Below are 57671 nucleotides of genomic sequence, written 5' to 3' on the forward strand. Positions count from 1 at the left end.
TGGTGGGTCGTGCAGGATTCGAACCTGCGACCAATTGATTAAAAGTCAACTGCTCTACCAACTGAGCTAACGACCCACTTTTACGTTGCTTTCGAGTTGTTTAATATCCCGTGGCAACGGCGGCATATATTACTGATTTCAGATTTGAGCGCAACAAAAATTTCGACGCAGGGGGCTCAACTGCTTAGGAATCGCACGACGCGACCAGAAAAAAGGCGTTTTCTGGTCGCATGGTACGCATTACATCGCGTTAAGACGCTTTTGCGCCTGTTTCGCGCCATCAGTGCCAGGATATTTGTTAATCACCTGCTGATAAACCGCTTTCGCTTTTGCCGTATCACCTTTGTCCTGCATGATAACGCCAACTTTGTACATCGCGTCCGCAGCCTTCGGCGACTTAGGATAGTTTTTTACTACCGAGGCGAAATAATAGGCGGCATCATCTTTTTTACCCTTGTTGTAATTCAACTGGCCCAGCCAATAATTGGCGTTCGGCTGATAAGTAGAATCAGGGTATTTCTTGATGAAGTTCTGAAACGCCACAATCGCATCATCCTGGCGAGACTTATCCTGCACCAGCGCAATTGCCGCATTGTAATCGGTATTCGCATCGCCACTTTGTACCGGCGCCCCTGAGGTTGCCGTACCGGCATCCGGAGCGGAGGTCGCAGCGGTTGCCGCCCCGCTCTGGTCGCCAGCTGCTGGCTGCGCTGCGCCGCCATTATTTAAGCTCCCCAGCTGCAGCATAATTTGCTTCTGGCGCTCCATCACCTGATTCAGTTGATACTGATTTTCCTGGATTTGGCCGCGCAAAGAATCGATATCGGACTGATTATCGGAGAGCTGCTGCTGAAGTTGGGTTAAAAGCTGGCTGTGAGCGTTAGAGATACGCTCAAGTTGAGTGACGCGGTCTTCGACCGAGCCTGAGCCGACACTACTGATTGGCGCCTGAGCAAAAGCGGCCCAGGGGGCCGCTATGCCAACCAGTAACGACAGACTCAACAGGTGATGTCTGAAGTTACTGCTCATGCAATTCTCTTAGTAAACCAGTACAGCGCGACGGTTCTTAGCGTAAGCCGCTTCGTCGTGGCCCAGTACGGCAGGTTTTTCTTTACCGTAAGAAACGATGGAGATCTGGTCAGCGGAAACACCTTTACCCTGCAGGTACATTTTAACGGCGTTAGCACGACGTTCGCCCAGGGAGATGTTGTATTCAGGCGTACCACGTTCGTCCGCGTGACCTTCTACGGTGACTTTGTAAGACGGGTTGCTACGCAGGAAGTTAGCGTGCGCATCCAGCATTGCCGCGAAGTCAGAACGGATATCGTACTTGTCGAGATCGAAGTAAACGATGTTGTTCTGCTGCAGCTGCTGCATCTGCAGACGCGCTTGCTCTTCAGATGACATGTTGCCGTTGCCGTTAGCGTCCATACCAGTGCCGGCGCCGTTCAGCATGCCGCCTTCGCTACCGTCATTGCTGGCGTTCTTGTTGGAAGAACATGCCGCGATTGCCATAACAGGCAGGGCAATCATCAGGCCCTTCAGCACTTTGTTCAGTTGCATTTCTTTAATTCCTTTAGTAATCAATTAATTATTATCACAGATACGGCGACCAGGCAGGCGATTTCACCTGACCATCAGTTGCCGGAAGACGCGCTTTGAAACGCCCATCTGTAGAAACCAAATTCAGCACAGATCCCATCCCCTGAGAAGAGCTGTAGATTACCATCGTGCCGTTAGGTGCCAGACTTGGCGTTTCATCCAGGAACGTTGACGACAGAACCTGTACGCCACCCGTCACCAGATCTTGTTTGGCAATGTGCTGCTGCCCGTTATTTGAGCTTACCATTACCATAAATTTACCGTCGCTGCTGACATCCGCATCCTGGTTTTGCGAACCTTCCCAGGTAATACGCTGCGCCGCACCGCCGTTAATGTTCATTTTATACACTTGCGGACGTCCAGCCTGGTCAGAAGTAAAGGCCAGAGTCTGGCTGTCCGGGAACCAGGTCGGCTCCGTATTGTTGCTACGCCCGTCCGTTATCTGACGAATCTGACCGGAGGCGAGATCCATAACGTACAGGTTCAGACTTCCGGTTTTCGATAACGCGAACGCCAGTTTCGTCCCATCCGGCGAGAAGGCCGGCGCGCCGTTGTGACGCGGGAAGGACGCAACCTGACGCACTGCGCCGTTTGCCAGCGTCTGGATAACCAGCGCGGAGCGACCGCTTTCAAATGTCACGTAAGCCAGTTTTGAGCCGTCCGGAGACCACGCCGGAGACATCAACGGCTGCGGAGAACGGTGCACTACGAACTGATTGTAGCCATCGTAATCCGACACACGCAGTTCATACGGGAACTGACCGCCGTTAGTCTGTACCACATAGGCGATACGAGTACGGAACGCGCCCTTAATGCCCGTCAGTTTTTCAAAGACTTCGTCACTGGCAGTGTGGCCTGCATAACGCAGCCACTGCTTGTTCACTTTATAAGAGTTTTGCGCCAGTACAGTCCCCGGCGCGCCGCCAGTGTCAACCAGCTGATAAGCAACATTGTAGGAACCGTCCGGATTCGGCGTGACCTGCCCAACGACGACGGCATCAATACCCAGCGCAGACCATGCGGTAGGCTGAACTTCCTGAGCGGTGGCTGGCTGCTGCGGCAGTCGGGACCGGTCTAACGGATTAAATTTACCGCTATTGCGTAAATCTGCCGCCACGATGCCGCCGATATCTTCAGGCGCAGCGCCCGGCCCGGCCCATTTAAAAGGCACAACGCCAATCGGTCGCGCCGAGTCCACCCCCTGGGTGATCTCGATACGGACTTCTGCGTGCAGCACCGCCGCCCACAGCATCAGAAAACCAAATGCTACTCGTAATGCCTGCTTCATCATATCTCCCATACCTGGGCCTGCGACCCACGATAATTTAGCAGAATGTTAACAAACTCAAATACACAAAACCACCAGGACCAGTAACAACTCAACTGCTCCAACTTCCATAAAGAAAAGTATCTACAGTTTAAAGTCTAGTTTGGCATCCTTTATTTTCTCATAAACAGCCTGGCTTGGCGGTTTAGGAATTTTCGCGGTTTTTGCCGCCATTAACGCCGCCTGACAAAGCGCCGGATCGCCGCCCTCAGACGTAATGCTTTTTAATGAGCCATCCGGCGCCAGGCTAATATGCAAGACACATTGTTTGCCCTGATACAGGCTCGCATCATACAGACGGCTCTGAATGGCGACCTGAATCTGTTTCGCGTAGGCGCTGATATCAGCGCCTGTCGTCCCACCGTTAGCGCCCGATGTACCGCTATCTTTCGATGGCTGACCATTCCCTTTCGCGCCGCCGCCGGTTTTCGGCGCATTCTTACCCGAGCTGAGATCGCCAAGCAGATCGTCGACGCCTTCTGCGGCGGCCGCTTTTTCGGCAGCCGCTTTCTTCTTAGCGTCCGCCGCTGCTTTCGCCGCCGCGGCATCCGCTTTCTTCTTCGCCTCCGCCGCCGCTTTCGCCGCCTCGGCATCCGCTTTCTTCTTCGCCTCCGCCGCCGCTTTCGCCGCTTCGGCCTCCGCTTTCTTCTTCGCCTCCGCCGCTGCTTTCGCCGCTTCGGCCTCTGCTTTCTTCTTCGCGTCCGCCGCCGCTTTCGCCGCTTCGGCTTCCGCTTTCTTCTTCGCGTCCGCTGCCGCTTTTACCGCCTCGGCCTCTGCTTTCTTCTTCGCGTCCGCCGCCGCTTTCGCCGCCTCGGCCTCCGCTTTTTTCTTCGCGTCCGCCGCCGCTTTCGCCGCTTCTTCGGCCTGTTGCTGCTGCTGTTGCGCCAGTTTTGCCGCTTCTTCAGCCTGCTTTTGCTGCTCCTGAGCCGCTAAACGTTCTTTCTCAAGTTGTTTCAACCGCTCCTGTTCGGCAGCCTGCTTCTGCTGCAGCTCCTCTGCTTGCTGCTGTTGCAGCTTTTTACGCTCTTCTTCCGCGCGTCTGGCGCTGGCCTGTTGATCCTGCTGACGGTTGTACTGCTGCACAACGGCGCCAGGATCGACCATCACCGCGTCGATAGCGGAACCACCGCCGCCGCCGGCAGAAGCCTCTATATGCTCATCAAACGAACTCCAGATCAGCACTGCAAATAAGATGATATGCAGCACGGCTGAAATAATTATCGCCCGTTTGAGCTTGTCGTTTTGTTCGGTTGCCTTTGACACTCTCGGTTCCCAAAAAACTGTTCGCCTGTTACTCGCCGTCTTTCAAGCCAACGGGACGCAGACTTCAGATTGGCTGCGTCATTAAGCCAACCGATTTTACGCCCGCGCTGTGTAACAAGTTCAGCGCTTTAATTATTTCATCGTACGGCACCTCTTTCGCGCCGCCGATTAAAAAGACTGTTTTCGGATTAGCCTGCAGATGACGCTTTACTTCTGCGATCACCTGTTCAGACGGCAGTTGATCCATTCGATCTTTATCAACCACTACGCTGTATTGCCCTACTCCGGAAACCTCAATAATGACCGGTGGATCGTCGTTACTACTGACCGCCTGCGACTGATTCGCCTCCGGTAAGTCGACTTCCACGCTCTGGGTAATGATCGGCGCGGTTGCCATAAAGATCAGCAGCAGCACCAACAGTACGTCGAGTAGCGGTACGATATTGATTTCGGACTTAAGTTCGCGACGACCTCGTCCACGCGTTCTGGCCATGGCTTACCCCTTGTTGCTTTCGCTTACGGTAAACGCCTGGCGGTGCAGAATCGCGGTGAACTCTTCCATAAAGTTGTCGTAATTCAGTTCCAGCTTGTTCACGCGCTGATTCAGTCGGTTGTAAGCCATAACCGCAGGGATAGCGGCAAACAGACCAATCGCCGTGGCAATCAATGCTTCGGCAATACCCGGCGCAACCATTTGCAGAGTCGCCTGTTTCACCGCGCCCAGGGCGATAAACGCATGCATAATCCCCCATACGGTGCCAAACAGACCGATATAAGGACTGATAGAGCCTACCGTGCCAAGAAACGGGATATGCGTTTCCAGCGTTTCCAGCTCTCGGTTCATGGAGATGCGCATCGCACGCGACGCCCCCTCTACCACTGCCTCCGGCGCATGGCTGTTGGCGCGATGGAGCCGGACAAACTCTTTGAACCCGCTATAAAAGATTTGTTCCGAGCCCGACAGACTATCGCGTCTCCCCTGGCTTTCCTGGTACAGACGCGATAGTTCGATTCCGGACCAGAATTTATCTTCAAACGCTTCCGCCTCACGCGCAGCGGCGTTCAGGATACGCGTTCGCTGGATAATGATGGCCCAGGATGCTATTGAAAAACCAATCAAAATCAACATGATAAGTTTAACCAGAAGGCTTGCCTTCAGGAACAAATCAAGGATATTCATGTCAGTCACTGCTTAAACTCCGCGACAATAGACTTAGGAAGCGCACGAGGCTTCATTTTGAGTGGATCAACGCAAACAATCAGAACCTCTGCTTCATTTAGCAGCGTGTTCTCTGCGTTGACAATGCGTTGCGTGAAAACCAAAGCGGTGCCACGCATTGACGTAATTTCTGTTTGAACTTCAAGCATATCGTCGAGCCGCGCAGGCGCATAGTATTCCAGCGTCATCTTGCGCACCACAAAGGCGACCCGCTCCGCCAGCAGCACCTGTTGGCTGAAGTGATGGTGACGCAGCATCTCCGTGCGCGCTCTTTCATAAAAAGCGACATAGCTGGCGTGATAAACCACACCGCCGGCGTCCGTGTCTTCGTAATAAACTCGAATTGGCCATCGAAACATATACTTATTCATCCCTGCAGCCTCTTTGTTGGCGTCATCCGCTTGCCGCCGTAATGCCTCAAGAATGCCGTTGTATATCGCCTTGTATTCACTTTACATCCCGGTAATGCAACAAAAGTAGAGCTTTTAAACGTTGCTACTATACGCGTGGGAATGAGGCTTGGGAATGGGGGGAAGTTAAGGGAGAGTAAAAATATATGGGCTTATGCAAGCCCCTATATTTTTAAGGAGGTTTCTTATTCACAAGAAGAAGAAAATCAGGCCGACGATAAGGACGATATCCGCAAGGAGCGGACAAAAAATCCCTTGCCAGTGTACGGATTCAGGGCGAAAACCCACACCGTGGATTATGCCTGCGCAAACCGCCCACATCAGCAATAATCCGTGCCAGATTTCAAGCGTGCTGGTCCTGGCGGCAAACCGTGACGGGTCCCAGAACATACATCCTGCCAGCACTATCGCCATCACGAAGGAAAGCGCCCTTAAGGGGCGCTTGTCCATTACCGCATACAGTTTTGCGATAATATGGGTCATTAGCTTTCTTCTTGACCGGTTTTACCCGCTTCAACGTGCTCAAGCGCCAGGGCGGTAATGATCCCGAATGCACAGGCAAGAAGCGTTCCCAGAATCCATGCGAAATACCACATTTTAAGCTCCTTACTTAGTACAGAGAGTGGGTGTTGCTTTCAATATGTTCTTTAGTGATACGACCGAACATTTTCCAGTAACACCAGCTGGTGTAGATCAGAATGATCGGTACGAACACCGCCGCAACCCAGGTCATCAGGTTCAGCGTCATCTGGCTGGATGTCGCATCCCACATGGTCAGGCTGGCATTCATCATCGTGCTGGACGGCATCACAAACGGGAACATAGCGATACCCGCCGTCAGAATAATGCAGGCCAGGGTCAGCGAAGAGAACAGGAATGCCCACGCGCCTTTCTCCATACGGGAAGTCAGGATAGTCAGCAGCGGCAGAACCACGCCCAGAGCTGGAACCAACCACAGGATCGGAGCATTATTAAAGTTCACCAGCCAGGCGCCAGCTTCACGCGCCACTTCTTTAGTCAGCGGGTTAGAGGCGGCATGATGATCAATCGCGGATGTCACGACATAACCATCAATACCATACATTACCCAAACGCCCGCCAGCGCAAAGCACACTAATGTCACCAACGCCGCAATCTGCGAAGTGGCGCGCGCGCGCAGGTGCAGTTCGCCAACGGTACGCATTTGCAGGTAAGTCGCCCCCTGCGTGATGATCATCCCTACGCTTACGATACCCGCCAGCAGACCAAACGGGTTCAACAACTGGAAGAAGTTACCGGTGTAGTACAGACGCAGATACTCATCCACGTGGAACGGTACGCCCTGCAACAGGTTGCCAAAGGCCACGCCAATCACCAGCGGCGGCACAAAGCTACCGATGAACACGCCCCAGTCCCACATGTTGCGCCAGCGCGGGTCTTCAATCTTAGAACGGTAATCAAAACCGACCGGACGGAAGAACAAAGACGCCAGCACCAGGATCATCGCCACATAGAAACCGGAGAACGCCGCGGCGTAAACCATCGGCCAGGCAGCAAACAACGCGCCGCCCGCAGTGATCAACCACACCTGGTTACCGTCCCAGTGCGGGGCGATAGAGTTAATCATAATTCGACGTTCGGTGTCGTTACGACCGAGGAAACGGGTGAGCATCCCCACCCCCATGTCGAACCCATCGGTGACAGCGAAACCAATTAGCAAAATGCCAACCAGCAGCCACCAGATAAAACGTAGTACTTCATAATCGATCATTTGACGACTCCTGTCTTAGCGTGCCGGCTGAGAAGTCACGGTGGACTGCTCAAAGTGATAGCGACCGGTTTTCAGGCTGCTTGGGCCAAGGCGTGCAAATTTGAACATCAGGAACAATTCTGCCACCAGGAACAGGGTATACAGGCCGCAAATCAGGAACATGGAGAACAGCAGATCGCCTACGGTCAGCGATGAGTTCGCCACGGCTGTCGGCAACACTTCGCCGATCGCCCACGGCTGACGACCATACTCGGCGACGAACCAACCTGCTTCAACCGCAATCCACGGCAGTGGAATACCGTACAGCGCCGCGCGCAACAGCCATTTTTTCTCACCGATGCGGTTACGAATCACGCTCCAGAAGGAAAGTGCGATGATCGCCAGCAGCAGGAAGCCGCACGCCACCATGATACGGAAAGCGAAGTACAGCGGCGCAACGCGAGGAATGGAATCTTTCGTCGCTTGCTGGATCTGCGCTTCGGTCGCGTCAGTCACATTAGGCGTATAGCGTTTCAGCAGCAGGCCGTAACCGAGATCTTTCTTCATGCTGTTGAACTGGTCGCGAACGGCCTGGTCGGTAGAACCGGCGCGCAGCTGTTCCAGCAGTTCATAGGCTTTCATCCCGTTACGGATACGCTCTTCATGCTGAACCATGAGATCTTTCAGGCCAATAACCGGCGTGTCCACGGAACGCGTAGCGATAATACCGAGCGCATAAGGGATCTGAATCGCCAGATGGTTTTCCTGTTTGTCCTGGTCAGGAATACCGAACAGGGTAAAGGAGGCCGGAGCAGGTTGCGTTTCCCATTCGGCTTCAATCGCAGCGAGCTTGGTTTTCTGCACGTCGCCCATTTCGTAACCGGATTCGTCGCCGAGTACGATAACGGACAGTACGGCAGCCATACCGAAGCTGGCGGCAATAGCAAAGGAGCGTTTAGCAAAGGCGAAGTCACGACCTTTCAGCATGTAGTAAGCGCTGATACCGAGGATGAACATCGCGCCGGTGACATAGCCGGACGCCACAGTGTGAACAAATTTCACCTGTGCTACCGGGTTCAGCACCAGTTCAGAGAAGCTCACCATTTCCATACGCATGGTTTCGAAATTGAAATCCGCAGCGATTGGGTTTTGCATCCAGCCGTTCGCTACCAGAATCCACAACGCGGAGAGGTTGGACCCCAGAGCCACCAGCCAGGTGACGCACATATGCTGAACTTTACTCAGACGATCCCAGCCGAAGAAGAACAGACCTACAAAGGTGGATTCGAGGAAGAAGGCCATCAAACCTTCGATGGCCAGCGGCGCACCGAAGATGTCCCCAACATAGTGGGAGTAGTACGACCAGTTTGTCCCGAACTGGAACTCCATGGTCAAACCGGTAGCCACACCCAGAGCAAAGTTGATACCAAACAACTTGCCCCAGAACTTGGTCATATCTTTATAAATCTGTTTGCCGGAAAGGACGTATACCGTTTCCATAATGGCCAGCAGGAACGCCATACCGAGCGTTAGCGGCACAAACAGGAAGTGGTACATCGCGGTCAAGGCAAACTGTAAGCGCGACAGTTCGACTATATCTAACATCATGACTCCTTGCTCATCGCATGAAGACTCCGAGAGTGAACCCCGTTAGAAAGGGTCACACGCATGCCCCAATACAAATTTATTTGCGGCCTCTCATCGTACTATCCCCTCGGGAAGGAAACAGTAATGATGAAAAGTTACAAACATGTTAATAAAAAACCCAAATTGATCCCGCAAATATATTACGCCGTAAAACCCTTACAATAAACAGGTTTTTAGTGGGTCAGATTTGCTTTTTTCGACAACGATCAATTTATGGCTAATCTATCGCTTTTCAGGGAATTTGATCACGGACAATTTAACCAGTTTTGATGCTCTTTTCCAACATTTAAATATTGATTAAAATCAATTTTTGAAGTTAATGTTAATAATGTTTATTCATTGAACGCATGGTGAATTTTTTGTTAACTTTTTGTTTTTGCAAAGAGTAATTTCAAACTCCCTGTAAAAAGAGGCTTATTCGGTAAGGCTAAACATTTTGTGCGTTTTTTACTGCCCCGCATCCCGTAAAAAACATTGCACATTGATGTTCAATTATTGCTAAATAGCTCACAGATTTTTTCTGTAGGTTATCAACACTTATTATTTTATACATTTAATCTATTTTTATTTTACTTATAATTAACACCGCAAAGAAACTATCTCATTGTACACGCGCCATCATCCCACCGGGATTACCCTGCCCCAACTTCCCTTTCCCGCCGACTAACGGCCAGTATCATCTTGCCAGGTTATCGCCTTAATTATCGCTAATAAGCTTTCCAGATAGCCAGAAACAAACATTTTATTCGCTACTTTTTCTTTATTTCAATAACACCGTATTTGCCTCTCTATAATTATTATAGTGAAGATTCTGTTATCACCTTCACAGATTTACTCTTAATTTCTACGTCACTCATAGTGATAATTCTGTTTATTCGCAGCCATAAATACCCTTTAAACATGATTAATCACGAACGAATAGTGTCAATAAGTTCTTAATAATTTTTAAAGTTAACCTCTTTTAACCAGCAAAAGTTCATATGATTTATTAAACGATATCTTTAATACTTCAGGGAAATAATGCTGGTACTCTTATGATTAAAATAGCTGTTTTATTCTGCCATTAAACAAGCAGTCTGTGTAAGCGCGATACATCTGAGGAGACGTGTAGTTCGCGCTCAGGCAAACATGCGCGGCCACAGAGTCAAGCGTCAATTTACTATAGAGGTTAGCGTCAACATAGTGTAATGCTGCAATGCGTTTTTTTCATGGCGGAAAGCGCATAATCCGTCTCCAGTGAGGTCGGCAGGTCTTTCACTAAGACAGCATCTGTATTTGCTGCAAAAGAGTTAACCGGCAAACTGAGTAAATTTACTGCCGCTGCCAGACGGTTATTATCAATTATTTTCAGACTCCACCATGTTTTTTTAATGAGTCATCATTTTCCTATAGCTCAATATTTACAAAGCCAATAATTTTATATCCCGGATGCTTCACCCGTACTTTGCCACAAACAATAAAACCATAAAAAAGGCCACCGTAAAGGTGGCCAACCATGTCGAAAACGGACATTTATCTGTCCCCGCAGGAACAGCGAGTTTTATTTTATAATTGCTTTCAGCGCTTCGCCGATATCGGCCAGGCTGCGAACGGTTTTCACGCCCGCGGCTTCCAGCGCGGCGAATTTTTCATCCGCAGTGCCTTTACCACCGGCAATGATGGCGCCAGCGTGGCCCATACGTTTGCCTTTCGGCGCGGTAACGCCCGCGATATAGCCAACAACCGGCTTGGTCACGTGGTCTTTAATATAAGCAGCCGCTTCTTCTTCTGCGCTACCGCCGATCTCGCCGATCATCACGATCGCTTCAGTCTGCGAATCTTCCTGGAACAGTTTCAGGATGTCGATGAAGTTAGAGCCCGGAATCGGGTCACCGCCGATACCCACGCAGGTGGACTGGCCGAAACCGTAGTCGGTGGTCTGCTTAACCGCTTCGTAGGTCAGCGTGCCGGAACGGGAAACGATACCCACTTTACCCGGCTTATGAATGTGACCCGGCATGATGCCGATTTTGCATTCGCCCGGGGTGATCACACCTGGGCAGTTCGGGCCGATCATGCGTACGCCCGCTTCGTCCAGCTTCACTTTCACGGTCAGCATATCCAGCGTCGGAATACCTTCGGTGATGGTGATAATCAGTTTGATGCCTGCGTCGATCGCTTCCAGAATGGAGTCTTTGCAGAACGGCGCCGGCACGTAGATAACGGATGCGGTCGCACCGGTAGCTTCTACCGCTTCGCGCACGGTGTTGAACACCGGCAGACCCAGATGCGTGGTGCCGCCTTTGCCCGGCGTTACGCCGCCGACCATTTGCGTACCGTAAGCAATCGCCTGTTCGGAGTGGAAAGTCCCCTGGCTACCGGTGAAGCCCTGGCAGATAACCTTGGTATCTTTATTAATTAAAACGGACATTATTTCCCCTCCACTGCGGCAACAACCTGCTGAGCTGCATCCGTCAGACTTTTCGCTGCAATAATATTCAGGCCACTGTCAGCCAGTTTCTTCGCGCCGAGTTCGGCGTTGTTGCCTTCCAGACGCACCACCACCGGAACGTTCACGCCCACTTCTTCCACCGCGCCGATGATACCGTCGGCAATCAGGTCACAACGGACGATACCGCCGAAGATGTTAACCAGAACCGCTTTCACGTTGTCATCCGAGAGGATGATTTTAAACGCTTCGGTGACGCGCTCTTTGGTTGCGCCGCCGCCCACGTCAAGGAAGTTAGCCGGTTCGCCGCCATGCAGCTTAACGATGTCCATGGTGCCCATCGCCAGGCCCGCGCCGTTCACCATGCAACCGATGTTGCCGTCCAGCGCGACGTAGTTCAGTTCCCACTGCGCCGCCTGCGCTTCACGCGGATCTTCCTGAGACTGGTCACGCATTTCACGCAGATCCGGCTGGCGGAACAGCGCGTTGCCGTCAGCGCCCAGCTTGCCGTCGAGGCAAATCAGATCGCCCTGCTTAGTGATCACCAGCGGATTAATTTCGATTAGCGCCAGGTCGCGCTCAAGGAAAATGGTTGCCAGGCCCATAAAGATTTTGGTGAACTGCTGCACCAGTTTACCTTCCAGACCCAATTTGAACGCCAGTTCCCGTCCCTGATACGGCATCGGGCCGGTCAGCGGATCGAGCGCGACTTTATGGATCAGATGCGGGGTTTCCTCCGCAACTTTTTCGATCTCTACGCCACCTTCGGTAGACGCCATAAAGACCACGCGACGAGAACTACGGTCAACCACCGCGCCGAGGTACAGTTCTTTGCCGATGTCGGTCGCCGCTTCAACCAGAATCTGGTTTACCGGTTGGCCATTAGCGTCTGTTTGATAGGTCACCAGACGTTTGCCCAGCCAGTTTTCCGCGAAGGCGCGAATCTCTTCTTTGCTTTTTACTACCTTCACACCGCCCGCTTTGCCGCGGCCGCCAGCGTGAACCTGACATTTCACTACCCACGGGCCGGCACCGATTTTAGACGCGGCTTCTTCGGCTTCACGCGGAGTAGTACAGGCATAACCCACCGGCGCCGGTAAGCCATAGCGGGCAAAAAGTTGTTTTGCCTGATATTCATGTAAGTTCATGTGTTCTGTCCATCCTTCAGGTAATCGTTATCTTTAGACCTGTAGGCCTGAAAGCTGCGCGCCATCAGGCATTACACCATCGCCGGATGGCGGCGTGAACGCCTTATCCGGCCTACAGGTAGCAGGTGATGCTCTTGCTGACTACACGTCCAACAGCAGACGGGTCGGATCTTCCAGCAACTCTTTGATGGTGACCAGGAAGCCCACGGATTCACGACCATCGATCAGGCGATGATCGTAAGAGAGCGCCAGGTACATCATCGGCAGGATTTCCACCTTGCCATCCACCGCCATCGGCCTGTCTTTAATAGCATGCATTCCCAGAATCGCGCTCTGCGGCGGGTTGATGATCGGGGTAGACATCAGCGAACCGAATACGCCGCCGTTGGTAATGGTAAAGTTACCACCGGTCAGGTCTTCTACGGTCAGCTTGCCGTCGCGGCCTTTGACAGCCAGTTCTTTAATTTTTTTCTCGATGTCAGCCATGCCCAGCGTATCCACGTCACGCAGAACCGGGGTTACCAGGCCGCGCGGCGTAGACACCGCCATGCTCACATCAAAGTAGTTGTGGTACACCACGTCATCGCCGTCGATAGAGGCGTTCACTTCCGGATAACGCTTCAGCGCTTCCACTACCGCTTTCACGTAGAAGGACATAAAGCCCAGGCGGATACCATGACGTTTTTCAAACACTTCGCCATACTGCTTACGCAAATCCATAATCGGCTTCATGTTGACTTCATTGAAGGTCGTCAGCATGGCGGTGGAATTTTTCGCTTCCAGCAGACGCTCGGCCACGCGCTTACGCAGGCGGGTCATTGGCACGCGTTTTTCGCCGCGCGCGCCCAGAGCGGGTTGTGCTGCAGGTTCAACAGCGGGTGCTTTAGACTCGCCTTTCGCCAGATGTTTTTCCACATCTTCACGGGTCAGACGCCCACCCACACCAGTGCCTTTAATGGCGCTGGCTTCCAGATTGTGTTCAGCCAGCAGGCGACGGATCGCCGGGCTGAGCGCATCGTTGTTTTGTTCTTCCAGCGACGCCTGCTGGCGCTGTGCCGGCGTAGACGCTTTCTCTTCAGATTTCGCGCTGGTCTCTTTACCCGCGCTGTTGCCTTCACGCAGGCGACCCAGGATCTGGCGAGAGGTGACAGTCGTCCCCTCTTCTTCCAGAACCGCATCCAGAATGCCGTCCGCTGATGCCGGTACTTCCAGTACCACTTTGTCAGTTTCGATTTCTACCAGCACTTCGTCACGAACAACCGCATCGCCCGGTTTTTTATGCCAGGTGGCGACGGTCGCGTCCGCTACGGACTCAGGCAGGTCGGGAACAAGAATATCTACGCTACTCATTATTTATCCTTTATTTAATCGACGTTCAGCGCGTCATTAACCAGATCTTGTTGCTGTTTCTGGTGAACGGACATATACCCTACCGCCGGAGAGGCGGAGGCCGGGCGACCTGCATAACGCAGAGCGGCCCCAAACGGAATCACTTCACGGAAATGATGCTGGCTGCAGTACCATGCGCCCTGGTTGAGCGGCTCTTCCTGGCACCAGACAAAATCATGGACGTGAGCGTATGGTTGCAGCGCTTCCTGCACCGCTTTATGCGGGAACGGATAGAGCTGTTCGATGCGCACGATAGCGACATCTTTCTGGTCGTTTTTGCGACGTTGTTCCAGCAGGTCGTAATAAACCTTACCAGAACACATTACCACGCGTTTTACGGCTTTAGGGTCCAGCTCGTCAATTTCGCCAATGGCCGGCTGGAAGGAACCGTTCGCCAGTTCATCAAGCGTGGAAACCGCCAGCGGGTGACGCAGCAACGATTTCGGCGACATCACCACCAGCGGACGACGCATCCCGCGCAGCGCCTGACGGCGCAGCATATGGTAGACCTGCGCCGGGGTGGACGGCACGCAAACCTGCATATTCTGCTCGGCGCAAAGTTGCAGATAACGTTCCAGACGCGCGGAGGAGTGCTCCGGGCCCTGCCCTTCATAGCCATGCGGCAACAGCATCACCAGACCGCACATCCGGCCCCATTTCTGCTCGCCGGAGGAGATGAACTGGTCAATCACTACCTGCGCGCCGTTGGCAAAATCGCCAAACTGCGCTTCCCAGATAGTCAGGGTACGTGGTTCCGCCGTGGCATAACCGTATTCAAAAGCCAGTACCGCTTCTTCAGACAGCACGGAGTCCCAGACTTTAAACTGTCCCTGACCGCTGTGAATATGCTGCAACGGCGTATACGTTGAGCCATTCGTCTGGTTGTGGATCACCGCATGACGATGGAAGAAGGTGCCGCGACCGGAGTCTTCCCCGGACAGGCGCACCGGAATGCCTTCATCGACCAGCGTGGCGTAAGCCAGATTTTCCGCGCCGCCCCAGTCAAACAATTTCTCGCCTGCCGCCATTGCCTGACGGTCGCCATAAATTTTCGCCACGCGAGACTGCATTTCAATGGCTTCCGGCACGGTGCTGATACGTTTTGCCAGCTCCTGCAGGCGCTTCATTTCTACCTTGTTCGGGTATGCTTCATCCCATTCGTGGTTTAGATACGGCGACCAGGTGAACGAGTGCATATTCATTGGACGCCACTCTTTCACCACGCATTCGCCTGCATCCAGCGCATCGCGATAGAGGTTGACCATTTCAGTAGCATCTTCCAGCGTTGCGACCTTATCAGCTTCCAGTTTGTCGGCGTAGATTTTACGCGGCGTCGGATGCTTTTTGATTTTCTGGTACATCAGCGGCTGGGTTGCGCTTGGCTCGTCGGCTTCGTTGTGGCCGTGACGGCGGTAGCACACCAGATCGATGAACACATCGCGTTTAAAGGTATTACGGAAGTCCAGCGCCAGACGGGTCACAAAAGCGACGGCTTCCGGATCGTCCGCATTGACGTGGAAAATCGGCGCCTGGACCATTTTACCGATATCGGTGCAGTAAGGCGTTGAACGCGCATCCAGTGGGTTAGAGGTGGTGAAGCCCACCTGGTTGTTGATAACGATACGTACCGTACCGCCCACTTCGTAACCGCGCGCTTTCGACATGTTCAGAGTTTCCTGAACCACGCCCTGGCCGGTCACCGCGGCGTCGCCGTGAATAGTGATCGGCAACACTTTGTTGCTGCTCGGTTCGTCCAGTCGGTCCAGACGGGCACGCACGGAGCCCATCACCACCGGGCTCACAATTTCCAGATGCGATGGGTTAAACGCCAGCGCCAGGTGAACCAGACCGCCTTCGGTTTCGATATCTGACGAGAAGCCCATGTGATACTTCACGTCGCCGGTACCCAGATGTTCTTTATGCTTACCGGCAAACTCGTCGAACAGATCCTGCGGTTTTTTACCCAGTACGTTGATCAGCACGTTCAGGCGACCGCGGTGCGCCATCCCCAGCACCACTTCGCGAGTGCCGCTGTTACCCGCATGGCGAACCATCTCTTTCAGCATGGGTATCAGCGCATCTCCCCCCTCGAGCGAGAAACGTTTCGCACCCGGGAATTTGGCGCCCAGATAACGTTCCAGCCCTTCAGCGGCGGTCAGTTCGTTCAGGAAACGTTTTTTCTCGTCAGCGCTAAAGGCCGCACGACCGGATTCGATGCGCTGTTGGATCCAGCGTTTCTCTTCGGTGCTGGTGATGTGCATATACTCAGCGCCAATCGGGCCGCAGTAGGTCTGTTTGAGCGCGTCGAGCAGCTCGCCCAGCTTCATCGTCTCTTTGCCGCTGGCAAAGGAGCCGACATTGAAGGTTTCCTGGAAATCGGCCTCGGTCAAATCATGGAAAGAAGGATCGAGATCCGCCACGCGTTCTTGTTTCCACAGTCCCAGCGGATCGAGGTTTGCATGCTGATGACCACGGAAACGATAAGCGTTGATAAGCTGCAGGACTTTAACCTGCTTCACATTGGTGTCAGGGTCGGAAATCGTAGAAGAGTGACGTGAGCCAGCCAACGCCTGCCGCCGGAAATATTCACGTGTTTTTGAATGGAGTTGATCCGGTTTGACTCCGGTACCAGGTAACTGCTGGAACGTCAAACGCCAGTTAGCGTCTACCGAGTCAGGATCGGTTAAGAAGTCTTCATAGAGCTGTTCTATCCAGCTCTGATTCGAACCAGAGAGGTAAGAAGAGTCCAACCAGGCTTTCAAAGCGCTGTTCTGCATCGTGATCCCTTAAGCATCTTTTCTGCTTATTTAATACTCTAAATAGGTCACGTTTCAGGAAGGCGGCAAGCTTGCGAATCCCTGGGAGCTTACATCCAGTAAGTGACCGGGGTGAGCAAGTGCAGCCAACGCACATGCAACGTGAACTATGACGAGTATTTCGCCGTGGATACTAACCACGCATACGCTGTATGCGTGCCGGGGTTCACTTGTTGCGGACTGTCGTGTCATCTGCGTCCGCTAAGGAACCTTTAAAAACTGTCTAATAATCTTCGCTGTTCAGGCTACGACTGCGTTGCGGCCTTCGCTCACTCCAGTCACATAGTTAACTATGCTCCCGAAGATTCGTTCAGACCGCGCCTTGTCTCGCTCTGAACATCTCGATTATTACTAATCATATGGCAGTTTTTAGAGGTTTCCTGCACTTCTATTGCCCGATGGCGCCTGGCTTATCAGGCCTACAGAATACGTAACCCGTAGGCCGGATAAGACGGTACGTCGCCATCCGGCAACCACTACAACTACTTATGCGCTACGCTGCAACAGCATCGACTTAATATGGCCGATAGCGCGCGTCGGGTTTAGTCCCTTAGGACATACACTGACGCAGTTCATAATGCTGTGACAGCGGAATACGCTGAATGCATCGCTCATCCCTTCCAGACGACTATCGGTCTCGGTATCACGACTATCGATCAGGAATCGATACGCCGCGAGCAGACCCGCCGGACCGATAAACTTATCCGGGTTCCACCAGAATGACGGACAGGATGTTGAGCAACAGGCGCAAAGAATACATTCATACAGCCCATCGAGTTTTTCACGCTGCTCCGGCATCTGCAGATGCTCACGAGCCGGTGGATTTTGCCCATTATTCAATAAGTAAGGCTTAATCTTCTCATATTGTGCGTAGAATTGCCCCATGTCTACCACCAAATCGCGGATCACCGGCAAACCGGGCAGCGGGCGAATCACAATCTTCTTACCCGGCTGAGTCAGCGCCGAAATAGGGGTAATACAGGCCAGACCATTCTTACCGTTCATATTCAAACCATCAGAACCGCACACACCTTCGCGGCAGGAACGGCGGAAAGAAAGGCTGGGATCTTTTTCTTTAAGCTGGATTAACGCATCCAGCAGCATCATGTCGCGCCCTTCTTCGCCTTCCAGGGTGTAATCCTGCATACGCGGAGCGTTATCGACATCCGGGTTATAACGATAAATCGAAAATTCGAGTTTCATCATCCTGTCTCCGCAATTAATAAGTACGAATCTTCGGCGGGAACGCCGGACGCAGTTTCGGTTCCATATTGACGCTTCGGCGCGTCATGGATTCCGTTTGCGGCTGATACAGGGTATGACACAACCAGTTGGCATCATCACGCTCCGGGAAATCGAAGCGGCTATGCGCGCCGCGGCTTTCCGTCCGGAAGTTGGCTGATACGGCAGTGGCGTAGGCAGTTTCCATCAGGTTATCCAGCTCCAGACACTCAACACGCTGGGTATTAAACTCGCTGGACGTGTCATCCAGACGGGCGTTTTTCAGACGCTCGCGGATCACTTTCAACTGCTCAAGCCCTTTCGCCATCGCGTCGCCTTCACGGAATACGGAGAAGTTATGCTGCATACACTCCTGCAACGCTTTGCGGATAGCCACCGGATCTTCGCCATTGCGGTTATTGTTCCAGCGATTCAGGCGCTCCAGAGAACCTTCAACGTCAGACTCGCTGGCGTCGCGCAGCACGCCCTGCTCGGCGATGGATTCCTGTAAATGCAGCCCCGCCGCGCGGCCAAAGACCACCAGATCCAGCAGTGAGTTACCGCCCAGACGGTTGGCGCCGTGAACCGATACACAGGCGATTTCGCCTACCGCAAACAGCCCCGGAATGACCACGTCTTCGCCCTGCTCGTTCACGGTCAGCGCCTGACCGGTCACTTTAGTCGGAATACCGCCCATCATGTAGTGGCAGGTAGGGATAACCGGAATCGGCTCTTTCACCGGGTCAACGTGGGCGAAAGTACGGGACAGCTCCAGGATACCCGGCAGGCGAGATTCCAGCACCTCTTTACCCAGGTGATCCAGTTTCAGTTTAGCGTGCGGCCCCCACGGACCATCGCAGCCGCGGCCTTCACGGATTTCGATCATGATGGAACGCGCCACCACGTCACGACCCGCCAGGTCTTTGGCGTTCGGCGCATAACGCTCCATAAAGCGCTCGCCGTGTTTGTTCAGCAGGTAACCGCCTTCGCCGCGGCAGCCTTCTGTCACCAGCACGCCCGCCCCGGCGATGCCGGTCGGGTGGAACTGCCACATTTCCATGTCCTGCACCGGGACACCGGCACGCAGCGCCATACCGACACCATCACCGGTGTTGATGTGAGCGTTGGTGGTGGACTGGTAGATACGGCCTGCGCCGCCGGTCGCCAGCACCGTCGCGCGGGCTTTGAAGTACACCACTTCACCGGTTTCGATGCACAGTGCGGTACACCCCACCACCGCGCCATCCTGGTTTTTCACCAGATCCAGCGCATACCATTCGGAGAAAATCGTGGTTTGGTTTTTCAAATTCTGTTGATACAGCGTGTGCAGCAAGGCGTGACCGGTACGGTCAGCCGCCGCCGCGGTACGTGCCGCCTGCTCGCCGCCAAAGTTTTTCGACTGGCCGCCGAACGGGCGCTGATAGATACGTCCATCATCAAGACGGGAGAACGGTAGCCCCATGTGCTCCAGTTCCAGAATCGCTTCCGGTCCGGTCTTACACATATATTCGATGGCATCCTGGTCACCAATGTAGTCCGACCCCTTAACGGTGTCGTACATGTGCCATTCCCAGTTATCTTCATGGGTATTGCCGAGCGCCACGGTGATACCGCCCTGCGCGGAAACGGTATGGGAACGGGTCGGGAAGACTTTCGAGAGCAGCGCACAGGTTTGGCCGCTTTGGGAAATTTGCAGCGCCGCGCGCATACCTGCGCCACCGGCACCAATCACAACAGCATCAAATTCTCTGACTGGCAGTTTCATTACACACCCCACACCACAACAAATCCATAGATGACGTAAACCACCAGCGCAACAACGATAACGAGTTGCAGTATCAGACGCACTGCCAGTGGTTTAACGTAGTCGGTTAACACCTGCCACATGCCGATCCAGGCATGAATCAAGATGGAAAAAAGCGCCAGCAGGGTGAAGACTTTGGTGAAGGCCGATGAGAAGAAACCGGTCCAGGCTTCAAAGGTCAGCTCGCCGCTCGTGGCGAAAAAACCCACCATGTAGATGATGTATAACGTCAGAACGATAGCGGTAGCACGGACCAGGATGAAGTCATGTACGCCATTGCGTCCTAATGCGGAGGCGTTGCTTACCATACGAGGACTCCTGCGAGAAGTGAAAGCACGACAGTGATAACAAAAGAGATTTTGGCAGAGCGTTGACCCGCTTCGAATGTTTCTTCCAGATAGCCAAAATCCATTAACATGTGACGAATTCCCACGATGACGTGATACGCCAGCGCGGTAAGGATGCCCCACATGATAAATTTAACGATGAAGCCGTCCATGATATCGGCGGCCTGCTGGAATCCTTCCGGAGAAGAGAGGCTGGTGCCCAGTAGCCACAGTAGTATGCCGACGGCGATGAAAGTAATCACACCGGATACGCGATGGAGAATGGACGCTATCGCTGTGATGGGGAACCGAATCGTTTGTAGATCCAGATTGACAGGTCTTTGTTTTTTCACATTTCTTATCATGAATAACGCCCACATGCTGTTCTTATTATTCCCTTAAGACTTCGGTTACAGAGGTGAATCTACCTGTAGCCAGAAAGACGACGGGATTTCCTTCCTCCGGTCTGCGTGCGGGTCAGACAGCGTCCTTTCTATAACTGCGCGTCATGTAAAACACTGCTTCCAGTAGCTAAAACGACACGTTACAACGCTGGGTGGCTCGGGATTGCAGGGTATTCCGGAGACCTGGCGGCAGTATAGGACGTTCACAAAATCATTACAATTAACCTACATATAGTTTGTCGGGTTTTATCCTGAACAGTGACACAGGTCACGATAACAACATTTTTTTAATTTTCAATCATCTGATTTGACAAACATTAAACAAAATTGTTACAAACGACACCAGAAAAAGCATATAATGCGTAAAAGTTATGGGGTCACTCTTTCACCTGTTAATAAGTTATGCAACAGTACAATGATATTGACCCATTCTTTCAGGACAGTTATTAGTGATAGACAGGTTACATTACTCGGATTGCTACGTTCCTGATTTGCTGCTAATTCGAAATTAATCAAGCCGTTACCTGCAAGCGCCCATTGCTCTGTACCCAGGTCATCCCCTCTTTCACAGAGCGGCGAGCCAAATAACAAACTGGTAACGGTTGATTGATGCATACACAGAATCTTCCCTGCACTAACGACGAGGAAGATGACGTGGAGAAGGCAAGTCTGAGTTCCGGCAGTCTTAAGCAATAAGGCGCTAAGGAGACCGTAAATGGCTGATACAAAGGCAAAAATCACCCTTACTGGTGACGCTGCTATTGAACTGGATGTGCTAAAAGGTACACTCGGTCAAGATGTTATTGATATTCGTAGTCTCGGTTCAAAAGGAGTTTTTACTTTTGACCCTGGTTTCACCTCTACCGCATCCTGCGAATCTAAAATCACCTTCATCGACGGCGACGAAGGCATTTTGTTGCATCGCGGTTTCCCGATTGACCAGCTTGCTACCGATTCCAACTATCTGGAAGTCTGTTACATCCTGCTGTACGGCGAAAAACCGACGCAGGAAGAGTATGACGAGTTCAGAACGACAGTCACCCGCCATACGATGATCCATGAGCAAATCACTCGCCTGTTCCATGCTTTCCGTCGCGACTCACATCCGATGGCGGTAATGTGCGGGATCACTGGCGCGCTGGCGGCGTTCTACCACGACTCGCTGGATGTGAACAATCCGCGCCACCGTGAAATCGCGGCGTTCCGCCTGCTGTCCAAAATGCCGACCATGGCGGCGATGTGTTACAAATATTCCATCGGTCAGCCGTTTGTTTATCCGCGCAACGACCTTTCCTACGCCGGTAACTTCCTGAACATGATGTTCTCCACGCCGTGTGAAACCTATGAAGTGAATCCGGTACTGGAGCGCGCGATGGATCGTATTCTGATCCTGCACGCTGACCATGAGCAGAACGCCTCTACGTCAACGGTACGTACCGCAGGTTCAAGCGGCGCCAACCCGTTCGCCTGCATTGCCGCCGGGATCGCCTCCCTGTGGGGACCCGCGCACGGCGGCGCAAACGAAGCCGCGCTGAAAATGCTGGAAGAAATCAGCTCTGTTAAACACATTCCGGAATTTGTTCGTCGTGCGAAAGACAAGAATGATTCTTTCCGCCTGATGGGCTTCGGTCACCGTGTTTACAAAAACTACGATCCGCGCGCCACCGTGATGCGTGAAACCTGCCACGAAGTGCTGAAAGAGCTGGGCACCAAAGATGATCTGCTGGAAGTGGCGATGGAGCTTGAGCACATTGCGCTGAACGACCCGTACTTCATCGAGAAGAAACTGTACCCGAACGTAGACTTCTACTCCGGCATCATTCTGAAAGCGATGGGCATTCCGTCCTCCATGTTCACCGTGATCTTCGCCATGGCGCGTACCGTTGGCTGGATTGCACACTGGAATGAAATGCACACTGACGGCATGAAAATCGCCCGTCCTCGTCAGCTGTATACCGGCTACGATAAACGCGACTTTAAATCGGCGCTGAAGCGTTAATTGACAACCGGATGGCGACGCAACCCTCGCCATCCGGTAAATTTTCCCTTTTTTCTTATCCTCATTATTTTATTCTTACCCCGTTACTCTCTATGATTAATTAAGGTTTCGCTAAATATCATTCAGGGAGCATGGAATGCCGATTCTGCAGTGGTTTTTGTTATTCCTGTTATCGCTGCTCATTTCCCTTATTTTTCTCTATCTGCACCTTCCGGCGGCGATGCTGCTCGGTCCAATGATTGCGGGTATCGTGTTGAGTTTGCGAGGTAGTACGCTACAACTTCCGCGCGGTATTTTTCTCGCCGCGCAGGCGATTCTCGGCTGTATGATCGCCCAAAATCTAACCGGTTCGATATTGACCACCCTCGCCCTCTACTGGCCGGTCGTGCTTTTAGTGTTGCTGGTGACGCTGCTTTCCAGCGCGATAGTCGGCTGGCTGCTGGTACGCTACAGCTCGCTGCCCGGCAACACCGGCGCATGGGGGTCTTCGCCGGGCGGCGCGGCGGCAATGGTAGCGATGGCGCAAGATTACGGGGCGGATATCCGCCTGGTGGCGTTTATGCAGTATCTACGGGTACTGTTTGTGGCTGGCGCGGCGGTGCTAGTGACACGCCTGATACTCGGCGACAGCGCGGCAACGGTCAGCCAACAGGTGGTCTGGTTTCCGCCGCTTAGCGGTAATGTATTGACGACGCTGTTATTAGCGATCGTGGCGGGCATTGCCGGTCGCCTGATGCGTATCCCTTCCGGCACGATGCTGCTCCCCATGTTGGCAGGCGCGCTTCTCCATTCGCAAGGCATCATTGAGATTGAATTACCCGAATGGCTGCTGGCCGTGGCGTATATGGCGATAGGCTGGCGTATTGGGCTGGGTTTTGACAGACAGGTGTTTTTTATGGCGCTGCGGCCATTGCCGCAAATCTTATTGTCAATTTTCGCGCTGATGGCGATTTGCGCCGCGATGGCGTGGGGAATGGCTTACTACATGCAGATTGATTTTATGACGGCTTATCTCGCCACCAGTCCCGGTGGTCTGGATACGGTTGCCGCGATCGCGGCAGGAAGCAGTGCCGATATGGCGCTCATCATGGCAATGCAAACCCTACGGCTGTTCAGCATTCTGTTAACTGGGCCAGCAGTGGCCCGTTTTATATCAACCTATGCGCCCAGACAACCTTTGTAGGACTGATAAGCGTCGCGCCATCAGGCAATAGCCGCTCGCCGATGGCGGTTCCGGCTATTTCTGGCAATGCGGGCACCAGTAAAACGGGCGTGAGGACAGTGTTGTCTTTTCAATAATGCCGCCACACCGCTCGCACGCTTCGCCGTCACGGTGGAAAACCTTAAAGCGAAACAGTGCGCCATGATGCTTGTTTTCATCCGCCTGACCGCGAGTCGTGTAGGACAGGCGCGGAATATCCAACAGCGCGTGAGAAAGCGCATTCAGTTGCGCCTCGTTGAGATCTTTCGCTTTATGCTGTCCGGTTAACCCTACCTGCCAGAGGATTTCAACGCGCAGATAATTCCCCAATCCCGCCAGAAAGGCCTGATCCAGCAACAGCCCGGAGAATTGTCGGTTGCGAAAATGCGGCGACAGCAATCGAGCTTTAACCTCTTCCGGGCTAAGACGCGCGTCCAGCACATCCGGACCGACTCGCTGTAAAAAAGGGTGCGTCGTGAGCTGCTCTGCTGTCAGCATTTCGATATCAGACGCGCTGTAAAGCAGAATAGTTTTATCCGCCGTCTGTAGCCTGACGCGTAATATACGCGTGGTCTGCGGTATTTCACCGGTGTCGATCACCCGCCATACGCCATAGAGTTGGTTGTGGCTGTAGAGCGTCAGGCCATTTGAAAAATGGGTCAATAACGCTTTTCCCCGCGTCTCTATCCGGGTAACAATTTGACCGGTAAGCTGCGATTCATACGGTTTTAACTGTGCAAAGGCAAACCAGACGTCGGTTAAGGGTTTGCCTTTGATTGCCGCCTCCAGATTATCCGCCGCACGACGAATTTCCGGGCCTTCAGGCATGATAATATCCTTTGTTAACAGGTGATTAATGGACTACACCGCCTCTGACTATCTGGAATGCACATCGAACACCATAATGAACATCCACAGCGGATGGACAAACAGGCGGTGGTATCCAGTGATAATAACATTATCGCAGCACGAGACCACTTCCCCGTCAGGGTTAACATGATCGCGCCAGGGCATAATCGACTCAGCCCTTGTCGGGCGAGCGCCCAATAATGATTGTCTGCCTACCGGAATTAAATGACGCTTAGTTATATTTTGCCCAAAATTTTTTTCTGTTGATCCTTTTAAAGCCTTCTTTCCAATAACTGGCATTCAACTCTTTGATATAATTTTCTCCGGGAAAAAGTTTATCCTTTAAAGGCAGTTTCTTGGCTAGCACGATTCTTTCTGCGTTAGATCCCGCGGACTCTGAATGTGTGAGGGAAGATAAGGCGTCCAGTTGAGCGCTTGAGGGTCTGGCTATCAATTCAAAAAAAGGTTCTGACAATACAACACTACTAAGTGCTGCATAATTTCCTTTTTGTATGAGCGGTTTGACGTACTCAAAAAAAGAAATAATCCCTGATTGCAATCTTGCCGCTTTTTTTAAATACTCAATTTCAGAACCACTGCTATCTTCACGTACAGGAATTATTCCATTATCCGTTTTTTTATAGCCAATTGTTGACCCAGTATTATCAGCCATAGCGAACTCCATTATTTCCACCCCTCCTGATAAGAAAAGATCACACTTATCGTGGGGATGGCCATAGTTGGTTAGCCAACCAAACATCTTATTATAAATAGATCGGTTATCATTGGCGCCAGCAAAAGTTGCCAAATAAAACCCATGTATTTGTTTTTCTGCCCATTGCGCACCTAAAGAACGAGCAAATACTGATTGAATATTACCCATCCATCCTACATCGATAAGTGCTATATTTTTATAACCTTCACAGGCCGTTTTAAAGTAATCAGCGTAAACTTCCCTGTGCTGAGTATTTTTTAATAAAATATATGGAAATAATTTATTTATAAGCCAGTGAACCTTATGTTCCTCTCCTGAAACAGGAATATACTCCTCGTCAGGAAAACCAACTTGATGTATATCTGAAATATGCTCACTCGCATCTAACCCCGCGATAGCAAGTATCTTTTTAATACTTTTCTTATTCTTACCACCAAAAAGATGCCAAATCCTGTGCATCGGCCAATCAGTCATCCCCACCATATAAGCTGATGCGCGGGATATATATAAATATTCACATTTTACATGTTCTTCTGAAAAGTATTCATTATAAATTTTATAGATTAAGTGAGCATCGCGTGCTAAAAAAAGCGCTTTATCAATTTTATGAATCTTTAACTGATTCGCTAACCAGGATACATAACCTAATAATAACGGACCAAATACTTTAAATCCTATCTCGTTTAAAGGATCATTTTGATGGAAAGCAGAAACTTGTTTAAGTAATAAAGTCTTACAAATAGATTCACCAATAATATCTTTAGCTTTCCAATGATTAGATATCCCATGATTATACTCTGACCAATCAGCATGGAGAGTATTTATGCCGAGTTTTTTAGCATTCAGAATATCAGCATGAACATTGTCGCCAACATGTATCCACGATGCAATATCTACATTTTCATTTTTCTTGACTATTGAAAATAATTTACCACTATTTTTAGAGTACCGCTCTTCGCCAGATGAATAAACTGGAATGTTACTGATATCATAGCCACATGATGTTAACAACTCCTTTAATATTGCTGATGGAAGGTACATATCACTAATTAAAATGACTTTGCAACCATCACTAATAGCCTTTTCAAACAAACAGCTTCCACGCGCATTTTTATATAAAACAATCTTCTCCATTTGTATTTCCAGATCGATTATCTTTTTTACTGTCGCTGGTGAAAGCTGCGGATGCTTTTTTAAAATTTCATCGTATATTTCAGATATAAGTATTTCCGGCTCGCCGCCAAAACGCCTGACCCTATTCTCTCTGGCACTTACTTCCGCCTGAACTCTTATCTCTGGGAAATTATCAATAATACCAATCTCGTACGCTGATATAAAAAATTTCTCAGTTGCTAAAGTTGATTGCATTAATGAAAACAAATCTCTGGGACGGTAAATCCTCCGGCTAACCAATGTATCAAAGATATCAAAGCTTACGGTCTTGTATTTTTTAAAGTTCATATCCATATTTTATTTAATCTTATTTTCAATATAAGAAATTTTATGAAAAAGACTATTGTTAGCAATATTTGAAAGTAACACATTGAGCAATGATGAATCATCAATACTTCTCATCATTTTATTTTCTGCAATTTTGCATTCTATATCAAATAACTCATTGTTAATTACGGTATAATTGCCAAATTCAAAGTCATCATTTTCTCTGAAATGATAAAATGCCAGTGCTTCAGGTAAGATCCAAACATCATTTTCTGCCAGGTAATGAATAAAAAAAGGCCAGAAAAATGCAGGAGAGGATAATTTATGACTTTCAATCACATCGATAACAGAATTTTTATCGAATAAACACGAGGAAAGTGGAATAGAATTCCGGTAATAAATAACATCAAAACTAACAGGGCCAGCATTTAAATAGTGGTTCCATGGTTGCGTTGAATTTATAATTATTCTATTATTTTCCGCAATCTCAGCAACTTTATTTGTATGGCATGCTATTGCATTTACAGATGAATACGTTGACTGTATATTCGCCAAAACACTGAGTAGCCTTGACACATATTCAGGGGCCCAGGAATCGTCATCATCCATAAAGCATAAATAATTAGATTCAGACATCTTAATAGCATTAAAGATACAGTTTTCGTCGTAGATAACACTATATATATTTGACAGTTCTTTCAGATAAAAATCATCCACATTGTGATATTTCAATTCTTCCTCCATGCAGAAAATGATGATATTTATTTTTTTGAACGTCTGGTCATTAATGGATTGCAAGGCCCGCATTAATAGACGAGTACGCCCAGGTTTATGTCGGACAATAACTAAAAGACTCTTTTCCATATTCTGATTTCGCGTTTTACGGTATATATAAAAATTAACACCCTATGAATTAATGCTGACATTGGGTAAGGATTATAATATTTTATTAGACTGACACCAGATAAGGTGTAGCAACAGAACCATACCTAAGATTATCATAGTCATATAATTAAAAAATCGGTATAATTCTCATCAACACCACTTACATCATGTTTAATATTTATCTTCAGATTTTTTATTGAATTTTTTATACCAAAAGAGCTTTGAGGTAAGATAGGGCAAACTATTTTTCATCTCTTTTTTTGCAGATTTAAACCGATAAAAATTTTTGACTGCCGTAAACAAACCATTAATAATAACTTTAAAAAACTCCATTTTTGAGTGGGTAAGTTTTAATAATTTGCCATTTTCTATATTTAAATGATAGATAGTAATTCTCCGGAATGAAAACTTAGTAGGGTGATAATGACGATAATCAACCACGATTGGTTTTTTAATTAAAAAGAAAGCTGGAATTAAGTGTCCATTAAGGGTTATGCATCTAAAAAATTTGTAGATGGCTTTTTCTTTACCAGAACATGGGTAATCAACACAACCATTAACAATATCAATACCTTCTACATTGAATTTTTCATTATGAGTTATTGCATTAATTCTTTTTCTTATCTCCAGAAGATCTACATTATCTTCCCAAAACTCCCGTCCAGAAAGACAATCGTTATATGACATAATCATTGCTCTGGCAAGTTCATAGCGGCATGAAAAACTCGCAAGAAAGACTTCCCGCACAAAGAAAACACTTAACAGTAGTGCAGCAAACTTTCTTTTACTAATTAATGCAGGTACAGCAACAGTCCTGAAATTCAAATAGCTATTTAGAACCGATATTTTTCTTTCAAAATCCATTTGCCACGAAGCCACACCATTAATTGTGACAATATTATGTTTTTTATGCATATATCCAAATAGCAGGTCATCACCACGAACAAAGAAAGGAAATGAGTAATATTCAATAGCGTTAATATTAAAGGCAAAAAACCACCATCCACCGTAGCCTATTTTTCTTTCATTATCAAAAGTATCTAAAGAATCTATTTCCCGAGCATCCAGATAATGTTTATCCGGGTAATGTAAAAAATCTCTATGCCATATGGCACCAGATTCATGTATGATTGCCGGGTTATCTTCAAAAAGCATACAGCCAGTAACAACTGTATTTTTGTCTTTAGCCATCAGTAAAAAAGCATGAGTTCGACAAATCGATTCAATTTCACATGAGCCGTCGTCATCCATAAATATGACATGTTTGACATCGTTGATTTTCCCTGCCTCTATCAAACCTCTCATAAACCCGCCTGACCCACCGAGGTTTTCATTATTGATAACCATAATGCCGTTTCCTGACGGGTGATTAATCGCCTCGCCATTATTAACGATAATCAATTTAAAACGATCTTTAAATTCGCTCTGGGTTAAGAGTGTTTTATTAATTCTATTGATTGTTTTAGTAACAGCTTCTTTTCTATTATAAGTTGTTATAACTAAAGCCATAGATGATTTACTAACATGATCTTTAGTCAGAAATTCAAATCCATTTAAAACAGAGTCTTCGTCTGATTGCCACTCCACATAGATATATCCAAAATTTATTTTTGATATATCAATTTCAATCTCATCACTAATATCACATGACGATTTAAAATCAATTTGCTTTAATACTCTAATGACACCATTCTCTTTATGCCTTACAGTTATAGTTCCGCGACCAATTATATTAACCCGCAAAAAAAGTGATGTTAAGGTTGTATATTTTTTCCATTTCTTAATTGAGAATGCATTAAAAAAAGTATCAAAATATGCAACCTTATGACGCGGAACAAGTAAGTTACGTGAGGTATAGTTATACTTCCCGCCCTGAGTTCTGAAATAAAGCTGCTCTTCCGTGCATAGATCAATGTTTGGTAAAATTACTTTTTGAAGTAAAAAATACATAACGAACCTATAAATTTATATTATCTGGGGTAACGCTATTATAAAATAGTAAATTACTCACCGCGTAGTGATATAAATACTGCAATAAGAATATTAAAATCCGCCTTTGCTAACTATCTCACCGTGCTCAAGCCTGATGAACTTATTACATACAGATTTAGCCAGTTCATCATCGTGAGTGGCCATTACCATAATGCCCGCTTTAGAGATAAAGCTATTTAATCTCATCTCTGCTTTTCTTTTAAAATCACTATCACCCACGCTCATCCATTCATCCATCAGTAAAATTTCAGGATTAATTGCAGTAGAAATAGAAAAACCAAGCCTCAGAACCATACCACTAGAATACGTTCTAACGGGGATTTTAATAAAATCACCTAACTCGCTGAACTCGATGACATCTTCTGTAATATTTTTTATTTCATTTTTTGACAGACCGAGAAATAGTCCCCTCAGTTTTATATTTTCCAGGCCTGTAAGCTCACCATCCATTCCCATCATGGGATCAATGAGGCTGGTGACTCGACCGATACATTCATACTTCCCTGAAGTTGGTTTATAGGCCCCTGCAAGTACTCTCAGAAGAGTGGTTTTGCCCGAGCCATTGTGTCCGATAAGCGCAAGACGGTTACCTTCGGTAAGCGTAAAATCAATTTTTTTTAATGCCTCTACTTCAATAATCCCGGTATTCGATGAGCCAATTCGTCCACCTGAAGCAGCCTGTAGAAAAGTTTTTTTAAATGAACGGTGGCTGGAGTTAAATATAGGGAGTATTACGCCAACGTTTTTGCAAGAGATTTTCATTAATTATAACCAGTATACGATTCTTGAGCGATATTTAGTCAACACTAAGGTTGAGACCATCAACATAATAATAGAGGTTATTATTGTGTAAAACCATATAGTTACATCTGGTACAGTTCCCATTAATGGTTTCCTGAGCATCTCCATAAAGTAATAAAAAATATTATAATCAACAAATTCCTTTCTTCCCTTTGGTAATTGTTCCGATGTCCAAATGATGGGAGTTATAAAAAAACACAACGTTACCACACTTTGAACAACCGGTCCCATATCACGATATCTTGTGCAAAAAATGGCGAGAATCATACCTGTAGAAATTAATGAGATGGATGTTATTACAATTGCAGGTATAAAAAGGAGAATATCAAGGTTTACCGATGTATTGGTAAAAAAAATCACGAAAGGTATAATGATAAAATTATGCAACATAATCATAAACTGCCGATAGAAAACACGTAATATATATAAATATAGCGGAAGGTCAGATTGTTTAATAATTGATGCGGACTCATTAAATATTCCGCATGACTCATTAATAGTTGCTGATAGAAAGGCCCAAAAGATCATACCTAAAGTAAGATGCATGATAAAATTTTCGGAACCAGAACTGAACAGCGAACCGTAAAGAGGTCCCATCGCTGATATGGTGACCCCCATCGAAATCGTTATCCAAAAAGGCCCTAACACCGATCGCCGGTATCGTCCCAGGACATCATTCCAACCTAGCGAAATCCAAAGTTGGTGCCTGGCCAGAGCTTCTTTCAAATCATTCATTGTTTCCGTGTCACCTTTACCTGAAGAACTTATTCTTTAACGATATGAAAATATAACTTATTTATTTTCTATAATATTTACATACTATTTATCTAAACACTGACCTACTTCATAAGCACTTTATGGTGTTAGCAACCAATAGTGTCTTTATAAATTTGCAATGTCTTATTAATGACTAATATGCTGGAAAACAATTCCTTTACACGTTTTCTTCCATTCGCCCCCATCTCTAAGCGAATCTGTGGATTTTTTAACAAATACTCTAATTCTACCGCTAACTCCTGAGCTGAATTACTTTTCACGATCAACCCATTATAGTTATGAATAATTAAGCTATCACATCCGCCGGTATCATAAGCAATACATGCACGTCCTACAGATGATGCCTCTAATAAAAGCCGTGGTACTCCTTCCGGATAAATAGATGGTAATGCAACGATATTCGATTTCTGAATAAGCTCATATACATTCGAAGAGCGTCCCAGCCAGTTAATTAGTCCTTCATTATGCCAGTGATGAATGAGCTCCAAAGGGATAGCATCTTTATCGTCCTCGGCCAATATACCTGCAACATTTAAAACAAAATGAATATTTTTTTGTCTGAGGATCTTTTTTGCTTCAATGAGATCGCCAAGACCTTTACTCCATAACATTCGGCTTGCAAAAAGGACTATCGGTATCTCATGTTTTTTCTCTATAGAGAATTTATAAATATCCGGGTTAATTCCAGCACCTTCGATAACGATAGTTTTATGATAATCAATACCTACTAAACGCGATATTTTTCGTCGATCTTTATCATGTTCAAAAATAAAAACACCACGCTTATTACCGGCAATATATTTGTAAACCAAAACGGTTAACGCACGCAATATTCTCATTGGCACGGTATTATATAAAAAGATTCGACCAAGTCCGACAAAGCTGATAACAACTGGACTATTACTTCTCCTGGCGCTAACCCCACCAATCAGGCAAGGTTTGAGCGTAATACAATGCAATAAGTCAGGATTAATCTCTTTAATAATTTTCCGAGCGTTAAGGAATGCTCTAAAAAAAACAAACATATTAAATGACTGAGCAACAAGAGACACATTGTGACAAATAAAACCAAGCGTTTTGAATTTTTTTATAATCTCTTCACCAATAAAATGACTTATGATATGAATTTCATAACCCGCATCCCTTGCCGCTATCGCACGTTCTGTCCAATGTAAATCAAAGTACCAGTCTGAATTTACAAAATAACATAACCTTTTCATCTCTTCGTCCTGCTAATGATATTTCCCACTAATACCTTTAAGTCCATGAAGTATTCCCTGCCAGATAAAATATAGATAACAAAATTTCTTACGCTGCCATGGTAATATGGCGAGATATTTAGAGAGGCGTAATACTATAGAAAGAACACTGAATATCCTGGGAACGGGTAAAAGTTTTCTCAGCAGCAACAAATTTCTACAAAGATAATATACTTTCCATTCGGGGCAGATACACCTTCCATGAATAGAGATATCATGAATAAATTTAATTTCTGGGGAGTAACGAATTTTCTGCCCGGACAATACTAGCTTATAACCAAAGAAAAAATCATCATAATAAAGGAAAAGTTCATCATGGATATCGTTAAGATGGTTATTCAATACCTTTCGATCAATAATCATACCAACGAATGACACAGTTTGAACATCAGTAACCTGAGTTCTTACTGGAGAAAACCTCTCTGGGCGTATGACATAATAAATAGTCTCAAACACCGTAGATGGAACCCTGATGAAAGGCAAATTCATCCGACAAGACCGTCCATAGGTGTCCTGAACTCGCGACGCAAATATACGGTATATTGAGGTATCTAATAACGAGAAATGCTTTAAAATATTAATTTCCGGGTAAGCATCATCATCATAGAAAAATACCCAATCGGCATTACTATATGAGCATATATATTGACTACCTACTTTAAATCCGCCAGCACCACCAAGATTATCTTTAAGATTAAGTATCGTGATGCCAGGTTCACTTAATGAAGAAAGCCATTCCCTGGTACCGTCGCTTGAGCCATTATTAACGATAACAATAGAGGAAAAACCCGCCTTAACAGTCTCTCGCACACTTTTTTTTAATTTCTCAAGAGGGTTAAAAGTTACGATTAGCGCTGTACACTTCATCAAACGGTAACTGTAAAAGCTGGCATTTCTTTTTGTTCATATAGCGACGTTAAGTATACGTCCGCCGTCTGTAATGCTTCAGCTATCGTGATGTCCATATCGAGATAACGATAAGTGCCAAGACGACCAATGAAAGTAATATTTTTTTCTTTTTTAGCCCGCGACAGATATTTATTCAGTAAATCCATTTTATCTGCCCTGCGAACAGGATAGTAGGGTATATCACCAGCTTCACATTCCCGACTATATTCTTGATAACATATTGAAGCTTCATGTCTCTCCCACGGAGAAAAATATTTGTGCTCAGTAATCCGAGTATAAGGAGTATCTATTGAACAATAATTCATTACTGCGCATCCTTGATAATCACTCTGGCAAATTATTTTTTTAAAGTCTAATGTACGATATTCCAGTCGGCCATATTGACAGGAGTAAAAGGCATCCAGCGCGCCACTGAAAAAAACATGATCATAATCTGTCCGCATTTCCTGAGTGAAGGAGCGACATAGTTCAACAGCGATATTTTCGTGTTCGACAATGGACTTGACCATTTGTGTATAACCAAATTTTGGTATTCCCTGAAACTTATGATTGAAATAGTTATCATCATAATTAAAGCGAACAGGGATACGTTTCAATACAGAAGCGGGTAACGCGGAAGGATGAAGCCCCCATTGTTTAATGGTATAACCTTTAAAAAAGGCTTCATATAACTCTTCGCCAATGAAACGCAAGGCCTGTTGCTCAAAATTTTGTGGTTCCAGAATGGTGCTATCACATTTTTGAAGCAGTAATTTCCTGGCGTCATCAGGTGAGCAGGCGACACCAAAAAATTGATTGATGGTATGAAGATTGATAGGTAGAGAAAATACCTGACCATTTACTGTGGCCTTAACCTTATTGATATAAGGCATCATCTCAGCGTATTTATTTACATAATTCCATACAGTTTCATTATCAGTATGAAAAATATGAGGACCATAAACGTGCACCATAATACCCGTGTGCTCATCTCGGGCATCATAAGCGTTACCACCGATATGCGAACGTTGATCAATAATATTGACTACATGTCCCTGCTCGGCTAACTGGCGTGCTATTACTGCGCCTGAAAGGCCCGCACCTACAATTAGTATCTTTTTACGTTGCATTATTTTTGTCACTCTGTTCGCAGACACAGATAATATTAGATAGTTTATCCAGAACCATTTTCATTTATATCAGAAGGGTAAAGTGAAATTTACTCAACGCATCCAGATAATTCCACGCTACCGCCACAGCGCGTAAACCCTCGCACTGATTACAGATTCATTAATGTCACACGTTATGCGGTATTTCCGGACAACGATGATTGCCATATTTATTTTGTGAAGATAACTCATTCAGAACGCAACATTATGGGTCTGAATACCGCGCGGCATGATGTAAATATGCTGTCAGCATAAATCCGGTGCGTTACCGGCCCCAGTTTTTACCAACCCACTCTGTTGACTGATGTCCGGGCCGACGTCCGGTATCCTTATTCTTACCGCATCAGATAGCGGTACTCCTGTCGGGATATCCCAGCGTTGTTTCAGCGTCTGCTCCGCGAGCCAGACCTGCCTCACGCCGGTTCCCAGCATACGGGCCGTCATTTCCGGGCTACAGCCTGACAACAGTAATCCCAGCACCCGCCGTCCCTGTTTTGGCAGACGCTCTGACAGTAACCTGACCAGCGTGCGGCTGTTTATCTCCATCACCAGCTCCGGCACGCTCAACGCGCTTTTCATCTCCTCCTCGTAAGGCGATGTCTGTAGTGATGACCATATGGCAAGCTCAGCCATTCTAGCCAGAACCCTTACCGACATGGCGCGTTTAATCAGCCTCAGATGGCGGAAGTAACCTTCCACGCTGACGTCAACCGGTAAAAACGCGTTACTGCTGCAAAAAACCACTGTCCGCGGATAACGCTGAAAAACCTGTTGCCACAGCAGAAGCTGGGTTGATGGCCGTCCGGCGGATATCACCATCGCGCCGGGCCACCGACGCAACCGATCCAGCAGCCCTTCTGGTGTCCTGAGACGAACGCAGTCCTCCACGCAAAGGCCACCGGTATCCGGAAACTGCGCAGGATTTTCGCCTGACTGACAAAACATAATCAGCCGGAGAGGCGGCAGTACTCTGGTTAACGTCTGCATATCAGTACGTCAGAACCTGATACAGGCTGAACAACGCTGCGACGGTGGAGACCGCCAGCAGGAGCAAAAATATTTTCGCCCCCATACTGTACCGGCACTTACTGGTGCCCCCCCTTCCGGTGGATATTTCCGCATATTCTTGCGTCATCAGATTGTTCTCCTCTGGCCATTGCCGACCCGGCACTGCGCCAGCAACGACAGCTTCGTGTTGTGGAAACAACATGTCCGCACCCTTTCGTGGACCGGGAGCCATTCCATGTCTGTATGAAAAATGACGTCTGGCCCTATCTAAACACAGCACTCTGACACCCTGTCCGGTTCTGCTTTTCGGCTGCACAGGCCGTCAGTCCCCCTGGTAGTACATGCTCCTGCCGCAGGGTAATTCTGCCCTGTGCGGAGTACAAAATGACAAATAGAAAACACAGTAATCTATTGATTTATATGTTGATTATGTAAATCAGCTTTCCCTGAACAGATTTCTCTGTGATTTAACAATATGATTCAAAAAGTAAAATAAAGGATTTAATTCTTTGATATGATAATTAATCAGCATTAAATATTATTTAATACGTTTTTTTAACACTTAAAATTAACATTTTGTGCAGGCAGGACAAAAATGGATACAGCATAGTGCTGGTTGGACCAGGTGAATTTTCCCTTAGTTTTTTTATTGTTATATGGATAACTCCTTAATAAGCAAGAGATTACGATTGCATGACTCTTGTGTGGAAGGGGTAAATTTGAGAGGATGATGAAAGCGCGAAGCGGACTTAACTTTTTGAATCAGAACGTACGGTTATACTCGACGTTTTTTTCGCCATATTCCATGAAAACGCCCGGCGTTACTTGCGGTGTATCTTACGGTGTGCTGGATATTCCTGTGCCCCAGATAGTCCTGTATGAGTCGTGTATCAATCCCTTTATCAGCAAGGGCGTAGCCGCAGGCATGTCGCAGCATATGAGGATGTGGCGCTATCGTTAATTCGGCCAACCGCCCTGCCTCACGAAGTATGTAAAAAAATTGTTGCCTGCTGAGCGGATGCCGTCGCAGCGACAGGAACAGCCAGTCTCCGTCAGCCCCTTTCTCAAGATACTTCCTGGCCCTGAGCCAGCTTTTCAGTACGTTATACTCATCGGGAAGGAGGGGGTGACACGTTGAAAAGCCATTTTTGAGGCGCCGGATATAAAGCTGTCTTCCTGCAAGATCAATATCCGACAAGCGCAGCCCCAGCAGCTCACTGGCCCGGAAGCCGTGAATAAACGCCATCAGGATTAAGCAGCGGTTTCTTTCCGGGAAGGGCATTCTGTCGGTCGCTGACAGCAGTTTTTCAATCTCTTCTTGCGTAAGATATTTTCTTTTCACAAAACAAATCCATCATAACAAAATGAGTAATATACTAAAAAATCACTGATCAGATGAGTTTAATTTTCGCTAAAAAAGTTGCTATGCGTAAACAGCTTAAAATCCATATAGCTGGCAATCTGGCACGCTATCCATGACGTGATAGTGAAACAGCGAATCAATCTGGCTTCAATCTCCTGATAAGTCGTCATGATGAGGAATATAAATGCTAAAAATGAGGCTATCGTGAGGTAAATCAATCAGAAAGGGGTAATAAAGAGTCAGGTAGTTTACCCGCCCCGGAGGTTTGATTAGATGGCGATAGCTAACAATATCATAATGATTTTCAAAAACTCTGCTGCTAACAGCAATAAGCTCATCATACTGGCTATTACAGCATCACTTGGTTATTTTTAAAATAATATATTATAAGGGGATTTATATAGTATTGAATAAATCCCTCTTCCTGACATTAAGAGAACAGAACACGATAATTTTTAGCAGCCGTAATATAATAGCTTCAATCGTCGGGCTCTCAGGCAATAACGTGTATATTACGCGCATTGAACGCGGCGCGTAACCTGCGAGCGAATGCAAGCGCATACTCGCCGTCGCCATGAATGCACACCGTTTGCGCCGTGACAGTCGTCCACACGCCAGTAACGCTTTTCACTCTCCCGGCTTGTACCATATCCAGCGTTTGCGCCAGCGCCTGCTCTTCGTCGTGAATCAGCGCGCCAGGTTGCATGCGCGGCACCAGGCTACCGTCGGCCTGATAGCCGCGATCGGCAAACACCTCCTGCCGCGTCACCAGGCGATGGCGCTCACCGGCCCGGATCAGCTCACTTCCCGCCAGTCCAACCAGTATCAGTGACGGATCATAGTCGTGTACCGCTTTCGCAATCGCCTGTGCCAGATGAGGATCTTTCGCCGCCTGGTTATAGAGCATACCGTGCGGTTTGACATGGCGCATCACGCCGCCTTGCGCCTGGACAATCGCCCCCAGCGCGCCGATTTGGTACAGCGTCTGGGCGTATACCGTTTCCGGCGGCAAAACCATCGCCGTCCGCCCAAAATTATCCCGATCCGGAAAGCTGGGATGCGCGCCGATCGCCACGCCGTTTTTCAGCGCCTCGCGCACACAGGTCAGCATGGTTTGCGCATCACCGGCGTGAAAACCACAGGCGATATTGGCGGAGGAGACCAGCGTTAATAATTCGCTGTCGCTGGCGCAACCTTCGCCCACATCCGCATTTAAATCAATGTTCATGCTGAAGCCGCCAGGTAAGCTGTTCCAGATAGCGCTGACGCTCATGGCGCGCGTTGAGCGCCTCTTCCAGCGAACATTGCACAAAATGGATCGGTTGTCCTAGCGGGATCTGCGCCAGATGGTACATATCTGCCTCGATGATGCAGGCAATGCGCGGATAGCCGCCAGTTGTCTGGGCATCATTCATTAGCACAATAGGTTGGCCGTTGTAAGGCACCTGCACGACACCGGGCAGCAAACCGTGCGACAGCAGTTCGCGATCCGTTGTCCGCGTTAACGATTGTCCCTGCAAACGATAGCCCATGCGATTACTTTGCGGACTGAGCTGCCATGGCGAACGCCAGAACGCTTCTTGCGAGGCGCGATCGAATTCACGGTATTCCGGCCCCGGCAGCGCACGGATGCGATTCCCCCACAGTAACTGCTTCACGCCCTGCGGCCCGCTAAACTGTCGCGATGGTTTACCCGTCGCCAACCGATCGCCATCTTTTAGCAGCCGTCCTTCCAGCCCACCGATACCGGACTTCAGATCGGTACTACACGATCCCATCACCTCCGGCACAGCAATACCGCCAGCCACCGCCAGATAGCTACGCATCCCGTGAAGCGGTCGATGCAGCGTAAGACGTTGACCCGCTTTTACCGGCAATCGCCAGCCTGTCCAGACCGGTTGATCATCCAACTGCGCTTCGCAGCCTGCGCCGGTAAGAGCGAACCAGGTCTCATTTTCAAATTCGACAACCAGTTGACCGAGAGTGATTTCCAGCGCCGGGGCATTCGCATCGTTCCCGACCAGGAGATTAGCGGTCTGAAAGGCGGGTTTATCCAGCGCACCGCAGTGACTCAGCCCCGACTGACGAAAGCCGTGACGCCCGCTATCCTGCACGGAGGTATAAATCCCCGCGCGAATAATATTCAGCATATTCCCTCCTTTTGCGGCACAAAGCGTACGCTATCGCCAGGGCGTAGCAGAACCGGAGGCTCCCGCATCGGATCGAATAACTTCAACGGCGTGAGGCCGATCAGCTGCCAGCCGCCCGGCGTGGATAATGGATAAATACCCGTCTGCGCGCCGCCGATGCCGACAGAACCGGCCGGAACCTGCAGGCGCGGCTCCGCACGTCTGGGCATATGGAGCGGTTCTGGTAAATTCCCAAGATAGGGAAAGCCAGGCTGAAAGCCTAAAAACCAGACGACATACTCAACGGAGGCATGTAGCTCCACGACCTGCTTTTCACTCAAACCGCTGTGCCGTGCCACCGCCGCCAGATCCGGCCCGCCTGCGCCGCCATAGATCACCGGGATCTCAACCGAACGCGAGTCCGGCTCCAGCGCCTCGCTCTCTTCCCACCAGCGCTGCAGACGCTCAATCGCATCCAGCGCCAGGGTTTGCGGTTCCCGCAAGATCACGGTGATATTGTTCATCCCGGGAATGGCTTCCACCACGTTCGGCATATCGACCAGACGCTGCGTCAGACGCCAGATGCGTTTCTGGCTCGCCAGCGTAATCGGCGGTTCAAGTTCCAGGACGACCGCCGTTTCGCCTAACAGATAACAACGCGCTCGCTGCACTTTATTACCTCTCAGTTATGCCGGGTTAGGGATATCAATAAACGTCACATCCAACGCCGTGTTTTCGTTCAACCATTCGCTCAGGGCGCGAATACCGCCGCGTTCAGTGGCATGGTGCCCGGCGGCATAAAAATGCAGCCCCTGTTCGCGCGCGGAATGAATGGTCTGTTCGGAAACCTCGCCGGTAATAAAAGCATCCACGCCGAAGCGGGCGGCGCTATCAATAAAACTTTGCCCGCCGCCGGTACACCAGGCGACACGCTGAACATTCTCTGGCCCGGTATCGCCGCACCATAGCGGTTTACGCCCCAGACGCGCTTCAATCCATGAGGCCAGTTCCAGCCCTGGCACCGGCATTGAGAGCTCTCCCCACGGCACCAGCGGCTCAATTTCTCCTTTCACGGTAATGCCCAATAGCGCCGCCAACTGCGCATTGTTGCCCAGCTCAGGATGCGCATCCAGCGGCAGATGCCAACCGTAAAGGTTAATATCATTTGCCAGTAACGTTTTTAAGCGACGGCGTTTCATGCCGCGAATAACCGGAGACTCGCCTTTCCAGAAGTAACCATGATGAACAATGACCGCATCGGCCTGCAAACGCACCGCCTCATCGAGCAGCGCCTGACTTGCGGTCACGCCGGTAACGATTTTCTGTACCGTCTCTTTTCCTTCGACCTGTAAACCATTCGGCGCATAATCGCTTATTGCCGCACTGTTCAGCTTGTCGTTAATCAGTTGTTCCAGCTCGGTGTTTTTCATCATCGCTCCCTTTAACCCACGTTCTACTTTCCCGTTACGGGTTCAGTCTCCGTTAACATAGCCTCCCGTTGGCCGTTCGTCGATAAACATTTGTTTGACACATCAAGAAACAATCACCCCCGGGTTTGGCGCAAATTACTTAGCAAAACACGATCGGTTTCATGTATATTTATGCAATCAGAACGCATATTGCAGAAAAAATCAGTTCTGTATCATGTTGGTAACTTTAAGGAAACACGGCGATACGGCAGGCTTAATAAGCCCACATAGAAAGGCATTATCTGAGAATGCCGCTTTCTTGCCGCAGCGTCTCTATCCCGGAAATACGATGAATAAACAAGCATCTCAACCCCGCGCTATTTACTACGTTGTCGCCCTGCAAATTTGGGAGTACTTCAGCTTTTATGGTATGCGCGCCCTACTGATTCTTTATCTCACCAATCAGCTAAAATACGACGATAACCACGCCTATGAGTTATTCAGCGCTTATTGTTCGCTGGTCTACGTAACGCCAATTCTCGGCGGCTATCTGGCGGATAAGGTGCTTGGCAACCGAATGGCAGTCATGCTGGGCGCATTTTTAATGGCTATAGGTCATTTAGTGCTGGGCGCCAGTGAGATCGCGCCGACATTCCTTTATCTGTCGCTGGCGATCATTGTCTGCGGCTACGGCCTGTTTAAATCGAATATTAGCTGCCTGCTGGGCGAACTGTACCAGCCGGAAGATCCGCGCCGCGACGGCGGGTTCTCGCTGCTTTACGCAGCGGGCAATATTGGTTCGATCGTGGCGCCTATCGCCTGCGGCTATGTGCAAGAGGAGTACAGTTGGGCGATGGGCTTTGCGCTCGCCGCCATTGGTATGCTGGCAGGGTTAGTGATCTTCCTGTGTGGAAATCGTCATTTCACCCACACTACCGGCGTGAATAAAGCCGTGTTGTGCGCCAGAAACTACCTGCTGCCGAACTGGGGCTGGCTGTTAATTCTGCTGGTAGCGGCGCCGTTGCTGATTACCGTTCTGTTCTGGAAAGAATGGTCAGTCTATGCCTTAATCGTGGCGACCGCGATCGGCCTGGTCGTGCTGGCAAAAATTTATCGTCAGGCGCAAACGACAAAACAACGCAAAGAACTGGGGCTGATTGTCACCCTGACCCTGTTCAGTATGCTGTTCTGGGCGTTTGCCCAGCAGGGCGGCAGTTCTATCAGCCTGTATATCGACCGCTTTGTGAACCGCGATATTCTGGGCTATTCCGTTCCTACCGCCATGTTCCAGTCGGTGAACGCCTTTGCCGTGATGCTGTGTGGGGTCGTCCTGGCCTGGCTGGTTAAAGAGAGCGTAAGCGGTAATCGCACCGTGCGTATCTGGGGCAAATTCGCGCTGGGTCTCGGTCTGATGAGCGCCGGATTCTGTATTCTGACCCTGAGCGCACGCTGGTCCGCCGCTTACGGACACTCTTCAATGCCGCTAATGGTGCTGGGACTGGCGGTGATGGGCTTTGCCGAGCTGTTTATCGACCCGGTCGCCATGTCGCAAATTACGCGCATTGACATCCCCGGCGTCACCGGCGTATTAACCGGAATTTATATGCTGCTGTCCGGCGCGATAGCTAACTATCTGGCAGGCGTCATCGCTGACCAGACCTCGCAAAGCGCCTTCGACGCCAGCGGCGCGGTTAATTACGCCATCAACGCCTATGTGGATGTTTTTGAACAGATCACCTGGGGCGCGTTAGCCTGCGTAGGGGTTGTCCTGCTGATTTGGCTGTATCAGTCCTTCAAATTCAAAAGCCGCGCGCTGGCCGTCGAATCCTGATAGCAGAAGGCCCGGTAGTTTGCGCTACCGGGCCTGTATCACGCCCCTTTTCTCGCCGCCTCATAGGCGGAAAGCGTCGCGATTCTCGCCTGTTTGTGTTCAACAATGGGCCGAGGATAATCAAGCACGACTCCCGCTTTTTCCGCCCACCGCCACGGCTCGTGAATCGCTTTTCCAGGGATATCGCGTAATGCCGGTAGCCACTGGCGGATAAATTCGCCGTCGCGATCGAACCTCTCTCCCTGAGTCGTGGGATTAAAAATACGAAAATAAGGCGCGGCGTCAGTACCGGTTGAGGCGGCCCACTGCCAGCCGCCATTATTGGCGGCAAGATCGCCGTCAATAAGCTGCGACATGAAATAGCGCTCCCCCAACCGCCAGTCAATCAGCAGATCTTTTACCAGAAAGCTGGCGGTAATCATGCGTAAACGGTTATGCATCCAGCCCGTCGCGTTAAGCTGGCGCATCGCCGCATCGACAATGGGATAACCGGTTTCGCCTTTCTGCCATGCCTGAAAATAGTGTGGCTTCTCCTGCCACGCGACGCGTTTTGTCCAGCGGATAAACGGCTGGTGTTTGCATAATGCCGGATACCAGGTCATTAAATGACGGTAAAATTCCCGCCAGATGAGTTCATTCAACCAGACGCTTCCCGGTCCGCCGTCCAGCGCCTGCGGCTGCTCCGCCAGTAATCGGTGCAGGCACTGTCGCGGCGACAGGCCGCCCGTCGCCAGGCTGGCGGAAAGCCGACTGGTGCCTTCAACCGCAGGGAAATCCCGCTGTGACTCATACCCGTCTGCGCCCTGCGCGCAAAACTGACGTAGCTGCGCGATGACCGCGTTTTCTTCCACCGGGAAAAGCGCGGCGTCAAACGCCTGTTGCGGGTAGTTAAGCGAGACTGGCGTTAAGGGTGTAGAAAGCGCGCCGCTCACCCGGATCTTCGGGGCCGGAACGCATGGCGGAATATCCTCTTTTAGCCGTTTCAACCAGGCGTTTTTAAACGGCGTAAAAACTTTATACATTTCATGATTGCCGGTCATCACCGCGCCGGGCGCCAGAATCACGCTATCGTCAAAGCCTTCGCAGATGACAGAGGGCAGCGTTTTTTCCACCGCCGCATCACGCTGACGCTCGTTAAACTCATACTGATAGTTATAAAACAGATGGCTGACGTCATGCTGTCGGCAAACATTTTTGACCGTTTCAATACTGGCGTTAAAATCCGCCACTTCATGAAACAGCAGCGGAATGCCTTTCTCTGCAAGGGCCGTCTGTAGCGCATTGAGCTGCGCGCTGATGAATGCCGCCTGCCGCGGCGCCATATCATGAGCCTGCCACTGGGCGGGGGTGGAAATATAAAGCGCCAGCACCCGCGCGGATGCATCGCGGCAGGCGGCGGCCAGCGCAAGGTTATCCTGTAAACGCAGATCGCGCCTGAACCAGACTAAATGGGTGGGCATACAACTCCTGAAAGATGAAACGTCACGGCGAATAGCGTTAAACAGTGTAGACCCTGGCGCATAAAAAAACCGCCAGCGTGGCGGCTGACGGTTTTTCAGGCTGGTCGCGATTAATAAAAGTCGCAGGTGGCTTTTTCAGCCTGCGCCATCCATACCGGCTTATCACTGGTTTTCGACCAGACACGGTGCAGATAACTATAAAAACGCGCGCGGTCTTTCCAGAAGAGCATCACCGGCAGCGCCAGCACGCCTGCGATCACCGCGAAAGCACGACGGACAAAAATGACATGCGCCGGATAGTCTTTATAGTGTTCCATACATTTCCCCCCTTTATACCGACGCTACCTGCCCCGGTATAGATTGAATCGGTGAATAGCACCGAAAAATTGAACCTCGTTACCTGATTAAAATAGTACCGCTTTCGGTGTAATTTTACTACTCATCCGACCACTTATTTTCACGCTTTTCCAGCAGATTTACATTCAAAACGTAAATTAGTTACAAAAAGGTTAAATTAATACTAACCATTAGTTAAATAATGGTCTTTGCCATTTTTATACTTTTTTTACACTCCGCCCGCCAATTTTTGCGAAATCTTTGCAGCCAAAAAATTACCTTTCTCAGGAGTAAAACAATGCCACTGGAGGTGCTCTGTGAGTGCAGGCGTGATAACCGGCATCGTGCTGGTTTTCTTACTTTTAGGTTATCTGGTCTATGCCCTGATTAATGCGGAGGCGTTCTGATGGCCGCGCAAGGATTTTTACTGATCGCCAGTTTTTTACTGATTTTATTGGTACTGGCGAAACCATTGGGTTTGGGCCTGGCAAGGCTAATCGCCGCCGTTCCGTTGCCGGGCGTGGCTGGCGTTGAGCGTATCCTCTGGCGGACTCTTGGCATTACCGACCACAAAATGAACTGGCGTCAGTATTTACTGGCGCTACTGACGCTCAATCTGCTGGGACTGGGCATCCTGTTTTGCCTGCTATTCTGGCAGGAGTGGCTGCCCTTAAATCCGCAGCGGCTACCGGGGCTGTCCTGGGATCTGGCGCTGAATACCGCCGTCAGCTTTGTCACCAATACCAACTGGCAAGCCTACAGCGGCGAAAGCACGCTGAGCTACTTTAGCCAGATGGCGGGGCTGACGGTGCAAAATTTCCTGTCGGCGGCGACCGGGATTGCGGTGGTTTTTGCACTTATCCGCGCCTTTACGCGCCAGAATGGGCACACGCTGGGTAATGCCTGGCAAGATCTGGTACGCATTACGCTATGGATATTATTTCCTGTCGCGTTAATTATCGCGCTGTTTTTTATCCAACAGGGCGTACCGCAAAACCTGTCGGCTTATCAGCCCATCACCACTCTTGAAGGCGCTAAACAACTCTTGCCGATGGGGCCGGTTGCTTCGCAGGAGGCGATCAAAATGCTTGGCACTAACGGCGGCGGTTTCTTTAACGCCAACTCTTCGCATCCGTTCGAAAACCCCACCGCGCTCACTAATCTGGCGCAGATGCTGGCGATATTTTTGATTCCAGCCGCGCTCTGTTTCGCCTTTGGCGAAGCGGCGGGCGATCGCCGTCAGGGACGCGCGCTACTGTGGGCAATGTCATTCATTTTTGTGGTCTGCGTAGCGGTAGTGATGTGGGCGGAAGTTCAGGGAAATCCACATCTGTTGGCGGCAGGCGCGGACAGTAGCGTCAACATGGAGGGTAAAGAGACACGCTTTGGCGTGCTGGCCAGCAGCCTGTTTGCCGTCGTCACGACCGCGGCGTCCTGCGGGGCGGTAAATGCCATGCACGACTCGTTTACCGCTCTGGGCGGTATGGTGCCGATGTGGCTGATGCAAATTGGCGAAGTGGTCTTTGGCGGCGTCGGTTCAGGCCTGTATGGCATGTTGCTGTTTGTCCTGCTGGCGGTGTTCATCGCGGGGCTGATGATCGGTCGCACGCCGGAGTACTTGGGGAAAAAAATCGACGTGCGCGAAATGAAAATGACCGCGCTGGCGATTCTGGTCACACCGATGCTGGTCTTGTTGGGTTCGGCGCTGGCGATGATGACGGATGCCGGACGCAGCGCAATGCTGAACCCTGGCCCGCACGGTTTTAGCGAAGTGCTATATGCCGTCTCCTCTGCCGCCAACAACAACGGTAGCGCCTTTGCGGGTCTGAGCGCTAACTCGCCTTTCTGGAACTGTTTGTTGGCGTTCTGCATGTTCGTCGGCCGTTTCGGCGTGATTATTCCTGTCATGGCCATCGCCGGATCGCTGGTCAGTAAAAAAGTACAGCCGGCCAGTCAGGGAACGCTGGCGACCCACGGCGCGCTATTTATTGGACTGCTCATCGGCACGGTACTGCTGGTCGGCGCGCTGACGTTTATTCCTGCCCTGGCGCTTGGCCCGGTAGCGGAACATTTCTCTTTACCTTGAGCGATGCGGAGTACATTGATATGAGTCGCAAGCAACTGGCGCTGTTTGAACCTGTTTTACTCGTACAGGCGCTAACGGATGCCGTAAAAAAATTAAGCCCACGCGCCCAGTGGCGTAACCCGGTGATGTTTGTGGTCTGGGCCGGCAGCGTGCTAACCACCTTGTTAACACTCGCTATGGTAACAGGACAAATAGCGGGAAGCGCCCTGTTTACAGGGGTGATCAGTCTGTGGTTATGGTTCACCGTACTGTTCGCCAATTTTGCCGAAGCGCTGGCGGAAGGCCGCAGCAAAGCCCAGGCAAACAGTCTGAAAGGAGTGAAAAAGACCGCGTTCGCTCGCCGCCTGCGCGCCCCGCGCCATGATGCGCAGGCCGATAACGTGCCCGCCGCTGAACTGCGGAAAGGCGACATTGTCCTGGTCAAAGCGGGCGATATTATTCCCTGCGACGGCGAGGTCATCGAAGGCGGCGCCTCGGTGGATGAAAGTGCGATTACCGGCGAATCCGCGCCCGTGATCCGTGAGTCCGGCGGCGATTTCGCCTCTGTCACCGGCGGCACGCGAATTCTTTCCGACTGGCTGGTGATTGCCTGTAGCGTCAATCCTGGCGAAACCTTTCTTGACCGGATGATCGCGATGGTGGAAGGCGCGCAGCGGCGGAAAACGCCTAACGAGATTGCCCTGACGATTTTGCTCATCGCCCTGACCATTGTCTTTTTACTGGCGACCGCCACCCTGTGGCCCTTCTCCGCCTGGGGCGGTAACGCGGTCAGCGTCACCGTGTTGGTGGCGTTGCTGGTGTGCCTGATCCCCACCACCATCGGCGGGCTACTCTCCGCCATTGGCGTAGCCGGAATGAGCCGAATGTTGGGCGCGAACGTCATCGCCACCAGCGGCCGCGCCGTAGAAGCCGCGGGCGATGTCGACGTGCTGCTGCTGGATAAAACCGGCACTATCACGCTCGGCAACCGCCAGGCGTCCGATTTTATACCCGCCCGAGGGGTGGACGAACGCACGCTGGCTGACGCCGCGCAGCTCGCTTCGCTGGCCGACGAAACGCCGGAAGGCCGCAGCATTGTGATCCTCGCCAAACAGCGCTTTAACCTGCGTGAACGCGATGTGCAGTCGCTTCATGCCACCTTTGTTCCGTTTACCGCGCAAAGCCGCATGAGCGGAATTAATATCGATAACCGGATGATCCGTAAAGGCTCGGTGGACGCGATTCGGCGTCATGTCGAGAGCAATGGCGGCCATTTTCCCGCCGATGTCGAGCAAAACGTCGAGAACGTGGCGCGTCTGGGCGCGACGCCGCTGGTGGTCGTGGAAGGCGCGCGCGTACTGGGTGTTATCGCCCTCAAGGATATCGTTAAAGGCGGCATTAAAGAACGTTTCGCCCAGCTACGAAAGATGGGCATTAAAACGGTGATGATCACTGGCGATAACCGCCTGACGGCGGCAGCGATTGCCGCCGAAGCCGGTGTGGACGATTTTCTTGCCGAAGCCACGCCGGAAGCCAAGCTGGCGCTGATCCGTCAATATCAGGCGGAAGGACGGCTGGTCGCCATGACCGGCGACGGCACTAACGATGCCCCGGCGCTGGCGCAGGCTGACGTCGCGGTGGCGATGAACTCCGGCACCCAGGCGGCAAAAGAAGCCGGTAATATGGTGGATCTGGACTCTAACCCGACCAAGTTGATTGAAGTGGTGCATATCGGTAAGCAGATGCTGATGACGCGCGGCTCGCTCACCACTTTCAGTATCGCGAATGATGTAGCGAAATATTTCGCCATTATTCCCGCCGCGTTTGCCGCTACCTATCCGCAGCTAAACGCGCTCAACGTGATGGGGCTGCATTCGCCGAACTCCGCCATTCTGAGCGCGGTGATCTTTAACGCCCTGATTATCATTTTTCTGATCCCGCTGGCATTAAAAGGTGTGAGTTATAAGCCGCTTTCCGCATCGGCCATGCTGCGCCGTAATTTATGGATCTATGGTCTGGGTGGTCTGGTGGTGCCGTTTATTGGTATCAAAGTGATTGATGTGCTGCTGGGTCTGGCGTGAGGTGTATGATGATCGGTTTACGTCCTGCTTTTTCGACAATGTTATTTCTGCTGTTATTGACCGGCGGCGTGTATCCGCTTCTGACCACGGCGCTGGGGCAGTGGTGGTTTCCCTGGCAGGCTAATGGCTCGCTGATTCATAAAGACAATGTGATACGCGGCTCAGCGCTTATCGGACAATCGTTTACCGCCGCGGGCTATTTTCATGGCCGACCCTCCGCCACCGCCGATACGCCTTATAATCCACTGGCGTCGGGCGGAAGCAACCTGGCCGCCAGCAATCCCGAACTGGATGCGCAAATTCAGGCCCGCGTCGCCGCGCTACGCGCCGCTAACCCCCAGGCGAGTTCCGCGGTTCCGGTTGAGCTGGCGACAGCATCGGCAAGCGGGCTGGATAATAATCTGACGCCCGGCGCCGCGGCATGGCAAATCCCCCGCGTAGCGGCGGCTCGCCAGCTTCCCGTTGAACAGGTCGCGCAACTGGTTGCAGAATATACGCACAGGCCGCTGGCGCGCTTTCTTGGGCAACCGGTGGTGAATATTGTTGAGCTTAATCTGGCGCTGGATGCGCTACAGGGACACAGAGCGAAATGAACGACGAACCCTTGCGTCCTGATCCGGATCGCTTGTTGGAACAAACGCCCCCGCCCCACCGGGGGAAGTTGAAAATTTTCTTCGGCGCCTGCGCAGGCGTCGGAAAAACCTGGGCGATGCTGGCGCAAGCGCAGCGGCTGCGAGCGCAGGGGCTGGATGTGGTGATCGGCGTGGTAGAGACGCATGGCCGTAAAGAGACCGCCGCGCTACTTGACGGGCTGACCATTCTGCCGCCAAAACGTCACTCGCACCGGGGGAGGCAAATCCGCGAATTTGACCTGGATGCCGCCCTCGCCCGGCGTCCGGCGCTGATTTTAATGGATGAGCTGGCGCACAGTAACGCGCCTGGCTCACGCCATCCTAAGCGCTGGCAGGATATTGAAGAGCTGCTGGAAGCGGGAATCGACGTTTTCACCACCGTGAACGTACAACATCTGGAAAGTCTGAACGATGTGGTGAGCGGCGTCACGGGGATTCAGGTGCGCGAAACCGTCCCCGATCCCTTTTTTGATGCCGCTGATGAAGTGGTACTGGTCGATCTGCCGCCCGACGATCTGCGCCAACGGCTCAACGAAGGTAAAGTGTATATCGCCGGTCAGGCGGAACGCGCTATTGAACATTTTTTCCGCAAGGGCAATCTGATCGCCCTCCGCGAGCTGGCGCTACGCCGGACAGCCGATCGCGTGGACGATCAGATGCGCGCCTGGCGCGCGCATCCGGGCGAAGAAAAAGTATGGCATACCCGCGATGCGATTTTACTGTGTATCGGGCATAACACCGGCAGCGAAAAACTGGTGCGTACCGCGGCGCGTCTGGCCTCCCGGCTCGGCAGCGTCTGGCACGCCGTCTATGTCGAAACGCCAACGTTACACCGCTTACCGGAAAAACAACGGCGGGCTATTTTAAGCGCGCTGCGCCTGGCGCAGGAGCTTGGCGCGGAAACCGCCACCCTGTCCGATCCCGCCGAAGAGAAAGCGGTCGTGCGCTATGCCCGCGAACATAATCTGGGGAAAATCGTCATGGGCCGCCCGGCGTCGCGACGCTGGTGGCGACGTGACGCTTTCGCCGACCGTCTTGCCAGGCGCGCGCCGGATCTCGATCAGGTGATCGTCGCGCTGGAAGAACCGCCAGCCCGCGCATTGGCGCAAGCGCCTGATAACCGACCTTTTAAAGAGAAATGGCGTGGGCAGATTCAGGGCTGTCTGGTCGCCGTGGCGCTTTGCGCCATCACCACGCTTATCGCTATGCAGTGGCTTGTCACCTTCGACGCCGCCAATCTGGTGATGCTCTATTTGCTGGGCGTAGTGGTGATTGCGCTGCTTTACGGACGCTGGCCGTCGGTGGTGGCGACGGTGATTAACGTGGCGAGTTTCGATCTCTTTTTTATCGCGCCACGCGGTACGCTCGCCGTTTCGGACGTGCAGTATTTGCTGACCTTTGCCGTGATGCTGACGGTTGGTCTGGTGATTGGCAATCTTACTGCCGGGGTGCGCTATCAGGCGCGCGTCGCCCGTTATCGGGAACAGCGTACCCGCCATTTATATGAAATGTCTAAAGCGCTGGCCGTCGGGCGTAGCGAACATGATATCGCCGCGACCAGCGAGCGGTTTATCGCCTCGACGTTTCAGGCGCGCAGCCAAATTTTGTTACCTGATGCTAACGGTAAGTTGCTGCCTCTCACCCACCAGCAAGGCATGACGCCGTGGGACGACGCAATTGCGCGCTGGAGTTTTGATAAAGGCCAGCCTGCCGGCGCAGGCACCGATACCCTCCCTGGCGTGCCTTATCAAATCCTGCCGCTGAAAAGCGCCGATAAAACGTACGGTCTGGCTATCGTCGAACCGGGTAATTTGCGTCAGTTAATGGTGCCGGAGCAGCAACGCCTGCTGGAAACATTCACTCTGCTTGTCGCCAACGCGCTGGAACGGCTGACGCTGACCGCCAGCGAAGAACAGGCGCGTCTCGCCAGCGAGCGAGAAAGTATTCGCAACGCTCTGCTGGCGGCGCTGTCGCATGATTTACGCACGCCGCTGACGGTATTGTTCGGCCAGGCGGAAATTTTGACGCTGGATTTAGCCAGCGCAGGATCGCCCCACGCGCGTCAGGCCAGTGAAATCCGCCAGCATATTCTCAACACCACCCGGCTGGTGAATAATTTGCTGGATATGGCGCGTATTCAGTCCGGCGGGTTTAATCTTAAAAAAGAGTGGCTGACGCTGGAAGAGGTCGTCGGGAGCGCGTTACAGATGTTAGAGCCGGGTTTATTGCATCCGATTACATTGTCGCTGCCGCAACAGTTAACGCTTATCCATGTCGATGGCCCCTTATTTGAGCGCGTCCTGATCAACTTGCTGGAAAACGCCGTTAAGTACGCCGGGCCGCAGGCCAGTATCGGCATTGATGCTGCGGTTAAGGACGATCGTTTACAACTGGATGTCTGGGATAACGGGCCGGGTATTCCTGCGGGGCAAGAACAGAAGATTTTCGATAAGTTCGCCCGCGGCAACAAAGAGTCCGCCGTCCCTGGCGTGGGGCTGGGGCTGGCGATTTGCCATGCTATCGTAGAGGTACACGGCGGCACGCTTACCGCCTATAATCGACCGCAGGGCGGCGCCTGTTTCCGTGTGACGCTGCAGCAAGGAAAGCCACCTGAACTTGATGATTTTCATGAGGATATGTGACAAACGTTCTGATTGTTGAAGATGAACAGGCCATCCGCCGCTTTCTGCGCGCCGCGCTGGAAGGCGACGGCCTGCGCGTGTATGAAGCTGAAACATTACAACGTGGTTTACTGGAAGCCGCCACGCGAAAGCCCGATCTGATTATTCTCGATCTCGGCCTGCCGGACGGCGACGGAATCGATTTTATTCGCGACCTGCGTCAGTGGAGCGCAATACCGGTGATTGTCCTTTCCGCCCGCAGCGAAGAAAGCGATAAGATTGCCGCGCTTGACGCCGGAGCTGATGATTACCTGAGCAAGCCATTCGGCATTGGCGAGCTGCAGGCGCGTTTGCGCGTCGCGCTGCGACGGCACGCCGCCAGCCCTTGCGCCGATCCGATCGTCCGCTTTTCCGGCGTGACGGTCGATCTTGCCGCACGGTTGATCCACCGTGGCGACGAAGAAATTCATCTGACGCCGATTGAGTTCCGCCTGCTGGCGGTATTACTCAATAATACCGGCAAAGTATTAACCCAACGGCAGTTATTAAACCAGGTCTGGGGCCCTAACGCCGTGGAGCATAGCCACTATTTGCGCATCTATATGGGACATTTACGCCAGAAACTGGAACAAGATCCCACCCGCCCACGCCATTTTATTACCGAAACCGGAATTGGCTATCGCTTTATGCCGTGAATAGCTATTCATTATTTTTAAATAACTTCTAATTTTTATGTCATTTATTTTCGGCGTCGCGAATAATTATTTTCGCGGCGATATTATATTTTATGGAGAATATAAAAAACATATAATTAACATTTAAGAAACAATCCGTTATTTCACAGCACGATATGCATAATCGCCGACTAATTATTTTTCAAATGATCGTTTTTTGTTGATCTGGTTCACAGATTGCTGGCGCTTCCTGGATAAAATATCCATGCTTTCAATAAATCAATGAAAGGACCTCAAAATGGAAAATAATAATCGTTTTATGCCCCATATAAGGCGGACAACGCATATTATGATGTTTGCCCACCGTAATAGTTTCGACTTTCATTTCTTTAATGCCCGGTAGTTTTTCTGCTACGGGTACTTCAGCATACAGGTCTTTCCGACCCTTATGTCATTCAGGTCTATTGCCTAAATAACTCGAATTGTTAAAAGCGACAGTACGGTAATTCCTTTACGCCCAGCCAGCTAACTATATGGTTTGACAGAAGAAATTCCGACTCAGCGCAATTTTAGTTATCGCGGTTTCTGCCTGTATATCGTAGTACTCAACTCCTTAAATCCTGAATTTCCTGCAACCGGACGGGTTGGGATTTATTACATCTAAAATAAAGCTAATTTACTGATTTTTTTATCAGCGGGATAGCTTTGATTTTTTCCGGAAGAATCAGTTTCTCATGCGAGAAATTGAGGGCCTGCTATTACCTGAAATAAAGAGATGAAAAATGTCAGAATTAAAAATTGCCGTTAGCCGTCATTGCCCGGATTGTTTTTCTACACACCGTAATATTGTAAATGTTGATGAGAGTCGTTTCATCGACGTGGCTGCCATCGTGTTATCCATCGACGACATTGAACACGGAAAACTCGATGAAATCGACGCAACGGGTTACGGTATTCCCGTGTTTGTCGCGACTCATGACGAAGGGCGCGTACCGCCTGAGTATTTGCCGCGTATCTCTGGTGTATTCGAATATAATGAATCCCGTACTGCCTTCTATGGTCGCCAGTTGGAAACCGCAGCAAGCCACTACGAAACGCAGTTACGTCCGCCGTTTTTCCGCGCGCTGGTGGATTATGTCAACCAGGGCAACAGCGCATTTGACTGCCCGGGGCATCAGGGCGGCGAATTCTTCCGCCGTCATCCTGCCGGTAATCAGTTCGTGGAATACTTTGGCGAAACGCTCTTCCGCTCCGACCTATGCAACGCGGACGTGGCGATGGGCGATCTGCTGATTCACGAAGGCGCGCCTTGCATTGCGCAGCAACATGCGGCGAAAGTCTTTAACGCCGATAAGACCTACTTTGTGCTGAACGGGACCTCCTCCTCTAACAAAGTCGTACTCAACGCGCTGTTAACGCCGGGCGATCTGGTACTGTTTGACCGTAACAACCACAAATCTAACCACCACGGCGCATTATTGCAGGCGGGCGCAACGCCAGTTTATCTGGAAACCGCGCGTAACCCGTATGGTTTTATCGGCGGGATCGACGCTCACTGCTTCGAAGAAGATTACCTGCGCGAGCTGATTAGCGAAGTCGCGCCGCAGCGTGCCCGCGAAGCACGTCCATTCCGTCTGGCCGTCATCCAGTTAGGCACCTACGACGGTACCATTTATAACGCCCGTCAGGTCGTCGATAAAATTGGTCATCTGTGCGACTACATCCTGTTTGACTCCGCCTGGGTCGGCTATGAACAATTTATTCCGATGATGGCCGATTGTTCGCCGCTGCTGCTGGAACTGAACGAAAACGATCCGGGTATTCTGGTGACGCAGTCCGTTCACAAACAACAAGCCGGTTTCTCCCAGACCTCGCAGATCCATAAAAAAGATAGCCATATCAAAGGGCAATCGCGCTACGTTCCGCATAAGCGCATGAACAACGCCTTTATGATGCACGCCTCCACTAGCCCGTTCTATCCGCTGTTCGCCGCGCTGGACGTTAACGCCAAAATGCACGAAGGCGTCAGCGGTCGCAATATGTGGATGGATTGCGTGGTTAACGGCATTGATGCCCGTAAATTGATCCTCGAAAACTGTCATCACATCCGTCCGTTCGTACCGGAACTGATTGATGGTAAGCCGTGGCAGTCATACCCGACGTCAGAGATCGCCAGCGATCTGCGCTTCTTCCACTTCGTTCCGGGAGAACACTGGCATGCGTTTGAAGGCTATGCCGAACATCAGTACTTTGTCGACCCTTGCAAACTGCTGCTCACCACACCGGGCATTAATGCAGCGAGCGGCGAATATGAAGACTTTGGCGTTCCTGCCACGATCCTCGCCAACTTCCTGCGCGAGAACGGCGTTGTGCCGGAAAAATGCGACCTCAACTCCATTCTGTTCCTGCTGACGCCGGCAGAAGACATGGCGAAGTTACAACAGCTTGTCGCCCTGCTGGCTCGTTTCGAAAAACTGCTGGAAGCTGATGCGCCGTTAGCGGAAGTATTACCGTCCATCTACAAACAGCATGAAGCGCGTTATGCCGGCTACACCCTGCGTCAGCTTTGCCAGGAGATGCACGATCTCTATGCGCGGCACAACGTGAAACAGCTGCAAAAAGAGATGTTCCGTAAATCGCATTTCCCGAAAGTCAGTATGAATCCGCAAGAGGCCAACTATGCCTATCTGCGCGGCGAGGTCGAACTGGTTCGCCTGCCGGAAGCGGAAGGTCGTATCGCGGCTGAAGGCGCTCTGCCTTACCCGCCGGGAGTGCTGTGTGTAGTTCCGGGTGAAATCTGGGGCGGTTCTGTCCTGCGTTACTTCAGCGCCCTGGAAGAAGGGATCAACCTGCTGCCGGGCTTTGCGCCTGAACTGCAGGGCGTTTATATCGAAGAACACGACGGCCGTAAGCAGGTCTGGTGCTACGTCATTAAACCTCGTGACGCGCAGCGCTCCCTGCTGAAGGAGGAAAAATTATGAGTAAACCTAAATCCAATAAAATGGGTGTCGTGCAGCTCACAATTCTGACTATGGTCAACATGATGGGCTCCGGGATCATCATGCTACCGACCAAACTGTCTGAAGTCGGCACGATATCCATTATCTCATGGCTGGTCACCGCCGTCGGCTCGATGGCGCTGGCCTGGGCGTTTGCGAAATGCGGTATGTTTAGCCGTAAATCCGGCGGCATGGGCGGTTACGCCGAATATGCCTTCGGTAAATCCGGCAACTTTATGGCGAACTATACCTACGGCGTCTCGCTGCTGATCGCCAACGTGGCTATCGCCATTTCCGCTGTCGGCTATGGCACCGAACTGTTCGGCGCCGCGCTGACGCCGCTCCAGATCGGCCTGGCGACTATCGCCGTATTGTGGGTTTGTACTATCGCAAACTTTGGCGGCGCGCGTATTACCGGACAGATCAGTAGCGTTACCGTTTGGGGCGTCATCATTCCGGTTGTCGGCCTGTGCATCATTGGCTGGTTCTGGTTTAGCCCCAGCATGTACGTAGCGTCATGGAACCCGCACCATGTTCCGTTCTTTAGCGCGGTCGGTTCTTCCATCGCCATGACGTTGTGGGCATTTCTTGGACTGGAATCCGCCTGCGCCAACGCAGACGTGGTCGAGAATCCGGAAAAGAACGTCCCCATCGCGGTACTGGGCGGTACGCTGGGCGCGGCGGTCATCTATATCGTTTCGACTAACGTGATTGCCGGGATTGTGCCGAACATGGATCTGGCGAACTCCACGGCGCCGTTTGGTCTGGCGTTTGCCCAGATGTTCACGCCTGCGGTAGGTAAAGTGATCATGGCGCTGATGGTAATGTCCTGCTGCGGCTCGCTGCTGGGCTGGCAGTTCACTATCGCCCAGGTCTTTAAATCCTCCGCTGACGAAGGCTATTTCCCGAAAGTCTTCTCTCGTGTAACGAAAGTCGACGCGCCGGTACAGGGGATGCTGATTATTGTGATTATTCAGACTGGCCTGTCGCTGATGACCATTAGCCCGTCGCTGAATAGTCAGTTTAACGTCCTGGTTAACCTGGCGGTGGTGACGAACATTATTCCGTATATTCTGTCGATGGCCGCGCTGGTTATCATTCAGAAAATGGCGAATGTGCCGTCATCAAAAGCGAAAGTCGCTAACTTCGTGGCCTTCGTTGGCGCCATGTATAGCTTCTACGCGCTATATTCCTCCGGTGAAGAAGCCATGCTGTACGGCTCAATTGTGACCTTCCTCGGCTGGACGTTATATGGCCTGGTCTCACCGCGTTTTGAATTGAAAAATAAACACGGCTGATGGCATGCCCGGGCTGCGGTAACGGTAGTCCGGGCATTTTCACTCTTTGAATAAGATAATAGAAATGAGTAATCCAGAACGGGAAGTCACTGATATAGCAGAAATACTGGCTATTCTCAGTAAACACGAAGTGTGTCGAATAGGGTTTAACGACAATCTCTGTCCGTATGTTGTCCCCGTAAATTTTGGCTACGAGTATCAGAACGGACGCTGGATATTTTATTTTCACGGCGCACGCACCGGGAAAAAGATGCGTCTGTTACGTAAGAACCCGGCAGTATGCATTGAAATGGACGGCGACCATGCATTACTACGTGCCGATGACCCCTGTGATTATAGCTACGCCTACACCAGCGTTTTCGCCACCGGGCTGGCATCGATATTGCAAACACGCGAGGAGATGCGCTACGGCCTGGACGTCATTATGCGCCAGACCGATCCGGGAAAAACCTTCAGTTATCGGGAAGATATGATGAAAGCGGTTTGCGTGGTGCGTATCGAATGCGACGCCCTCACCTGCCGCCGACATCTGGCGCCTCAGAGCGAATAAGTCAGATATCACAAGCGCCTTATCCGGCCTGGAGGCGATTTACAGGCCTGATAAGCACAGCGCCGTTAATATAAAAAAGGAGCCGTAAGGCTCCTTTTTCTTCCATATCGCCCATCAGGCGTTTTTCAATACTTCGCTAACAATTTCAACGGCTTCTTTCTCAATCTGCTTGCGATGTTCTTCCCCCAGGAAGCTTTCGCAATAGATCTTGTAAGCGTCTTCCGTACCGGATGGACGCGCGGCGAACCAGCCGTTATCGGTCATTACCTTCAGGCCGCCAATCGATGCGCCATTACCCGGCGCTGCGGTAAGACGCGCGGTAATCGGGTCGCCTGCCAGCGTGCTGGCGCTGACCATTTCCGGAGACAGTTTAGACAATGCCGCTTTCTGGGCCGAGGTCGCTGCCGCCTGCAGACGGTTATAGCTCGGCGCGCCAAAACGCGCTGCCAGTTCATTGTAATGCTCTTGCGGGTTTTTCCCGGTAACGGCGGTGATTTCCGCCGCCAG

At 50.4% G+C, this 57671-nt stretch carries 54 protein-coding genes and 1 tRNA gene (1 of these 55 running past the window's edge); 13 read left to right on the forward strand and 42 right to left on the reverse strand.

Annotated features, from left to right (window positions below):
* The 21 genes from ACLJZ5_RS04995 to ACLJZ5_RS05095 all read right to left on the reverse strand — a co-directional run bounded on the left by ACLJZ5_RS04995 (window position 1) and on the right by ACLJZ5_RS05095 (window position 21348).
* Window positions 1-76, reverse strand: a tRNA-Lys gene (locus ACLJZ5_RS04995).
* 164 nt (window positions 77-240) lie between these two features.
* Window positions 241-1029: a cell division protein CpoB gene (cpoB, locus tag ACLJZ5_RS05000; protein ID WP_000097551.1), complete on the reverse strand. Its 789-nt coding sequence runs from the start codon at window positions 1027-1029 to the stop codon at window positions 241-243.
* A 9-nt stretch (window positions 1030-1038) separates the two neighbouring features.
* Entirely contained in the window at window positions 1039-1563 is a 525-nt protein-coding gene (gene pal, locus ACLJZ5_RS05005; RefSeq protein WP_001176621.1) for a peptidoglycan-associated lipoprotein Pal, read from the reverse strand.
* 34 nt (window positions 1564-1597) lie between these two features.
* Entirely contained in the window at window positions 1598-2890 is a 1293-nt protein-coding gene (tolB, locus tag ACLJZ5_RS05010) for a Tol-Pal system beta propeller repeat protein TolB (protein ID WP_001562341.1), read from the reverse strand.
* A 123-nt stretch (window positions 2891-3013) separates the two neighbouring features.
* The gene (tolA, locus tag ACLJZ5_RS05015) at window positions 3014-4192 is read right to left on the reverse strand and encodes a cell envelope integrity protein TolA (RefSeq protein ID WP_023136707.1); all 1179 of its coding nucleotides are present in this window, start codon (window positions 4190-4192) and stop codon (window positions 3014-3016) included.
* Between the two features lie 64 nt (window positions 4193-4256).
* Window positions 4257-4685: a colicin uptake protein TolR gene (tolR, locus tag ACLJZ5_RS05020; RefSeq protein WP_000124676.1), complete on the reverse strand. Its 429-nt coding sequence runs from the start codon at window positions 4683-4685 to the stop codon at window positions 4257-4259.
* 3 nt (window positions 4686-4688) lie between these two features.
* Complete coding sequence (tolQ, locus tag ACLJZ5_RS05025) at window positions 4689-5381, reverse strand: Tol-Pal system protein TolQ (protein WP_000131318.1); 693 nt, start codon at window positions 5379-5381, stop codon at window positions 4689-4691.
* Window positions 5378-5782, reverse strand: a complete 405-nt coding sequence (gene ybgC / locus ACLJZ5_RS05030; protein WP_001046240.1) for a tol-pal system-associated acyl-CoA thioesterase — start codon at window positions 5780-5782, stop codon at window positions 5378-5380. The genes tolQ and ybgC overlap by 4 nt, the downstream gene beginning before the upstream one ends.
* 228 nt (window positions 5783-6010) lie before the next feature.
* Window positions 6011-6304, reverse strand: a complete 294-nt coding sequence (gene ybgE, locus ACLJZ5_RS05035; RefSeq protein WP_000148790.1) for a cyd operon protein YbgE — start codon at window positions 6302-6304, stop codon at window positions 6011-6013.
* Window positions 6304-6417, reverse strand: coding sequence for a cytochrome bd-I oxidase subunit CydX (gene cydX, locus ACLJZ5_RS05040; protein ID WP_000270278.1), 114 nt, complete (start codon window positions 6415-6417; stop codon window positions 6304-6306). Before cydX ends, ybgE begins: the two co-directional genes overlap by 1 nt.
* A gap of 14 nt (window positions 6418-6431) precedes the next feature.
* Window positions 6432-7571, reverse strand: a complete 1140-nt coding sequence (cydB, locus tag ACLJZ5_RS05045; RefSeq protein ID WP_000568258.1) for a cytochrome d ubiquinol oxidase subunit II — start codon at window positions 7569-7571, stop codon at window positions 6432-6434.
* A 15-nt stretch (window positions 7572-7586) separates the two neighbouring features.
* Entirely contained in the window at window positions 7587-9155 is a 1569-nt protein-coding gene (cydA, locus tag ACLJZ5_RS05050) for a cytochrome ubiquinol oxidase subunit I (RefSeq protein WP_000884369.1), read from the reverse strand.
* Window positions 9156-10737: 1582 nt separating this feature from the next.
* On the reverse strand, window positions 10738-11607 hold the full coding sequence (gene sucD / locus ACLJZ5_RS05055; protein WP_024798276.1) for a succinate--CoA ligase subunit alpha: 870 nt from the start codon (window positions 11605-11607) through the stop codon (window positions 10738-10740).
* The gene (gene sucC, locus ACLJZ5_RS05060; protein WP_001048590.1) at window positions 11607-12773 is read right to left on the reverse strand and encodes an ADP-forming succinate--CoA ligase subunit beta; all 1167 of its coding nucleotides are present in this window, start codon (window positions 12771-12773) and stop codon (window positions 11607-11609) included. Before sucC ends, sucD begins: the two co-directional genes overlap by 1 nt.
* Before the next feature lie 141 nt (window positions 12774-12914).
* On the reverse strand, window positions 12915-14123 hold the full coding sequence (gene odhB, locus ACLJZ5_RS05065; protein ID WP_000099858.1) for a 2-oxoglutarate dehydrogenase complex dihydrolipoyllysine-residue succinyltransferase: 1209 nt from the start codon (window positions 14121-14123) through the stop codon (window positions 12915-12917).
* Between the two features lie 14 nt (window positions 14124-14137).
* Complete coding sequence (gene sucA / locus ACLJZ5_RS05070) at window positions 14138-16939, reverse strand: 2-oxoglutarate dehydrogenase E1 component (RefSeq protein ID WP_001181500.1); 2802 nt, start codon at window positions 16937-16939, stop codon at window positions 14138-14140.
* Window positions 16940-17464: 525 nt separating this feature from the next.
* Complete coding sequence (gene sdhB / locus ACLJZ5_RS05075) at window positions 17465-18181, reverse strand: succinate dehydrogenase iron-sulfur subunit SdhB (protein ID WP_001537859.1); 717 nt, start codon at window positions 18179-18181, stop codon at window positions 17465-17467.
* Between the two features lie 16 nt (window positions 18182-18197).
* A complete protein-coding gene (gene sdhA, locus ACLJZ5_RS05080; protein ID WP_024798557.1) occupies window positions 18198-19964 on the reverse strand; it encodes a succinate dehydrogenase flavoprotein subunit in 1767 nt (588 codons plus the stop codon).
* Complete coding sequence (gene sdhD / locus ACLJZ5_RS05085) at window positions 19964-20311, reverse strand: succinate dehydrogenase membrane anchor subunit (protein ID WP_000254356.1); 348 nt, start codon at window positions 20309-20311, stop codon at window positions 19964-19966. Before sdhD ends, sdhA begins: the two co-directional genes overlap by 1 nt.
* A complete protein-coding gene (gene sdhC / locus ACLJZ5_RS05090) occupies window positions 20305-20709 on the reverse strand; it encodes a succinate dehydrogenase cytochrome b556 subunit (protein WP_000263340.1) in 405 nt (134 codons plus the stop codon). The genes sdhD and sdhC overlap by 7 nt, the downstream gene beginning before the upstream one ends.
* A gap of 393 nt (window positions 20710-21102) precedes the next feature.
* Window positions 21103-21348, reverse strand: coding sequence for a hypothetical protein (locus tag ACLJZ5_RS05095; protein ID WP_001539488.1), 246 nt, complete (start codon window positions 21346-21348; stop codon window positions 21103-21105).
* 100 nt (window positions 21349-21448) lie between these two features.
* Here ACLJZ5_RS05095 and ACLJZ5_RS05100 point away from each other — a divergent pair, with 100 nt between their 5' ends.
* Together ACLJZ5_RS05100 and ACLJZ5_RS05105 are read left to right on the forward strand one after the other, a co-directional pair.
* The gene (locus ACLJZ5_RS05100) at window positions 21449-22732 is read left to right on the forward strand and encodes a citrate synthase (RefSeq protein WP_023203106.1); all 1284 of its coding nucleotides are present in this window, start codon (window positions 21449-21451) and stop codon (window positions 22730-22732) included.
* Between the two features lie 136 nt (window positions 22733-22868).
* On the forward strand, window positions 22869-23915 hold the full coding sequence (locus ACLJZ5_RS05105) for an AbrB family transcriptional regulator (RefSeq protein ID WP_024798245.1): 1047 nt from the start codon (window positions 22869-22871) through the stop codon (window positions 23913-23915).
* Between the two features lie 54 nt (window positions 23916-23969).
* Here ACLJZ5_RS05105 and nei read toward each other — a convergent pair whose 3' ends face one another.
* From nei to ybgI, 18 genes are all read right to left on the reverse strand, one after another.
* Window positions 23970-24761, reverse strand: coding sequence for an endonuclease VIII (gene nei, locus ACLJZ5_RS05110; protein WP_024798244.1), 792 nt, complete (start codon window positions 24759-24761; stop codon window positions 23970-23972).
* Window positions 24762-24809: 48 nt separating this feature from the next.
* Window positions 24810-24947 carry a hypothetical protein gene (locus tag ACLJZ5_RS05115; protein WP_001519950.1) on the reverse strand — a complete coding sequence of 46 codons (138 nt, stop codon included), beginning with the start codon at window positions 24945-24947 and terminating at the stop codon, window positions 24810-24812.
* Between the two features lie 67 nt (window positions 24948-25014).
* Window positions 25015-26910: an HAD family hydrolase gene (locus ACLJZ5_RS05120; protein ID WP_077914012.1), complete on the reverse strand. Its 1896-nt coding sequence runs from the start codon at window positions 26908-26910 to the stop codon at window positions 25015-25017.
* Between the two features lie 57 nt (window positions 26911-26967).
* A complete protein-coding gene (locus ACLJZ5_RS05125) occupies window positions 26968-27801 on the reverse strand; it encodes a glycosyltransferase family A protein (protein WP_024798242.1) in 834 nt (277 codons plus the stop codon).
* Between the two features lie 192 nt (window positions 27802-27993).
* Complete coding sequence (locus ACLJZ5_RS05130) at window positions 27994-29772, reverse strand: glycosyltransferase (RefSeq protein ID WP_024798241.1); 1779 nt, start codon at window positions 29770-29772, stop codon at window positions 27994-27996.
* A gap of 93 nt (window positions 29773-29865) precedes the next feature.
* On the reverse strand, window positions 29866-30576 hold the full coding sequence (locus ACLJZ5_RS05135; protein ID WP_000702849.1) for an ABC transporter ATP-binding protein: 711 nt from the start codon (window positions 30574-30576) through the stop codon (window positions 29866-29868).
* 3 nt (window positions 30577-30579) lie between these two features.
* Complete coding sequence (locus ACLJZ5_RS05140; protein ID WP_000998823.1) at window positions 30580-31350, reverse strand: ABC transporter permease; 771 nt, start codon at window positions 31348-31350, stop codon at window positions 30580-30582.
* A gap of 128 nt (window positions 31351-31478) precedes the next feature.
* Window positions 31479-32612 carry a glycosyltransferase family 4 protein gene (locus tag ACLJZ5_RS05145; RefSeq protein WP_000824901.1) on the reverse strand — a complete coding sequence of 378 codons (1134 nt, stop codon included), beginning with the start codon at window positions 32610-32612 and terminating at the stop codon, window positions 31479-31481.
* A gap of 12 nt (window positions 32613-32624) precedes the next feature.
* Window positions 32625-33521 carry a glycosyltransferase gene (locus ACLJZ5_RS05150; RefSeq protein ID WP_410958882.1) on the reverse strand — a complete coding sequence of 299 codons (897 nt, stop codon included), beginning with the start codon at window positions 33519-33521 and terminating at the stop codon, window positions 32625-32627.
* Entirely contained in the window at window positions 33518-34669 is a 1152-nt protein-coding gene (gene glf, locus ACLJZ5_RS05155; RefSeq protein WP_001521816.1) for a UDP-galactopyranose mutase, read from the reverse strand. The genes ACLJZ5_RS05150 and glf overlap by 4 nt, the downstream gene beginning before the upstream one ends.
* 285 nt (window positions 34670-34954) lie before the next feature.
* Entirely contained in the window at window positions 34955-35695 is a 741-nt protein-coding gene (locus tag ACLJZ5_RS05160) for a hypothetical protein (protein WP_001194237.1), read from the reverse strand.
* Between the two features lies 1 nt (window position 35696).
* The gene (locus ACLJZ5_RS05165; RefSeq protein WP_077914009.1) at window positions 35697-36032 is read right to left on the reverse strand and encodes a hypothetical protein; all 336 of its coding nucleotides are present in this window, start codon (window positions 36030-36032) and stop codon (window positions 35697-35699) included.
* Window positions 36033-36491: 459 nt separating this feature from the next.
* A complete protein-coding gene (locus ACLJZ5_RS05170) occupies window positions 36492-37058 on the reverse strand; it encodes a tyrosine-type DNA invertase (protein WP_000824704.1) in 567 nt (188 codons plus the stop codon).
* A 59-nt stretch (window positions 37059-37117) separates the two neighbouring features.
* A complete protein-coding gene (locus ACLJZ5_RS05175) occupies window positions 37118-37249 on the reverse strand; it encodes a hypothetical protein (protein ID WP_001521652.1) in 132 nt (43 codons plus the stop codon).
* Between the two features lie 323 nt (window positions 37250-37572).
* Entirely contained in the window at window positions 37573-38307 is a 735-nt protein-coding gene (gene pxpA, locus ACLJZ5_RS05180; protein ID WP_001017922.1) for a 5-oxoprolinase subunit PxpA, read from the reverse strand.
* On the reverse strand, window positions 38297-39229 hold the full coding sequence (gene pxpC, locus ACLJZ5_RS05185; RefSeq protein ID WP_000932043.1) for a 5-oxoprolinase subunit PxpC: 933 nt from the start codon (window positions 39227-39229) through the stop codon (window positions 38297-38299). Before pxpC ends, pxpA begins: the two co-directional genes overlap by 11 nt.
* Window positions 39223-39879 (reverse strand): 5-oxoprolinase subunit PxpB, encoded by a 657-nt coding sequence (gene pxpB, locus ACLJZ5_RS05190; protein ID WP_001188371.1) that lies wholly within the window; start codon window positions 39877-39879, stop codon window positions 39223-39225. Before pxpB ends, pxpC begins: the two co-directional genes overlap by 7 nt.
* A 15-nt stretch (window positions 39880-39894) precedes the next feature.
* Window positions 39895-40638, reverse strand: coding sequence for a radiation resistance protein YbgI (ybgI, locus tag ACLJZ5_RS05195; RefSeq protein WP_000798844.1), 744 nt, complete (start codon window positions 40636-40638; stop codon window positions 39895-39897).
* A 328-nt stretch (window positions 40639-40966) separates the two neighbouring features.
* On the opposite strand from ybgI, the gene ACLJZ5_RS05200 reads away from it, so the two are divergent.
* A complete protein-coding gene (locus ACLJZ5_RS05200; RefSeq protein ID WP_001041128.1) occupies window positions 40967-42448 on the forward strand; it encodes an MFS transporter in 1482 nt (493 codons plus the stop codon).
* 38 nt (window positions 42449-42486) lie between these two features.
* Here ACLJZ5_RS05200 and phrB read toward each other — a convergent pair whose 3' ends face one another.
* Window positions 42487-43908, reverse strand: a complete 1422-nt coding sequence (gene phrB, locus ACLJZ5_RS05205) for a deoxyribodipyrimidine photo-lyase (protein ID WP_024798238.1) — start codon at window positions 43906-43908, stop codon at window positions 42487-42489.
* A gap of 110 nt (window positions 43909-44018) precedes the next feature.
* Entirely contained in the window at window positions 44019-44225 is a 207-nt protein-coding gene (locus ACLJZ5_RS05210; protein WP_000401437.1) for a YbfA family protein, read from the reverse strand.
* A 336-nt stretch (window positions 44226-44561) separates the two neighbouring features.
* Here ACLJZ5_RS05210 and kdpF point away from each other — a divergent pair, with 336 nt between their 5' ends.
* The 10 genes from kdpF (at window position 44562) to ACLJZ5_RS05260 (ending at window position 57164) form a co-directional block, all read left to right on the forward strand.
* Window positions 44562-44651 carry a K(+)-transporting ATPase subunit F gene (kdpF, locus tag ACLJZ5_RS05215; protein WP_001670793.1) on the forward strand — a complete coding sequence of 30 codons (90 nt, stop codon included), beginning with the start codon at window positions 44562-44564 and terminating at the stop codon, window positions 44649-44651.
* Complete coding sequence (gene kdpA / locus ACLJZ5_RS05220) at window positions 44651-46330, forward strand: potassium-transporting ATPase subunit KdpA (protein WP_024798237.1); 1680 nt, start codon at window positions 44651-44653, stop codon at window positions 46328-46330. Before kdpF ends, kdpA begins: the two co-directional genes overlap by 1 nt.
* Before the next feature lie 20 nt (window positions 46331-46350).
* Window positions 46351-48390: a potassium-transporting ATPase subunit KdpB gene (kdpB, locus tag ACLJZ5_RS05225; RefSeq protein ID WP_024798236.1), complete on the forward strand. Its 2040-nt coding sequence runs from the start codon at window positions 46351-46353 to the stop codon at window positions 48388-48390.
* A gap of 8 nt (window positions 48391-48398) precedes the next feature.
* Window positions 48399-48983, forward strand: coding sequence for a potassium-transporting ATPase subunit KdpC (gene kdpC, locus ACLJZ5_RS05230; RefSeq protein ID WP_000579804.1), 585 nt, complete (start codon window positions 48399-48401; stop codon window positions 48981-48983).
* Window positions 48980-51664, forward strand: a complete 2685-nt coding sequence (kdpD, locus tag ACLJZ5_RS05235; protein ID WP_024798427.1) for a two-component system sensor histidine kinase KdpD — start codon at window positions 48980-48982, stop codon at window positions 51662-51664. The genes kdpC and kdpD overlap by 4 nt, the downstream gene beginning before the upstream one ends.
* Window positions 51661-52338, forward strand: coding sequence for a two-component system response regulator KdpE (gene kdpE, locus ACLJZ5_RS05240; RefSeq protein ID WP_000186054.1), 678 nt, complete (start codon window positions 51661-51663; stop codon window positions 52336-52338). Before kdpD ends, kdpE begins: the two co-directional genes overlap by 4 nt.
* Before the next feature lie 277 nt (window positions 52339-52615).
* The gene (speFL, locus tag ACLJZ5_RS05245) at window positions 52616-52720 is read left to right on the forward strand and encodes a leader peptide SpeFL (protein ID WP_015632840.1); all 105 of its coding nucleotides are present in this window, start codon (window positions 52616-52618) and stop codon (window positions 52718-52720) included.
* 379 nt (window positions 52721-53099) lie between these two features.
* Window positions 53100-55298, forward strand: coding sequence for an ornithine decarboxylase SpeF (gene speF, locus ACLJZ5_RS05250; protein WP_001292402.1), 2199 nt, complete (start codon window positions 53100-53102; stop codon window positions 55296-55298).
* A complete protein-coding gene (potE, locus tag ACLJZ5_RS05255) occupies window positions 55295-56614 on the forward strand; it encodes a putrescine-ornithine antiporter (protein WP_000042658.1) in 1320 nt (439 codons plus the stop codon). Before speF ends, potE begins: the two co-directional genes overlap by 4 nt.
* A gap of 64 nt (window positions 56615-56678) precedes the next feature.
* Window positions 56679-57164 (forward strand): pyridoxamine 5'-phosphate oxidase family protein, encoded by a 486-nt coding sequence (locus ACLJZ5_RS05260; protein ID WP_024798426.1) that lies wholly within the window; start codon window positions 56679-56681, stop codon window positions 57162-57164.
* Window positions 57165-57278: 114 nt separating this feature from the next.
* Here the strand turns inward: ACLJZ5_RS05260 and pgm are convergent, their stop codons facing one another.
* On the reverse strand, window positions 57279-57671 hold the final stretch of the coding sequence (pgm, locus tag ACLJZ5_RS05265) for a phosphoglucomutase (alpha-D-glucose-1,6-bisphosphate-dependent) (protein WP_000974372.1). 1248 nt of this gene lie beyond the right edge of the window; the window shows 393 of its 1641 coding nt (coding positions 1249-1641); its start codon lies beyond the right edge, outside the window — the gene reads right to left on this strand; the stop codon is at window positions 57279-57281.

It is taken from the genome of Salmonella sp. 5800, from assembly GCF_046558195.1.
In the GTDB taxonomy this organism is placed as follows: domain Bacteria; phylum Pseudomonadota; class Gammaproteobacteria; order Enterobacterales; family Enterobacteriaceae; genus Salmonella; species Salmonella enterica.

Coding starts and splice junctions, on each gene's coding strand:
- ACLJZ5_RS05140 (WP_000998823.1), bottom strand. CDS start 31,350: ATGAATGATTTGAAAGAAGCTCTGGCCAGGCACCAACTTTGGATTTCG.
- ACLJZ5_RS05260 (WP_024798426.1), top strand. CDS start 56,679: ATGAGTAATCCAGAACGGGAAGTCACTGATATAGCAGAAATACTGGCT.
- kdpC (WP_000579804.1), top strand. CDS start 48,399: ATGATCGGTTTACGTCCTGCTTTTTCGACAATGTTATTTCTGCTGTTA.
- ACLJZ5_RS05160 (WP_001194237.1), bottom strand. CDS start 35,695: ATGCAGACGTTAACCAGAGTACTGCCGCCTCTCCGGCTGATTATGTTT.
- pxpA (WP_001017922.1), bottom strand. CDS start 38,307: ATGAACATTGATTTAAATGCGGATGTGGGCGAAGGTTGCGCCAGCGAC.
- cydA (WP_000884369.1), bottom strand. CDS start 9,155: ATGTTAGATATAGTCGAACTGTCGCGCTTACAGTTTGCCTTGACCGCG.
- pxpC (WP_000932043.1), bottom strand. CDS start 39,229: ATGCTGAATATTATTCGCGCGGGGATTTATACCTCCGTGCAGGATAGC.
- ACLJZ5_RS05200 (WP_001041128.1), top strand. CDS start 40,967: ATGAATAAACAAGCATCTCAACCCCGCGCTATTTACTACGTTGTCGCC.
- cydB (WP_000568258.1), bottom strand. CDS start 7,571: ATGATCGATTATGAAGTACTACGTTTTATCTGGTGGCTGCTGGTTGGC.
- tolR (WP_000124676.1), bottom strand. CDS start 4,685: ATGGCCAGAACGCGTGGACGAGGTCGTCGCGAACTTAAGTCCGAAATC.
- ACLJZ5_RS05115 (WP_001519950.1), bottom strand. CDS start 24,947: ATGCCCTGGCGCGATCATGTTAACCCTGACGGGGAAGTGGTCTCGTGC.
- odhB (WP_000099858.1), bottom strand. CDS start 14,123: ATGAGTAGCGTAGATATTCTTGTTCCCGACCTGCCTGAGTCCGTAGCG.
- ACLJZ5_RS05125 (WP_024798242.1), bottom strand. CDS start 27,801: ATGGAAAAGAGTCTTTTAGTTATTGTCCGACATAAACCTGGGCGTACT.
- sdhC (WP_000263340.1), bottom strand. CDS start 20,709: ATGTGGGCGTTATTCATGATAAGAAATGTGAAAAAACAAAGACCTGTC.
- cpoB (WP_000097551.1), bottom strand. CDS start 1,029: ATGAGCAGTAACTTCAGACATCACCTGTTGAGTCTGTCGTTACTGGTT.
- speF (WP_001292402.1), top strand. CDS start 53,100: ATGTCAGAATTAAAAATTGCCGTTAGCCGTCATTGCCCGGATTGTTTT.
- ACLJZ5_RS05210 (WP_000401437.1), bottom strand. CDS start 44,225: ATGGAACACTATAAAGACTATCCGGCGCATGTCATTTTTGTCCGTCGT.
- kdpD (WP_024798427.1), top strand. CDS start 48,980: ATGAACGACGAACCCTTGCGTCCTGATCCGGATCGCTTGTTGGAACAA.
- sdhA (WP_024798557.1), bottom strand. CDS start 19,964: ATGAAACTGCCAGTCAGAGAATTTGATGCTGTTGTGATTGGTGCCGGT.
- ybgC (WP_001046240.1), bottom strand. CDS start 5,782: ATGAATAAGTATATGTTTCGATGGCCAATTCGAGTTTATTACGAAGAC.
- ACLJZ5_RS05095 (WP_001539488.1), bottom strand. CDS start 21,348: ATGCATCAATCAACCGTTACCAGTTTGTTATTTGGCTCGCCGCTCTGT.
- glf (WP_001521816.1), bottom strand. CDS start 34,669: ATGCAACGTAAAAAGATACTAATTGTAGGTGCGGGCCTTTCAGGCGCA.
- speFL (WP_015632840.1), top strand. CDS start 52,616: ATGGAAAATAATAATCGTTTTATGCCCCATATAAGGCGGACAACGCAT.
- kdpB (WP_024798236.1), top strand. CDS start 46,351: ATGAGTCGCAAGCAACTGGCGCTGTTTGAACCTGTTTTACTCGTACAG.
- cydX (WP_000270278.1), bottom strand. CDS start 6,417: ATGTGGTATTTCGCATGGATTCTGGGAACGCTTCTTGCCTGTGCATTC.
- ACLJZ5_RS05175 (WP_001521652.1), bottom strand. CDS start 37,249: ATGACGACTTATCAGGAGATTGAAGCCAGATTGATTCGCTGTTTCACT.
- potE (WP_000042658.1), top strand. CDS start 55,295: ATGAGTAAACCTAAATCCAATAAAATGGGTGTCGTGCAGCTCACAATT.
- nei (WP_024798244.1), bottom strand. CDS start 24,761: ATGCCTGAAGGCCCGGAAATTCGTCGTGCGGCGGATAATCTGGAGGCG.
- ACLJZ5_RS05135 (WP_000702849.1), bottom strand. CDS start 30,576: ATGAAAATCTCTTGCAAAAACGTTGGCGTAATACTCCCTATATTTAAC.
- ybgE (WP_000148790.1), bottom strand. CDS start 6,304: ATGACCCATATTATCGCAAAACTGTATGCGGTAATGGACAAGCGCCCC.
- ACLJZ5_RS05105 (WP_024798245.1), top strand. CDS start 22,869: ATGCCGATTCTGCAGTGGTTTTTGTTATTCCTGTTATCGCTGCTCATT.
- ACLJZ5_RS05100 (WP_023203106.1), top strand. CDS start 21,449: ATGGCTGATACAAAGGCAAAAATCACCCTTACTGGTGACGCTGCTATT.
- sucC (WP_001048590.1), bottom strand. CDS start 12,773: ATGAACTTACATGAATATCAGGCAAAACAACTTTTTGCCCGCTATGGC.
- ACLJZ5_RS05145 (WP_000824901.1), bottom strand. CDS start 32,612: ATGAAAAGGTTATGTTATTTTGTAAATTCAGACTGGTACTTTGATTTA.
- tolB (WP_001562341.1), bottom strand. CDS start 2,890: ATGAAGCAGGCATTACGAGTAGCATTTGGTTTTCTGATGCTGTGGGCG.
- sdhD (WP_000254356.1), bottom strand. CDS start 20,311: ATGGTAAGCAACGCCTCCGCATTAGGACGCAATGGCGTACATGACTTC.
- sdhB (WP_001537859.1), bottom strand. CDS start 18,181: ATGAAACTCGAATTTTCGATTTATCGTTATAACCCGGATGTCGATAAC.
- pal (WP_001176621.1), bottom strand. CDS start 1,563: ATGCAACTGAACAAAGTGCTGAAGGGCCTGATGATTGCCCTGCCTGTT.
- kdpA (WP_024798237.1), top strand. CDS start 44,651: ATGGCCGCGCAAGGATTTTTACTGATCGCCAGTTTTTTACTGATTTTA.
- sucA (WP_001181500.1), bottom strand. CDS start 16,939: ATGCAGAACAGCGCTTTGAAAGCCTGGTTGGACTCTTCTTACCTCTCT.
- ACLJZ5_RS05130 (WP_024798241.1), bottom strand. CDS start 29,772: ATGTATTTTTTACTTCAAAAAGTAATTTTACCAAACATTGATCTATGC.
- phrB (WP_024798238.1), bottom strand. CDS start 43,908: ATGCCCACCCATTTAGTCTGGTTCAGGCGCGATCTGCGTTTACAGGAT.
- ybgI (WP_000798844.1), bottom strand. CDS start 40,638: ATGAAAAACACCGAGCTGGAACAACTGATTAACGACAAGCTGAACAGT.
- sucD (WP_024798276.1), bottom strand. CDS start 11,607: ATGTCCGTTTTAATTAATAAAGATACCAAGGTTATCTGCCAGGGCTTC.